The 57,356-nt window shown below is 69.8% G+C and carries 54 protein-coding genes and 1 pseudogene (2 of these 55 cut by a window edge); 29 read left to right on the top strand and 26 right to left on the bottom strand.

Translation table 11 applies throughout. The annotated features are described in order from the left end of the window. The 6 genes from A5750_RS15080 to A5750_RS15105 form a co-directional block, all read left to right on the top strand. Positions 1-683, top strand: partial view of an SDR family NAD(P)-dependent oxidoreductase gene (locus tag A5750_RS15080; RefSeq protein WP_067263797.1) — the 3' portion only. The gene continues 64 nt to the left of window position 1, outside the view; 683 of the gene's 747 nt are visible here — the last part of the coding sequence; its start codon lies off the left edge, out of view; it ends in the stop codon at positions 681-683. 15 nt (positions 684-698) lie between these two features. Further along, positions 699-1,883, top strand: coding sequence for an acyl-CoA dehydrogenase family protein (locus A5750_RS15085; protein WP_067263801.1), 1,185 nt, complete (start codon positions 699-701; stop codon positions 1,881-1,883). Positions 1,884-1,894: 11 nt separating this feature from the next. Then, on the top strand, positions 1,895-3,043 hold the full coding sequence (locus A5750_RS15090) for an acyl-CoA dehydrogenase family protein (protein ID WP_067263804.1): 1,149 nt from the start codon (positions 1,895-1,897) through the stop codon (positions 3,041-3,043). After that, positions 3,043-3,705, top strand: coding sequence for a TetR/AcrR family transcriptional regulator (locus A5750_RS15095; protein ID WP_067263808.1), 663 nt, complete (start codon positions 3,043-3,045; stop codon positions 3,703-3,705). The genes A5750_RS15090 and A5750_RS15095 overlap by 1 nt, the downstream gene beginning before the upstream one ends. A 4-nt stretch (positions 3,706-3,709) precedes the next feature. Then, on the top strand, positions 3,710-4,312 hold the full coding sequence (locus tag A5750_RS15100; RefSeq protein ID WP_067263811.1) for a hypothetical protein: 603 nt from the start codon (positions 3,710-3,712) through the stop codon (positions 4,310-4,312). A 646-nt stretch (positions 4,313-4,958) separates the two neighbouring features. Beyond that, positions 4,959-6,338, top strand: a complete 1,380-nt coding sequence (locus tag A5750_RS15105; protein ID WP_067263815.1) for an NAD(P)/FAD-dependent oxidoreductase — start codon at positions 4,959-4,961, stop codon at positions 6,336-6,338. Positions 6,339-6,346: 8 nt separating this feature from the next. On the opposite strand, the gene A5750_RS15110 is transcribed toward A5750_RS15105, so the two are convergent. The 6 genes from A5750_RS15110 to A5750_RS15135 all read right to left on the bottom strand — a co-directional run bounded on the left by A5750_RS15110 (position 6,347) and on the right by A5750_RS15135 (position 12,495). Continuing rightward, positions 6,347-7,573: an O-succinylhomoserine sulfhydrylase gene (locus A5750_RS15110; protein ID WP_067263818.1), complete on the bottom strand. Its 1,227-nt coding sequence runs from the start codon at positions 7,571-7,573 to the stop codon at positions 6,347-6,349. After that, positions 7,570-8,001, bottom strand: coding sequence for a rhodanese-like domain-containing protein (locus tag A5750_RS15115; RefSeq protein ID WP_067263822.1), 432 nt, complete (start codon positions 7,999-8,001; stop codon positions 7,570-7,572). The genes A5750_RS15110 and A5750_RS15115 overlap by 4 nt, the downstream gene beginning before the upstream one ends. A gap of 40 nt (positions 8,002-8,041) precedes the next feature. Next, entirely contained in the window at positions 8,042-9,244 is a 1,203-nt protein-coding gene (gene purT, locus A5750_RS15120; RefSeq protein ID WP_067263824.1) for a formate-dependent phosphoribosylglycinamide formyltransferase, read from the bottom strand. A gap of 85 nt (positions 9,245-9,329) precedes the next feature. Beyond that, positions 9,330-9,968 (bottom strand): PaaI family thioesterase, encoded by a 639-nt coding sequence (locus tag A5750_RS15125; protein ID WP_066954639.1) that lies wholly within the window; start codon positions 9,966-9,968, stop codon positions 9,330-9,332. Beyond that, positions 9,965-11,263, bottom strand: coding sequence for an adenylosuccinate synthase (locus tag A5750_RS15130; protein ID WP_066954642.1), 1,299 nt, complete (start codon positions 11,261-11,263; stop codon positions 9,965-9,967). The genes A5750_RS15125 and A5750_RS15130 overlap by 4 nt, the downstream gene beginning before the upstream one ends. A 254-nt stretch (positions 11,264-11,517) precedes the next feature. Further along, positions 11,518-12,495: a histidine phosphatase family protein gene (locus tag A5750_RS15135; protein ID WP_066954645.1), complete on the bottom strand. Its 978-nt coding sequence runs from the start codon at positions 12,493-12,495 to the stop codon at positions 11,518-11,520. Positions 12,496-12,790: 295 nt separating this feature from the next. Between A5750_RS15135 and A5750_RS15140 the strand changes: the two genes are divergently transcribed. The 4 genes from A5750_RS15140 to A5750_RS15155 all read left to right on the top strand — a co-directional run bounded on the left by A5750_RS15140 (position 12,791) and on the right by A5750_RS15155 (position 15,750). Continuing rightward, positions 12,791-13,423 (top strand): peptidase M50, encoded by a 633-nt coding sequence (locus tag A5750_RS15140; RefSeq protein ID WP_066954648.1) that lies wholly within the window; start codon positions 12,791-12,793, stop codon positions 13,421-13,423. A gap of 76 nt (positions 13,424-13,499) precedes the next feature. Further along, positions 13,500-14,030, top strand: coding sequence for a DUF1772 domain-containing protein (locus A5750_RS15145; RefSeq protein WP_066954651.1), 531 nt, complete (start codon positions 13,500-13,502; stop codon positions 14,028-14,030). A gap of 9 nt (positions 14,031-14,039) precedes the next feature. Continuing rightward, entirely contained in the window at positions 14,040-14,813 is a 774-nt protein-coding gene (locus tag A5750_RS15150) for a site-2 protease family protein (RefSeq protein ID WP_066954653.1), read from the top strand. A 40-nt stretch (positions 14,814-14,853) separates the two neighbouring features. Beyond that, positions 14,854-15,750: a cation diffusion facilitator family transporter gene (locus A5750_RS15155; protein ID WP_067263828.1), complete on the top strand. Its 897-nt coding sequence runs from the start codon at positions 14,854-14,856 to the stop codon at positions 15,748-15,750. On the opposite strand, the gene A5750_RS15160 is transcribed toward A5750_RS15155, so the two are convergent. Then, complete coding sequence (locus A5750_RS15160) at positions 15,747-16,160, bottom strand: DUF3151 domain-containing protein (protein WP_067263832.1); 414 nt, start codon at positions 16,158-16,160, stop codon at positions 15,747-15,749. The genes A5750_RS15155 and A5750_RS15160 overlap by 4 nt on opposite strands. A 123-nt stretch (positions 16,161-16,283) precedes the next feature. Here A5750_RS15160 and A5750_RS15165 point away from each other — a divergent pair, with 123 nt between their 5' ends. Next, complete coding sequence (locus A5750_RS15165) at positions 16,284-17,114, top strand: hypothetical protein (protein WP_067263835.1); 831 nt, start codon at positions 16,284-16,286, stop codon at positions 17,112-17,114. 55 nt (positions 17,115-17,169) lie between these two features. On the opposite strand, the gene fbaA is transcribed toward A5750_RS15165, so the two are convergent. Further along, positions 17,170-18,207: a class II fructose-bisphosphate aldolase gene (gene fbaA, locus A5750_RS15170; protein ID WP_067263887.1), complete on the bottom strand. Its 1,038-nt coding sequence runs from the start codon at positions 18,205-18,207 to the stop codon at positions 17,170-17,172. A 58-nt stretch (positions 18,208-18,265) separates the two neighbouring features. On the opposite strand from fbaA, the gene A5750_RS15175 reads away from it, so the two are divergent. Further along, entirely contained in the window at positions 18,266-18,973 is a 708-nt protein-coding gene (locus tag A5750_RS15175; protein WP_067263838.1) for a DedA family protein, read from the top strand. Here A5750_RS15175 and A5750_RS15180 read toward each other — a convergent pair. Next, positions 18,932-20,881 (bottom strand): acetoacetate--CoA ligase, encoded by a 1,950-nt coding sequence (locus tag A5750_RS15180; protein WP_067263841.1) that lies wholly within the window; start codon positions 20,879-20,881, stop codon positions 18,932-18,934. The two genes, A5750_RS15175 and A5750_RS15180, sit on opposite strands and share 42 nt — an antisense overlap. Continuing rightward, positions 20,878-21,999, bottom strand: a complete 1,122-nt coding sequence (locus A5750_RS15185; RefSeq protein WP_067263844.1) for a glycoside hydrolase family 76 protein — start codon at positions 21,997-21,999, stop codon at positions 20,878-20,880. Before A5750_RS15185 ends, A5750_RS15180 begins: the two co-directional genes overlap by 4 nt. A 27-nt stretch (positions 22,000-22,026) precedes the next feature. Between A5750_RS15185 and A5750_RS15190 the strand changes: the two genes are divergently transcribed. Both A5750_RS15190 and eutC read left to right on the top strand, forming a co-directional pair. Continuing rightward, complete coding sequence (locus tag A5750_RS15190; protein WP_066954678.1) at positions 22,027-23,433, top strand: ethanolamine ammonia-lyase subunit EutB; 1,407 nt, start codon at positions 22,027-22,029, stop codon at positions 23,431-23,433. Further along, positions 23,433-24,203, top strand: a complete 771-nt coding sequence (gene eutC, locus A5750_RS15195; RefSeq protein ID WP_067263848.1) for an ethanolamine ammonia-lyase subunit EutC — start codon at positions 23,433-23,435, stop codon at positions 24,201-24,203. The genes A5750_RS15190 and eutC overlap by 1 nt, the downstream gene beginning before the upstream one ends. Here eutC and A5750_RS15200 read toward each other — a convergent pair. The 8 genes from A5750_RS15200 to clpB form a co-directional block, all read right to left on the bottom strand. Beyond that, positions 24,200-24,847 (bottom strand): SRPBCC family protein, encoded by a 648-nt coding sequence (locus A5750_RS15200; RefSeq protein WP_066947636.1) that lies wholly within the window; start codon positions 24,845-24,847, stop codon positions 24,200-24,202. The two genes, eutC and A5750_RS15200, sit on opposite strands and share 4 nt — an antisense overlap. 55 nt (positions 24,848-24,902) lie before the next feature. Next, positions 24,903-26,045 carry an XdhC family protein gene (locus A5750_RS15205; protein ID WP_197505430.1) on the bottom strand — a complete coding sequence of 381 codons (1,143 nt, stop codon included), beginning with the start codon at positions 26,043-26,045 and terminating at the stop codon, positions 24,903-24,905. Between the two features lie 130 nt (positions 26,046-26,175). Then, complete coding sequence (locus A5750_RS15210; protein ID WP_066947719.1) at positions 26,176-26,820, bottom strand: RNA methyltransferase; 645 nt, start codon at positions 26,818-26,820, stop codon at positions 26,176-26,178. Further along, positions 26,817-27,725, bottom strand: a complete 909-nt coding sequence (locus tag A5750_RS15215) for a hypothetical protein (protein ID WP_066947634.1) — start codon at positions 27,723-27,725, stop codon at positions 26,817-26,819. The genes A5750_RS15210 and A5750_RS15215 overlap by 4 nt, the downstream gene beginning before the upstream one ends. A 1-nt stretch (position 27,726) precedes the next feature. After that, positions 27,727-28,269 (bottom strand): orotate phosphoribosyltransferase, encoded by a 543-nt coding sequence (gene pyrE / locus A5750_RS15220; protein ID WP_066947715.1) that lies wholly within the window; start codon positions 28,267-28,269, stop codon positions 27,727-27,729. Next, positions 28,256-29,029: an SDR family oxidoreductase gene (locus tag A5750_RS15225; protein WP_066947712.1), complete on the bottom strand. Its 774-nt coding sequence runs from the start codon at positions 29,027-29,029 to the stop codon at positions 28,256-28,258. The genes pyrE and A5750_RS15225 overlap by 14 nt, the downstream gene beginning before the upstream one ends. A gap of 54 nt (positions 29,030-29,083) precedes the next feature. Next, the gene (gene ttfA, locus A5750_RS15230) at positions 29,084-29,944 is read right to left on the bottom strand and encodes a trehalose monomycolate transport factor TtfA (protein ID WP_066947631.1); all 861 of its coding nucleotides are present in this window, start codon (positions 29,942-29,944) and stop codon (positions 29,084-29,086) included. Between the two features lie 102 nt (positions 29,945-30,046). Continuing rightward, the gene (clpB, locus tag A5750_RS15235) at positions 30,047-32,593 is read right to left on the bottom strand and encodes an ATP-dependent chaperone ClpB (RefSeq protein ID WP_066947628.1); all 2,547 of its coding nucleotides are present in this window, start codon (positions 32,591-32,593) and stop codon (positions 30,047-30,049) included. A gap of 125 nt (positions 32,594-32,718) precedes the next feature. On the opposite strand from clpB, the gene A5750_RS15240 reads away from it, so the two are divergent. After that, the gene (locus A5750_RS15240) at positions 32,719-33,144 is read left to right on the top strand and encodes a DUF3060 domain-containing protein (RefSeq protein WP_082948129.1); all 426 of its coding nucleotides are present in this window, start codon (positions 32,719-32,721) and stop codon (positions 33,142-33,144) included. Positions 33,145-33,149: 5 nt separating this feature from the next. Here A5750_RS15240 and A5750_RS15245 read toward each other — a convergent pair whose 3' ends face one another. After that, positions 33,150-33,803: a TetR family transcriptional regulator gene (locus A5750_RS15245; RefSeq protein ID WP_082948130.1), complete on the bottom strand. Its 654-nt coding sequence runs from the start codon at positions 33,801-33,803 to the stop codon at positions 33,150-33,152. Positions 33,804-33,872: 69 nt separating this feature from the next. Between A5750_RS15245 and A5750_RS15250 the strand changes: the two genes are divergently transcribed. Together A5750_RS15250 and A5750_RS15255 are read left to right on the top strand one after the other, a co-directional pair. Continuing rightward, positions 33,873-35,045: an FAD-binding oxidoreductase gene (locus A5750_RS15250; RefSeq protein ID WP_066947617.1), complete on the top strand. Its 1,173-nt coding sequence runs from the start codon at positions 33,873-33,875 to the stop codon at positions 35,043-35,045. Positions 35,046-35,047: 2 nt separating this feature from the next. Then, a complete protein-coding gene (locus A5750_RS15255) occupies positions 35,048-35,950 on the top strand; it encodes an aldose 1-epimerase (RefSeq protein ID WP_066947614.1) in 903 nt (300 codons plus the stop codon). Here the strand turns inward: A5750_RS15255 and A5750_RS15260 are convergent, their stop codons facing one another. From A5750_RS15260 to dnaK, 4 genes are read right to left on the bottom strand one after another with little or no spacing between them, the layout of a single operon-like run. Then, complete coding sequence (locus A5750_RS15260; RefSeq protein ID WP_066947611.1) at positions 35,951-36,337, bottom strand: heat shock protein transcriptional repressor HspR; 387 nt, start codon at positions 36,335-36,337, stop codon at positions 35,951-35,953. Then, a complete protein-coding gene (dnaJ, locus tag A5750_RS15265) occupies positions 36,337-37,515 on the bottom strand; it encodes a molecular chaperone DnaJ (RefSeq protein WP_066947606.1) in 1,179 nt (392 codons plus the stop codon). Before dnaJ ends, A5750_RS15260 begins: the two co-directional genes overlap by 1 nt. A gap of 53 nt (positions 37,516-37,568) precedes the next feature. After that, positions 37,569-38,216: a nucleotide exchange factor GrpE gene (grpE, locus tag A5750_RS15270; RefSeq protein ID WP_067263851.1), complete on the bottom strand. Its 648-nt coding sequence runs from the start codon at positions 38,214-38,216 to the stop codon at positions 37,569-37,571. After that, positions 38,213-40,072 carry a molecular chaperone DnaK gene (dnaK, locus tag A5750_RS15275; protein WP_066947600.1) on the bottom strand — a complete coding sequence of 620 codons (1,860 nt, stop codon included), beginning with the start codon at positions 40,070-40,072 and terminating at the stop codon, positions 38,213-38,215. Before dnaK ends, grpE begins: the two co-directional genes overlap by 4 nt. A gap of 283 nt (positions 40,073-40,355) precedes the next feature. On the opposite strand from dnaK, the gene A5750_RS15280 reads away from it, so the two are divergent. Beyond that, on the top strand, positions 40,356-41,804 hold the full coding sequence (locus A5750_RS15280) for an amino acid permease (RefSeq protein WP_067263893.1): 1,449 nt from the start codon (positions 40,356-40,358) through the stop codon (positions 41,802-41,804). Here the strand turns inward: A5750_RS15280 and A5750_RS15285 are convergent. Further along, entirely contained in the window at positions 41,801-42,361 is a 561-nt protein-coding gene (locus A5750_RS15285; RefSeq protein WP_231989209.1) for an NTP transferase domain-containing protein, read from the bottom strand. The genes A5750_RS15280 and A5750_RS15285 overlap by 4 nt on opposite strands. A gap of 70 nt (positions 42,362-42,431) precedes the next feature. Between A5750_RS15285 and A5750_RS15290 the strand changes: the two genes are divergently transcribed. The 4 genes from A5750_RS15290 to A5750_RS15305 all read left to right on the top strand — a co-directional run bounded on the left by A5750_RS15290 (position 42,432) and on the right by A5750_RS15305 (position 46,828). Beyond that, positions 42,432-44,771, top strand: coding sequence for a xanthine dehydrogenase family protein molybdopterin-binding subunit (locus A5750_RS15290; protein WP_067263855.1), 2,340 nt, complete (start codon positions 42,432-42,434; stop codon positions 44,769-44,771). Continuing rightward, entirely contained in the window at positions 44,768-45,652 is an 885-nt protein-coding gene (locus tag A5750_RS15295) for a xanthine dehydrogenase family protein subunit M (protein ID WP_067263859.1), read from the top strand. Before A5750_RS15290 ends, A5750_RS15295 begins: the two co-directional genes overlap by 4 nt. After that, the gene (locus tag A5750_RS15300) at positions 45,645-46,130 is read left to right on the top strand and encodes a (2Fe-2S)-binding protein (protein ID WP_067263862.1); all 486 of its coding nucleotides are present in this window, start codon (positions 45,645-45,647) and stop codon (positions 46,128-46,130) included. Before A5750_RS15295 ends, A5750_RS15300 begins: the two co-directional genes overlap by 8 nt. Before the next feature lie 149 nt (positions 46,131-46,279). Then, complete coding sequence (locus A5750_RS15305; protein WP_369828585.1) at positions 46,280-46,828, top strand: hypothetical protein; 549 nt, start codon at positions 46,280-46,282, stop codon at positions 46,826-46,828. Between the two features lie 13 nt (positions 46,829-46,841). Here the strand turns inward: A5750_RS15305 and A5750_RS15310 are convergent, their stop codons facing one another. Further along, a complete protein-coding gene (locus A5750_RS15310) occupies positions 46,842-47,372 on the bottom strand; it encodes a DUF488 family protein (protein WP_067263896.1) in 531 nt (176 codons plus the stop codon). Between the two features lie 47 nt (positions 47,373-47,419). On the opposite strand from A5750_RS15310, the pseudogene A5750_RS26625 reads away from it, so the two are divergent. From A5750_RS26625 to A5750_RS15340, 7 genes and pseudogenes are all read left to right on the top strand, one after another. After that, positions 47,420-48,148: pseudogene (locus A5750_RS26625) on the top strand (BadF/BadG/BcrA/BcrD ATPase family protein); the annotation flags it as partial. Positions 48,149-48,262: 114 nt separating this feature from the next. Next, positions 48,263-49,147: an N-acetylmuramic acid 6-phosphate etherase gene (locus tag A5750_RS26630; protein WP_067263899.1), complete on the top strand. Its 885-nt coding sequence runs from the start codon at positions 48,263-48,265 to the stop codon at positions 49,145-49,147. Positions 49,148-49,193: 46 nt separating this feature from the next. After that, a complete protein-coding gene (locus A5750_RS15320; protein ID WP_067263865.1) occupies positions 49,194-49,712 on the top strand; it encodes a hypothetical protein in 519 nt (172 codons plus the stop codon). 55 nt (positions 49,713-49,767) lie between these two features. Then, positions 49,768-51,477, top strand: a complete 1,710-nt coding sequence (locus A5750_RS15325; RefSeq protein ID WP_067263868.1) for an Hsp70 family protein — start codon at positions 49,768-49,770, stop codon at positions 51,475-51,477. 184 nt (positions 51,478-51,661) lie between these two features. Then, positions 51,662-54,631 (top strand): (Fe-S)-binding protein, encoded by a 2,970-nt coding sequence (locus A5750_RS15330; RefSeq protein ID WP_067263871.1) that lies wholly within the window; start codon positions 51,662-51,664, stop codon positions 54,629-54,631. A 32-nt stretch (positions 54,632-54,663) separates the two neighbouring features. Beyond that, entirely contained in the window at positions 54,664-55,953 is a 1,290-nt protein-coding gene (locus tag A5750_RS15335; RefSeq protein ID WP_066947575.1) for a pyridoxal phosphate-dependent aminotransferase, read from the top strand. Positions 55,954-55,979: 26 nt separating this feature from the next. Further along, on the top strand, positions 55,980-57,257 hold the full coding sequence (locus A5750_RS15340; RefSeq protein ID WP_067263876.1) for a YibE/F family protein: 1,278 nt from the start codon (positions 55,980-55,982) through the stop codon (positions 57,255-57,257). Here the strand turns inward: A5750_RS15340 and rfbA are convergent. Next, positions 57,199-57,356, bottom strand: the 3' portion of a protein-coding gene (gene rfbA / locus A5750_RS15345) for a glucose-1-phosphate thymidylyltransferase RfbA (protein ID WP_066947569.1). The gene runs 718 nt beyond the window's last position; the window shows 158 of its 876 coding nt (coding positions 719-876); its start codon lies off the right edge, out of view; it ends in the stop codon at positions 57,199-57,201. The two genes, A5750_RS15340 and rfbA, sit on opposite strands and share 59 nt — an antisense overlap.

Genomic DNA, 57,356 nt, shown 5'->3' on the forward strand with positions numbered 1-57,356 from the left:
CGATCGCGCTGGCGTTCGCCGCGCAGGGCGACCGGGTGATCGCCGCCGACCTCGACGAGGCCGCCGGCGCGGCCACCGCGAAGCAAGACCCCGGGCTGATCACGGCGCTGCCGGTGGACGTCGCCGACCCGGCCCAGGTGGACGCGCTGCGGGACGCGACACACGGCGAAGCCGGCGTGCCCGATATCGTCATCAACGCCGCGGGATGGGATCGCACCGATCAATTCCTCAACGCCACACCGGAATTCGCGGCCAAGGTGGTGGCGATCAACTACCTGGGACCGGTGCACGTGTGCGCCGCGTTCCTGCCGGGAATGATCGAGACGCACGCCCGCGGGCGCGTCGTCAACGTGGCCAGCGACGCGGGCCGGGTCGGCAGCGCCGGGGAATCCATCTACGCCGGCGCCAAGGGCGGGGTGATCGCGCTGACCAAGTCGCTGGCCCGGGAGATGGCCCGCCATCAGATCACGGTCAACTGCGTGTGCCCGGGCCCTACCGACACACCCCTATTCCACGCTCAGCCCGAGAAGCTGAAAGAAGCGCTGGTCAAGGCCATCCCGTTTCGCCGCCTGGCGCGACCCGAGGAGGTCGCCGCGGCCGCGCTGTTCTTCGCGTCGCCCGCCGCGTCGTTCATCACCGGACAGGTGATCAGCGTCAGCGGCGGCCTGACGATGGCCGGTTAGTGGCAGGGTGGGTTCATGACTAACAAGAAGCCGCCGGCCTTCGACCGAGACGATCCGCTGGGCCTGGACGCCTCACTGTCCGACGACGAGCTCGCGGTGCGCGCCACCGTCAGAGAGTTCTGCGCCGAGCATGTCCTTCCCTACGTCGCGGAGTGGTTCGAGATCGGCGACCTGCCGGTGCGCGAACTCGCCAAAGGATTCGGGCAGCTCGGCCTGCTGGGGATGCACCTGGAGGGGTACGGGTGCGGCGGCGCCTCCGCCGTGCACTACGGCCTGGCGTGCGTGGAGCTGGAGGCCGCCGACTCCGGCCTGCGGTCGATGGTCTCGGTGCAGGGATCGCTGGCAATGTTCGCGATCTGGAACTTCGGGTCCGAGGAGCAAAAGCACGAGTGGCTGCCCGGTATGGCGACCGGCGAACTGCTGGGGTGTTTCGGGCTGACCGAACCCGACGTGGGATCCGATCCGGCCGCGATGAAAACCCGTGCGCGACGCGACGGTTCGGATTGGGTGCTCAATGGCCGAAAGCTGTGGATCACCAACGGCTCGGTCGCCGACGTCGCTGTGGTGTGGGCGGTCACCGACGAGGGAATCCGTGGCTTCCTAGTGCCCACCAGGACAGCGGGATTCACCGCCAACACCATCCACCACAAGCTGTCGCTGCGGGCATCGATCACCAGCGAGCTGGTGCTCGACGACGTGCGGGTGCCGGCCGAGGCGATGCTGCCCGAGGCGAAAGGCCTGCGGGGGCCGCTGTCCTGCTTGTCCGAGGCGCGCTACGGAATCATCTGGGGTGCCATGGGCGCGGCGCGGTCGGCCTGGCAGGCCGCGCTGGACTACGCCACGCAGCGCACCCAATTCGGGCGGCCGATCGCCGGATTCCAGTTGACCCAGGCAAAGCTCGTCGACATGGCGGTCGAGTTGCACAAGGGTCAGCTGTTGTCGCTGCAATTGGGCCGACTCAAGGACAGCGTCGGGCTGCGTCCCGAGCAGGTCAGCTTCGGCAAGCTGAACAACACCCGGGAGGCCATCAAGATCTGCCGGACCGCTCGAACGATTCTGGGCGGCAACGGCATATCGCTCGAGTACCCGGTCATCCGGCACATGGTCAACCTGGAGTCGGTGCTTACCTACGAAGGCACCCCCGAGATGCATCAGCTTGTCCTGGGCCAGGCGTTCACCGGTAGCGACGCCTTCCGGTAACAAGGGAAGACATGGCCGCACGTCTGGAGTACACCGAAGAACACCGGCAGTTCCGGGCGCTCGTCGGTGAGTTCGTGCAGCGGGTGGTGGTCCCGGCGCACGAGCGGGCCGAAACGCGGGGACAGTGGGACCGCTCGCTGTTCATTGAAGCGGGAAAGCTTGGACTGCTTGGCTTTTCGGTGCCAGAGCAGCTCGGCGGCCCGGGGGTCGACGACTTTCGCTACAACGCGATCGTCATCGACGAACTGCAGCGGGCCGGCGCGGCGGCAGAGGCCATCGCGTTCACCCTGCAGAACGACGTGGTGCTGCCCTATCTCACCGACCTGACCACGCCCGAGCAACAACGGCGCTGGCTGCCCGGCGTGGTCACCGGCGAGACGGTGCTCGGCATCGCGATGACCGAGCCCGGCACCGGCAGCGACCTGGCCGGGATCCGCACCGCGGCGGTCCGGGATGGCGACCACTACGTCGTCAACGGCGCCAAGACGTTCATCTCCAACGGCCAGTGCGGAGACCTGTTCGTCGTCGCGGTGCGGACGTCCCCCGATCGGCACAACGGCCTGTCGCTGCTGGTGGTCGACGCGGACACCCCGGGTTTCTCCCGCGGCCGCAACCTGGACAAGATCGGCCTGCACGCCCAGGACACCAGCGAGCTGACGTTCACCGATATGCGGGTGCCGGTGGCCAACCTGCTCGGCGAGGAGGGCGCCGGCTTCTATCAGCTGATGCAGAACCTGCCGCAGGAGCGGCTCGCGCTGGGGGTGGGGGCGGTGGCCGCCGCGGAAAGCATCCTGGCCGAGACGCTGGAGTACGTGCGCGGGCGCAAGGCGTTCGGCACGCCGATCGCCGGCTTCCAGCACAGCCAATTCGTGCTCGCCGAGGTGGCGACCGAAATCGACGTCGCCCGAACCTATCTCGACGACTGCCTGGCCCAGCACCTGACCGGCGAGCTGACGGCCGCGCGGGCCGCCCGGCTGAAATGGTGGACCACCGACCTGCAGGTGCGCACGGCCGACCGCTGCCTGCAGCTGCACGGCGGTTACGGCTACATGCGCGAGTACGCCGTGGCGCGCGCGTTCGTCGACGCCCGCATCCAGACCATCTACGGCGGCACCAACGAGATCATGAAGACGATCGTCGCCAAGGATCTCGGCATCTGATGGCGGTCGACTACGGCGCCCTGCCCGTCGAGGAGGCCGTCCGCGCGGCCCGGGCCAGCGCGCGGCGCCGCCAGCTGCTCGACGCCGCGGTCAAGGTCATGGGAACACGCGGCTTCCACCGGATGTCCATGCAGGATCTGGCCGCCGAGGCCAAGGTCAGCGTCGGCCTCATCTACACATATTTCGGCGGCAAGGAGGACCTGCTGCTGGCCACGATCGTGCGGATCCTCGACGGGTTCCGCGACCAGCTGGCGCCCGTGATGGCCGCCGCCGGCGACGACGTCGTGGACCAACTGGCCGCGGGGATCGGCCGCTACATCCAGATCGTGGACGACAACCTCGACGGCGTGGTGCTGACGTATCGGGAGAGCCGGACGCTGGCGCCGGCCGACCGGGCCAGGATCAAGGAACTCGAAATCGCGACCGCCGCACCGCTGCGCGCGGTCATCGAAACCGGTATCGCCGCGGGCGTCTTCCGCGATGTCGACGTCGACCTCACGGTGTTCGACATCATGCTGCTCGCCCACGGCTGGGCGCTCAAGCACTGGCATTTCGGCCATGCCTACACCCGCGACGAGTACATCCGGCTGCAGACCCGCCACCTGCTCCGCGCATTGGTGCGCGACGACCGTCGCGCCGATTACGCACACGTGCTGGAATGAAGCCATGAGACTCACCGCGCTCCGGAACATGGCCGCCGCGTTCGCGCTGGGCGCCGTCGTCGTGGCGCCGACGGCCGGCGCCGACCCCACGGTCGCGCTGCCCCCGATGACGTCGAGCGGCGCCGCCCCGATCATCGGTGGCGGCGGCAACGCCGGGATCGCGCAGCAGCTGTTCAGCTTCGGCACTCCCAACGTGCAGGAGGTCGACGGCTCGGACGCGGTGCAATTCATCACGGCCGCCGCCGGGAGCGCCAATCCTCAACTGGCCGCTCCCTTCTCGCTGATGCGCCGCGCGCTGGCATGCCAGGCGAACAACGCCGGGTTCGGGGCGCGCGCCTTCCGGCGCAGCGATGGGCAATGGGGAGGGGCGATGGTGGTCGCGGCCAAGAGCGCGACGCCCAACGTGGATGGCTGCGCCAAGACGAATTGGCGCAGGGCCACGGCCGGCACGCAGAGCTCGCTCTGCAACAGCGGCTGGAGCACCCCCAACACCTACGAGAGCCGCCGCGGCGAGACGTATTACATCCTGCTCGCCGGCACCGCCGACGACTTCTGCACCGCGGTCAACGGGAAATTCAAGGACAACTCCAACGGATGGCCGTTCTAGCCGGCTGGGCGAATAGGTTGTACGAGTGGCGGTTTCGGCCGCAGGCCCGGCCGACCCCGGCCGGACTAAGGCTAGGGTTGCCATTCTCGGATATCTCCGCGGCCATTAATCCCGTCATAAGTTTCCGCCGAATGAATTCAATACATTTCACCCGAATGGCGAGTTCCCGCCGAAAAGGTCGGCGCGCCGGGTTTTCGAAATCGACTGTCGCAACGGCGAAGACGCCGTAGACTTCCGCCATCGGGTGATCGGGCAATCGGGCAAACAAGAAATTGTCCATCCATGAACGGGGTTGGTGTTATGTCACGATTGACCGGCAAAATCATTCTCGCAGCGATGCTCGGGTTCACCGTCTGCGCGGCTTCGGCTTGCACGACGCCGATAACCATCGATTGCGGTCCGGGCCTGACCTGCCAGTAACCGCAGGCCCTATCCGCGACCTCGGCAAGGGATCGTCCACCCCGGCGGCGGGCGGTCCCTTGCCGTAGCGGGTGAGTTCATCCGGATTGTGCTGTGCCACAGCCGGATCTGCGGGCTCCCGTCCCGATCTGTGCCTTGCCGTGACGTCCGAGGGGTCCTAGTCGTACGGTGGACATGCGCTGGCAGCAGCGTGCGACCAGAACGACGAGGCCAATAAGGGGTGAGCATGTCGCGTCATCACGTCGTCATCATCGGAAGCGGATTCGGCGGTTTGAACGCGGCCAAGGCCCTCAAACGGGCTGACGTTGACGTCACGTTGATCTCGAGGACGACCACTCACCTGTTCCAGCCGCTGCTCTACCAGGTGGCCACCGGCATCCTGTCCGAAGGCGACATCGCCCCGACCACCCGGCTCATCCTGCGCCGCCAGAAGAACGTCCGGGTGCTGTGGGGCGAGGTCAGCGGCATCGACCTGACGGCCAAGACCGTGACGTCGCACCTGATGGGCATGGAGACGGTGACGCCCTTCGACAGCCTCATCGTGGCCGCCGGCGCGCAGCAGTCCTATTTCGGCCACGACGAGTACGCCGCGTTCGCGCCCGGCATGAAGAGCGTCGACGACGCCCTCGAGCTGCGGGCCCGCATCCTCGGCGCGTTCGAGGCCGCCGAAGTCGCCACCGATCCGGACGAGCGGCAACGCCGCCTGACGTTCGTGGTGGTCGGCGCCGGGCCGACCGGAGTGGAGCTGGCCGGCGAGATCGTCCAGCTCGCCGAGCGCACCCTGGCCGGGGCTTTCCGGACGATCACGCCCAGCGAATGCCGGGTCATCCTGCTCGACGCGGCGCCCGCGGTGTTGCCGCCGATGGGTGAGAACCTGGGCCTCAAGGCGCAACGCCGGCTGCAGAAGATGGACGTCGAGATCCAGCTCAACGCGATGGTGACCGCGGTGGACTACATGGGCATCACCGTCAAAGACGCCGACGGCAGCGAGCGCCGCATCGAATGCGCGTGCAAGGTGTGGGCTGCGGGCGTGCAGGCCAGCGCGCTGGGCAAAATGGTCGCCGAGCAGTCCGACGGAACCGAGACCGACCGCGCCGGACGGGTCATCGTCGAGCCCGACCTCACCGTCAAGGGGCATCCGTACGTGTTCGTCGTCGGCGACCTGATGTCCGTCCCCGGCGTACCGGGCATGGCCCAGGGCGCGATCCAGGGCGCGCACTACGTCACCAATCTGATCAAGCAGGCGGTGAAGGGCCACGACGATCCGGCCAACCGCAAGCCCTTCAAGTACTTCGACAAGGGCAGCATGGCCCTGATCTCGCGGTACAGCGCCGTCGCGAAGGTGGGCAAGCTGGAGTTCGGCGGCTTCATCGCCTGGTTGGCGTGGCTACTGCTGCACCTCTACTACCTGATCGGCCACCGCAACCGCATCGCCGCCATGTTCGCCTGGGGGATCTCCTTCCTGGGCCGCACCCGTGGCCAGATGGCCATCACCAGCCAGATGATGTACGCCCGGCCGGTGGTGGACTGGGTGGAGCGGCAGGCGCAAGAGGGGACACTGGCGGCGGCCGAACGCATCGACGCCGCCGAGAAACAAGCCGGTTAGCTCTTCAACTAGCTCAAAGCCTGGTCGATGTCGGCGATCAGGTCGTCGGTGCCCTCCAGCCCGACCGAGATCCGGACCACGCCGTCGCCCAGGCCGATCGCGGCACGGCCCTCCGGGCCCATCGCCCGGTGGGTGGTGGTGGCGGGGTGTGTGACAAGGGATTTGGCGTCGCCCAGGTTGTTGGAGATGTCGATCAAGCGCAGCTTGTCCAGCACCTCGAAGGCCCGTTGCTTGGCGGCGCTTTCGGGGCAGTCGAGCGCGAAGGTGATCACCGTGCCGCCGCCCGACATCTGGCGCTTGGCCAGGTCGTACTGCGGGTGCGACGGCAGATACGGGTAGCGAACCCAGCTCACCGCCGGATGGGTCTCCAGAAACTCCGCGATCCGATGCGCCGACGAGTTGCAGTGCTCGACCCGGATCGCCAGCGTCTCAAGGCCTTTCACCAACACCCAGGCATTGAACGCGCTCAGCGCCGGTCCGGTGTGTCGCATCAGCTTCTGCACCGGGCCGTCGATGTACTCCTTGTCGCCGAGGATGGCGCCGCCCAGCACCCGGCCCTGACCGTCGATGTGCTTGGTGCCCGAGTACACCACCACGTCAACCCCGAGGGGAATGCCCTGCTGCAGCAGCGGCGTGGCAAAGACATTGTCCAACACCACTTTTGCCCCCGCGGCATGGGCGAGCTCGACCACCGCGGCGATGTCCACCAGCGACTGCATCGGGTTCGACGGCGTCTCGAAGAACACCGCCGCGGTGGGGACGGACAGCGCCTCCTCCCACTGCGCGAGGTCGTCGCCGTCCACGAAGACGGTCTCGACGCCCCAGCGCGGCAGGATCTCGTTGCACACCACGAAACACGACCCGAACAGGCTGCGCGCTGCGACCAGCCGGTCCCCGGCGCCCAGCAGCGCGCCCAGCGAGGTGAACACCGCCGCCATTCCGCTCGCGGTGGCGAACGCCGCGGGGGCGCCCTCGATCAGGCGCAACCGCTCCTCGAACATCGTCACGGTTGGGTTCCCGTACCGCGAGTACACGAAGTGGTCCACCTCGCCGGTGAACGACTTCTCCGCGACGGCCGCCGATTCATAGACGTAGCCGGATGTCAGGAACATCGCCTCGGCCGTCTCGTCGAACCCGGAGCGCAACAGCCCGCCCCGCACGCCGATGGTGGCCTGGCTGACGCCGTCGGGCAGCGCCTTGGGGGCCCGGACGGAATCCCCCGCGGGGTGGGTCATAGCTGCTTCCAGGGCAATCCGATGGCGCGCCAGCCCGATTCGCCGCGCAGCCCCTGGGCGTTCGGGTGGCCCTCGAAGCCGTCCAGCACGTTGTAGGCCGGCGTGATGCCGGTCCGGGTGGCGACCTCGGCGGCGCCGATGGAGCGGTTGCCCGAGCGACACAGGAAGACGACCGGGCGTTCGGCGTCGGTTTCCGGCACCCGGTCGCGCAGTTCGTCGGCGAAGTTGGCGTTGTACCTGCCATCAGAGGTGTTCCACTCGATGAACACCACCTCGCGGCCCAGGCTGGACAGGTCGGGCACCCCGACGAACCGCCATTCGTCGTCGGTGCGCACGTCGACCAGCACAGCGTTGGGGTTCTCGCTGAGCAGTTCCCATGCCTGCTGGGGGGTGATGTCTCCGGCGTAGCCCGCGCGCTCTGTGCTCATGACCTCGAATCGTAACGAGGTCACCTTGGCGCGGGATAACTCAGTGCGCGGGCTTGCGCGCGGCCAGTCGGCTGGCAACCTCGCGGGCGCGGTCGCGCGCCGTCGCCACCTCCGGCGCCGTCGCCAACGCCTGGAATCCGCGACCGACGATTCGAAGGTCGCTCTCCGGCACGCTCAGCGCCCGGGCCAGCGCGGCGGCCGGCGCGTCGGCGGGCTCGACCCGGTGGGCCGCGCCTGGCGAAATCATCATGGTGTCCACCGGTAGGCCCAGAACGGTGCGGGCCTGCAGCTCGAACGCCGAGAGCCGCTGGCTGGGCACCGTCGCCCACGCGCTGGCGGCGGGGAAGGGCGTGACGTCGGCGAAGTACACCTCGTCGCCGTTGATCATCAACTCGACGCCGAACACGCCGCGGCCGCCGAGCGCCTTGACGATCCGCGCCGCAATCGATTTGGCGGCATCCATCGCCGCCGCGCTCATCTGCTGCGGTTGCCACGATTCCAGCGCGTCGGTATGTCCACCGCGATGGCCGATGGGCGAGCAGAATTCGATCGCCGGTCCCCCGGGCCCTTCGCTGCGGACGGCCAGCAGGGTGACGTAAAACTCGACCTCCACCACGGTTTCGGCCAGCACGCGGTGCTGGTCCCCCTGGCCTCCCGTCGCACGCAGCCAGGCCGCCGCGATGTCGTCGGGGCCCGACGCCACCGACTGTGCCCGTCCGGCGGCCGCGTGCACCGGCTTCACCAGCAGCGGGTAACCGGCGTGGGCCCCGACCGCCTCGAGTTCGCCGACCGAGCCGACGAACCAGAACGGCGCGGTGGGCAGCCCCAGCTCGTCGGCGGCCGACCGGCGCAGGCCCTCCCGGTCGGCGGCGAGCCCCACGGCGCGCGCGCTGGGCACCAGCTGGGTGCCCCCGGCCTCGAGGCCCTCAAGCGCCCGGGGCGCGACGGCGTCGGTGGCGGCCACGACGACGTCCGCGTGCAGCCCCCGCACCGCGTTCGTTAGCTCCTCTGCGTCGGTCATCGCGACCACCAGCGACTCATCGGCCAGACCGTCCGCGCGCTCACCGACGACGATCACCCGCGCGCCGAGGCGCCCCAGCGCGATCGACAATTCCCGGCTGAGCTCACCCGAACCCAGCACCACCACGCGCGGCCTGGCGTCGGCTTCCGTGGTCGGCGCTTGCGAGGGCACGGCGAGCGCGGTGGTCCTGTCGTCTTGTCCTTCGGTGGGGCCGTCAGTCACCGCTCAAGGATAGGTGGGTCGCGCGGGGGCTAGGGCTGACTGCCCGGCTCCTCCACGGCGCATGCCGCGCCGCATCGTCGCCAGGCTAGGGCTGACCGGGAAGCAACCGCACCATCAGCCCGTTGGCCTCGGCCAGCACCGCCCCGTCGCCGTCGAGCAGTTCCGCGCCCACGAACGCCTTGCGGCCCTCGGTGCTCGTGACGCGGCCGCGCACGACCAGCGGCGCGTCGATCGGGGTGACCTTGCGGTAGTCGACATGCAGGAAGGCCGTCCGGCTGATCGGCCGCCCCGCGGCGTGCGACACCATGCCGAACATGTGGTCGAACAGCAGCGGGAGCACACCGCCGTGCACGGCGTGATTTCCGCCGACGTGAAACCGGCTGAAGTAGCCCGTCATCTCGACCCCGTCCGGCGCGTATTTCGTCAACGTCCAGGGCGGCAGCAGCAGGCTGCCCATGCCGGGCAGGTTTGGCGTCCGCCCGGCCGGCGCCTTGCCCTCGTCGGCCTGGAACGGGCCCAGCAGCTGCACCAGGGCCGCGGCGCGGTCGGCCGCGTCGTCCCACAGGGCATCGCCGGGATCGGCGGACACGGCCAGGTCCTGCAGCTGGCGCATGGCCGCGACGAACCGGCCGAATCCCGGGCCGGGACTGGCGGGGCCGTATTCGGGAAAGCCGCCGTGGTGTTCGTATTCGGGATCGAGTTCTTTGGGATCCGGCTCCGTCACGGGCGGGCCGCCAGGACGTCGCGGCGCACGATCGTCTGTTCGCGGCCCGGACCCACGCCGATGCACGAAACATGGGCCCCGGCAAGCTCTTCCAGCCGCAGCACGTAGTCACGCGCCTTGGCGGGCAGGTCGTCGAATTCGCGGGCGTCCGAGATGTCCTCCCACCAACCCGGCAACTCCTCGTAGATCGGCTCGGCGCGGGCCAGGTCGGTCTGCGTCATCGGCATGTCGGTGGTGCGCTCGCCGTTGATGCGATACCCGACGCAGATCGGCACCGTTTCCAGGCTGGAGAGCACGTCGAGTTTGGTCAGGAAGAAGTCGGTGATGCCGTTGACCCGCGTGGCGTAGCGGGCGATGACGGCGTCGAACCAGCCGCAGCGCCGCCGCCGCCCGGTGGTCACCCCGAACTCGCCGCCGGTCTTGGACAGGTATTCGCCGTTCTCGTCGAACAGCTCGGTGGGGAACGGCCCGGAGCCCACGCGGGTGGTGTAGGCCTTGAGGATCCCCAGCACGGTGGTGATGCGGGTGGGCCCGATGCCGGACCCGACGGCGGCGCCGCCGGCGGTCGGGTTCGACGACGTCACATAGGGATACGTGCCGTGGTCGACGTCGAGCAGGGTGCCCTGGGAGCCCTCCAGCAGGACCGTCTCGCCGGTCTCGAGCGCGGCGTTGAGCAGCCGGCGGGTATCGCGGATGCGATGGCGGAACCCCTCCGCCTGTTCCAGCAGCGCCTCGACGACCTGGTGCGGGTCCAGGGCCTTGCGGTTGTAGATCTTGACCAGGATCTGGTTCTTCAGTTCCAGCGCGGCCTCGATCTTGTGGGTCAGCTGGTCGGGGTCGAGCACGTCGGCGACCCGGATCCCCTGGCGGGCGATCTTGTCCTGGTAGCAGGGCCCGATGCCGCGGCCCGTGGTGCCGATCTTCTTGTTGCCCATGTAGCGCTCGGTGACCTTGTCGATGGCCACGTGGTAGGGCAACAGCAGGTGCGCGTCGGCCGAGATCAACAGCTTGGTGGTGTCCACCCCGCGATCCTCGAGGCCTTTGAGCTCGTCGAGCAGCACGCCGGGGTCGACCACCACACCGTTGCCGATGACGTTGGTGACGCCGGGGGTCAGCACTCCCGACGGGATCAGGTGCAGTGCGAAGTTCTCGCCGCTGGGCAAGACGACGGTGTGCCCGGCGTTGTTGCCCCCCTGATAGCGCACCACCCACTGCACGCGTCCACCGAGCAGGTCAGTGGCTTTACCTTTGCCCTCGTCACCCCATTGGGCGCCGATGAGGACGATTGCCGGCATGACTTGCTCCCGCCTGCTTACTGTGGCTCTACTGGCAAGGCGCCGTATCTCGCAGCGCCGCCGCGGTTTTCGGCATCGCCCGTTCGCTCGAGCTGCCGACCTGCACCAGCGCCTCGGTTAACCCGTACGGGACCGTGCGCGTAGCCGGACGCGTCGTTGCTTGGCGCGTTCACGTGGCGATCCTAAACGTCTGGTAACGACGGACTTGTGCCAAGTCCCATTTGATCCCGACTCGTGTCGGGGAGGGTCGCTGCTCATCCGCCCTGCGCCGCGGGCAGCCGCTCGCTGAGCGGCATCTCCCCCCGTGCGGCGGCAGGCGGAGCACTTGACGCCTCGGGCGGTTTGGCCGCACATACACCGCCTTGGGTCGGTGCGTCCAACATCAGGCACAAGCCCTTTCTGTCACGACCGGGCCTCTTGGCCGCCCAACCCGGCCACACCGGCTTTCCGTTCCAACTGACCAGCGTCCAGCCATCGTGCGGATTGCCCTGGATCTCGACCACGCCGGCGTTGGGCAGCGGATCGAAGAGCAAGAGCAGCGGATCGGGGTTTTTGACACTCATCATCGTCCCGACGCCGATCGCAAACTCGCTGGAGACGGCCACTTCGGTGATCCTGCCGCCCACGGATCGAACCGGGTTGGCCATGGCATTGCCGTACATCAATTGCAGGGAGTCGTTGAAGCGACTCGCGTCGGTCACCGCATTGCCGTACATCGTTTGCAGCGCGCCGTTGAAGCGTTTGTCGAATTCGAACCCGTTGGCGTCGGTGGAGCCCGGAGCCAGCATCGGCACGATGCGCAGCCCCAGCAGCCACGCCACCGGGCCAAGCAGGTAGACCAGCCCCGCGAGGCTGAACTGGGGTAGGCCGTTGAAAGCGCCGGCGTCGATCTCGTTGAGCCCGGGCAATGTCTGAACATTCATTCCCAGCATGGACGCCAACGGCGCCGCGGTCTGCTGCGTCCTGATCAACTGCGACGCGAAGATCCCGGCCACCGAGCCCTTCGCGGCGAGCGCCGTGGCGATGTTCTGCGCCTGCTGCTGGCCGAGCGCAGTGAGTACCGCTCCGGGCACCGACGTGTCGATCACGCCCGCCGCATTGGCCTGCGACTGGCCGTGCCGCACCAAGTCGATCACGATCGATTCGTCGGCGGAGGCAGTCGCCGGCCCGACGCACAGCAGGACAGCCGAGAACGCTACGGCACCGACACGGCGGAGTTGATTCGTCAGCAATGTCGGCGCGCGGAGCCGGTAACCGACACGAGCAGCGCGGTTCGCGCGGTTGAGAAGACGGCGATGAGTCGGCGAATGGCAGCTCTCCGTTCTCCAGCCACCCGTGGGCTGACACCGTGGCAGGAGTAAAGTATCCGGTTGTTACCAGGCGGTGGCGCAACGATTTTCGCAGTCCGAAACCATGTTGTGACTGCGCCGTTATGGTGAGATCGTTGCGTGCACAGACGGTCTGGGCGCCGATCGGACGAGAGACGTTGAACGACAAGCATATTGGAACTGCTCACTTGGACGGCCCGTGACGCGAGATGATCCTGCGGTAGCGGTGTTGGTGTTCGGCGATCGGCGCGTACCGCGGCCGCTGACCGGCGTGCCGGTTCACTCGGCCGACATCGATGCCGCGATCGGCCCCTACCGGCGGGTCGTCGTGGTGGGCGCCGACGCCGACCTGGCCGCCGTGCTGACCGGGCTGCTGCGCGCCGGCCGGCTCGACATCGAGGTGGCCTACCTGCCGCGCCGCCGCACCCGCGCGACCCGGATCTACCGCCTGCCCGTCGGGCGGCGCGCGGCGCGGCGCGCCCGGCGGGGGGCCGCGCGGCGCGTGACCCTGGTCCGCGACGAGACCGGGTCGGTGATCGTCGGGCGGGCCGGCTGGCTGCCGGCCGAGGGTCGCCGCCTGCGCGGCGAGGCCGTCGTCGACGACACCGTGTTGTTCGACGGTGACGCCCCCGCCGTCGACGTCGAGCCGACGCTGGCCGTCCCGGGCCTGCGCGCCCGCGTGGCGACGGGCTGGCGCCGCTGGGTCCCCGGCCGCGCCGTCCAGCTGGGGAGCACCGGCGTCACCGTGGTGCGCGACGGCGTGCTCGCGCCCCGCCCGGCGCGCCGGTCGACGTTCTACCGCAACGTCGAAGGCTGGCTGGCGGTCCGCTAGTTTTCGGCGCCCGGTCACGTTTCGGGCCTGCGGGATGTCAATGTCGTGAGATCTCTGGTCAATGAAGGGGAACCCGATGGCAACAACAAGCCGCCGGCTCAAAAGAACTGCCCGGCTGCTGGATCTGGCCCAGCTCGGCAACGCGCACTGGCTGTTCGGCAACATCTACGAAGCGGTCGTCAAGATCCCGGAGCGGCTCGCCGCCGAGCGGCGGGACACAGCCCCTGGTTCCGGGCGGGGCTCACCATCGGTCCTCGCGCCCGGCAGCCCGCTGCGTTACTACGCCCCCGTCGCGCCCATCACGTTGGCAGCGACTGCCGCGGCCGTGAGCACGGGTTGGGAAATCGAAGGCGCCAGGTGCTGGCTGGCGCTGACGGCGAGTTGCTCGCTTGCCGGTATGGCCATCAGCGGCTACCTGATCCGGACGGTGAATCTCCGGGTGATGTTCGCCGATACGCAACCTCCACCGGCCGAACGGGACGCGCTCATCGGGAGGTGGTATCGGCTCAACGTGATTCGCGTCGCGACCGCGGCTGGCGCGTTGTTGGCCGCGAACCGGGCGGGCGCGATGATCACCGAACGCAACGGCCGGCTGGCGGTCCGCTAGTTTCGACCGGTGAGCCTGCCCGCCCGGCGCGAATCGGTCCGACCCAGCCCCATCTTCCTGGCCCTCGTCGGCCTGACGGCGGCCGGCGGCGTGCTGGCCTGGCTGGCCGGCAGCACTGTGCGGCCGCTGGCGTATTTCGGGGTGTTCACCTTCGTGATCGCCGGCTGGTTGGTGTCGCTGTGCCTGCACGAATTCGGCCACGCCGTGACCGCCTGGCGATTCGGCGACCACGACGCCGCCGTGCGCGGGTACCTGACGCTGGATCCGCGGCGCTACAGCCATCCCGCGCTGTCGCTCCTGCTGCCGATGGTGGTCATCGCGCTGGGCGGGATCGGCCTGCCGGGCGCCGCGGTGTACGTGCGGACCTGGTTCATGCCGCCGAGCCGGCGCAGCCTGGTCAGCCTCGCGGGGCCGGCCGCCAATCTGGTGCTGGCGGTGCTGCTGCTGGCGCTGACGCGATTGTTTTACGACCCCTTCCACCAGGTGCTGTGGGCGGGGGTGGCGTTCCTGGGCTTTCTGCAGCTGACCGCGGTGGTGCTCAACCTGCTGCCCATCCCGGGCCTGGACGGCTACGACGCCCTGGAGCCGCACCTGAGTCCGGAGACGCAGCGCGCGGTGGCGCCGGCCAAGCAGTACGGCTTTTTCATTCTGCTGTTCCTGCTCCTGGCCGCCAGCCATTGGTTCTTTCAGATGGTGCTCTGGCTGTTCGAGTTCTCCGGCGTGCCGACGTGGCTGGTGTCGGCGGGCAACGCGCTGACCCGCTTCTGGAGCCGCTGGTTCTGACACTTGCCATATATGCGTGGATCCGCATATATTGCACGGCATGGGCGCCGGTCACAATCACAGTCCCGCCGAGACCGACGGGTCCCGGTTGATTCCCCGCATGATCGCCGCCGCCGCAATTCTGGCGGCGTTTTTCGTCATCGAGTTGACCACCTCGTTGCTGATCAACTCGATCGCGCTGCTGGCCGACGCGGGCCACATGCTGACCGACGTCGTCGCCGTCTTCATGGGCCTGGCCGCCGTGACGCTGGCCCGGCGGGGCAGCTCGTCACCGTCGCGCACGTACGGCTGGCACCGGGCCGAGGTGTTCACGGCGGTCGCCAACGCGGGGCTGCTGATGGGGGTCGCGCTGTTCATCCTCTGGGAAGCCCTCCAGCGGCTCAGGGAAACCCCGTCGGTCCCCGGGGTGCCGATGATCGTGGTCGCACTGGCCGGGCTGCTCGCCAACCTGGTGGTCGCGCTGCTCCTGCGGTCGCACTCGGGGCAGAGCCTGGCCGTCAAGGGCGCCTACATGGAGGTGGTCGCCGACAGCGTCGGCAGCCTGGGCGTGCTGATCGCCGGTGTGGTGACCGTGACGACGCGCTGGCCGTATGCCGACGTGGTGGTCGCCGTGCTGGTCGCGCTGTGGGTGCTGCCGCGGGCGATCTCGCTGGCCCGCGACGCGTTGCGGATCCTCTCCGAATCGTCGCCGACCCACATCGACGTGGAGGAGCTGCGCTCGGCGCTGGGCGCCGTCGACGGCGTGTGCGAGGTGCACGACCTGCACGTCTGGACGCTGTCGCCCGGCAAGGACATGTGCACCGCGCACTTGCGAAGCACCGGCGACTCCACCCGGGTGCTCCACGACGCGCGTGCGGTGCTGTCGGCCCGCGGGCTGCAGCACGCGACCGTCCAGATCGACACCCCGGGCGACGCGGGGTGTTCGGAAACCTTCTAGAGGCCCAGCGCCGGGCGCGCCTCGGGGTCGCAATCGTCGAGCAGGTCCAGGCAGCGCAGGTACTCGTCGGGCTCGCCGATCGTGTCGGCGGCCCGCGCCAGCGCCGCCACGCACCGCAGGAAGCCGCGGTTCGCCTCGTGCGCATACGGGACCGGACCGAAACCCTTCCAGCCGTTGCGCCGCAGCTGGTCCAGGCCGCGGTGATAGCCGGTCCGGGCGTACGCATAGGCGGTGATGGCCTGGTCGTCGGCCAGCGCCTGCTCCGCCAGTGCCGCCCAGGCCACCGACGCCGACGGGTGCGCGGCGGCGACGATCCCGGCCTTCTCGCCGGCGAGCAGTTCCGCCTCGGCGTCGGGATCGCCCGGCAGCAGCGTCGGGTCAGGTCCCAGAAGGTCTCGCGGCGGTGTCATGGCTCCTATTCTGCAGCTGCCCCGTTTCGCCGGGGTGGCGGACCTCGACCATCGCCCCATCGAGGGGGGCGGGTCGCTAAGCTCTCCAACTACCCCACCCGATAGCGGAGGACAGCCGTACTCATGCCCCAGCCACCCGAGCCCGACCGCGGCGGCGCGCCGAATCCGCCCGGGCACGAATGGGCCGCGCAATCAGGCGAGGACGCGACCGAGAGCGTCCCGCTGGTACCGAGCGACTCCGAGACCGAGACCGTGGTGATCAGACCCGATTCCGGCGGCAACCCGGCGGATCCCCAGGAGGACGCGGACGGCCAGCAGCGCGAGCGCCGCTTCACCGCGCCAGGTTTCGACGCGAAAGAGACCACGGTGATCGCCACCACCCCGGAGCCCGCCACCGAGGTGTTCCACACACCGCCGGAAGGCCAGACGGCACAGTTCGGTCAGCCCGCCAAACCGGCTGTGCCGCAATCGATCCCGCCCCGGCTGGGGGGAAAGCTCCGCACGTCCCGGCAGTTCAACTGGGGCTGGGTGCTGGCGCTGGTCCTGATCGTGCTGGCCCTGGCCGCGATCGCGATCCTGGGCACGGTGCTGCTCACCCGCGGCAAACACACAAAGGTGTCGCAGGAAGACCGGGTTCGGACCACGATCCAGAGCTTCGACACCGCGATTCAAAAGGGCGACCTGACCACGCTGCGCACCATCACCTGCGGCACCACCCGCGACGGGTACGCGGACTACGACGAGCACTCGTGGGACGAGACCTACCGCCGGGTCTCGGCGGCCAAGCAGTATCCGGTGATCGCCAGCATCGACCAGGTGGTGGTCAACGGCCAGCACGCCGAGGCCAACGTCACCACGTTCATGGCGTATGAGCCCTCGCTGCGGTCGACCCGCAGCCTGGACCTGCAGTACCGCGACGAGCAGTGGAAGATCTGCCAGTCCCCCAGCGGCTAGCCCCGTTCGTACCCGCCGAGTGTGCGGCTAGCTTCACACTCGCGAGGCCGGCGGGCTAGCTCGAGCCCACGGACTTTCCGGCGCAGTGCAGGTCGTCGCAGGCCTCCACCACGCGCTCGGTCATCGAGGCCTCGCCCTTCTTGAGGTAGCTGCGCGGGTCGTAGACCTTCTTGGCGCCCACCTCGCCGTCGACCTTCAGCACGCCGTCGTAGTTGCTGAACATGTGGCCGGCGATCGGGCGGGTGAACGCGTACTGGGTGTCGGTGTCGACGTTCATCTTCACCACGCCGTAGCGCAGCGACTCCTCGATCTCGGACTTGAGCGAGCCCGACCCGCCGTGGAAGACGAAGTCGAAGGGCTTGGCGCCGTCGGGCAACCCGAGCTTGGCCGCGGCGACCTGCTGCCCTTGCGCCAAAATGTCGGGGCGCAGCTTGACGTTGCCCGGCTTGTAGACGCCGTGCACATTGCCGAACGTCGCGGCCAGCAGGTACTTGCCGTGCTCCCCGTGGCCCAGGGCGTCGATGGTCTTCTCGAAGTCCTCCGGCGTGGTGTACAGCTTGTCGTTGATCTCGTGGGCGACGCCGTCCTCCTCGCCGCCCACCACGCCGATCTCGATCTCCAGGATGATCTTGGCGGCCGCGGCCTCCTTGAGCAGTTCCTGCGCGATGACCAGGTTCTCGTCGATCGGCACGGCCGAGCCGTCCCACATGTGCGACTGAAACAGCGGGTCCTGACCCGCGGCCACCCGTTCGGCCGATATCGCGAGCAGCGGCCGCACGTAGCTGTCCAGCTTGTCCTTGGGGCAGTGGTCGGTGTGCAGCGCGACGTTGATCGGGTACTTGGCCGCCACGACGCGGGTGAACTCGGCCAGCGCCACCGCGCCGGTCACCATGTCCTTGACCCCCAACCCGGAGGCGAATTCCGCACCGCCCGTGGAGAACTGGATGATGCCGTCGCTGCCGGCGTCGGCGAAGCCCTTGATCGCGGCGTTGACCGTCTCGGAGGAGGTGCAGTTGATGGCCGGGAAGGCGTACGAGTTCTCCTTGGCACGTCCCAGCATCTCGGCGTAGACCTCGGGGGTGGCGGTGGGCATGGGCTCCTCCTGGCGACTGGACCCGTCCAGTATCGCAACACCGGTATGTTGAAGCATCGTGAGCACCACCGTGACGGCCCTGCCGCACATCTTCGACCCGATGTACTGGTTGGGCGCCGACGGAGTCTTCGGATCCGCGGTGCTGCCCGGCATCCTGGTCATCGTCTTCATCGAGACCGGCCTGCTGTTTCCGCTGCTGCCCGGCGAATCGCTGTTGTTCACCGGTGGCCTGTTGGCCGCGGGTGCGAACCCACCGGCCAGCATCTGGGTGCTGGCCCCGGCCGTCGCCCTGGTGGCGATCCTGGGCGATCAGACCGGGTATTTCATCGGCCGGCGGATCGGCCCGGCCCTGTTCAAGAAGGAAGACTCCCGGTTCTTCAAGAAGCACTACGTGACGGAGTCGCACGCCTTCTTCGAGAAATACGGGCCGTGGGCGATCATCCTGGCGCGGTTCGCGCCGTTCGTCCGAACGTTCGTCCCGCCGGTCGCCGGGGTGTCCTACATGCGCTACCCGGTGTTCCTGGGCTTCGACATCGTCGGCGGCATCCTGTGGGGTGGCGGGGTGACGCTGGCGGGCTACTTCCTGGGCAACGTGCCGTTCGTGCACCACAACCTGCAGAAGATCCTGCTGGTGATCCTGGTGATCTCGCTGACGCCGGCGTTCATCGCGGCCTGGCGAAGCTACCGGGCCCGCCGGCGGGGGCCGGCGGCCGGGGAGCCCGACTCAGGACACCCGACTCCTGCGGTACGCAACGAAAGCGTCTAGCAGTTCCGGTCGGTCGATCGAGCTCTGCTGCACGGCCTCGCCCGGCGCGGCGCCCAGCAGGATCCGCTTGATCGGGATTTCCAGCCGTTTGCCGGTCAGCGTCCGCGGTATGCCGGGGACCGCCAGGATGTCGTCGGGCACGTGGCGCGGGGAGGCGTGCTGGCGAATGGCCGCCACGATCCGCGACCGAAGCCCGTCGTCGAGTTCGGCGCCGTCGGCCAGGGTCACGAACAGCGGCATCCAGTAGCCGCCGTCGTCCTGCTCGACCCCGACCACCAGGCAGTCACCCACCTCGGGCATGCCCTCCACGGCGGTGTAGATCTCGGCGCTGCCCATCCGCACGCCCAGCCGGTTCAGGGTGGCGTCCGAGCGACCGTGCACCACAACGGATCCCCGATCGGTGATGGTGATCCAGTCGCCGTGACACCACACCCCGGGGTACTTCTCGAAGTAGGCGGCCCGGTACCGGCTGCCGTCGTCGTCGTTCCAGAAGAACACCGGCATCGAGGGCATCGGCTCGGTGATCACCAGCTCGCCCTCTTCGCCGATGACCGGATGGTTTGGCCCGACCCAGGATTCGATGGCCGCGCCCAGGCAGATGCACGACAGCTCACCGGCCACCACCGGCAGGATCGCGCAGCCGCCGATGAACGCGGTGCAGACGTCGGTGCCGCCGCTCATCGAGATCACCGGCACCGACCGGCCGAGTCCCTCTTGGACCCAACGGAATCCGGACGCCGGCAGCGGCGAGCCGGTGGAACCGACGGCGCGCAAACCGTCCAGCGGGTACGTCGCCCCCGGCTTGAGCTCCTTCTTCGCGCAGGCCAGCAGGTAGCCCGCCCCGGCGCCGAGCACGTTGACTTGCGCCTCGGCGGCGACCCGAAAGAGGCCGTCGGTGCCCAAATGCGTTGGGCTGCCGTCGTAGAGCACGATCGTGGTGTCGGCCAGCAGCCCGGACAGCTGCAGGTTCCACATCATCCAGCTCGTCGAGGAGTACCACAGGAAGCGCTCGCCGGCGTGCAGCTCCAGTTGCAGGCTCAGGTATTTGAGGTGCTCGAGCACCACGCCGCCGTGACCGTGCACGATGCCCTTCGGCTTGCCGGTGGTGCCGGACGAGAACATCACCCACAGCGGGTGCGCGAACGGCACGGGGGTGATGTCCAGCTCGGCGTCCGATTCCACCGCCGTCGCCCACACGACGCTGTCGCCGTCGGCCGCGAGGCCGAGCCGCGGCACCACCACGGTGGCCCGCAGGCTGGGCATCGCCGACCGGATCGTGTCCAGCTCCGCGCGCCGGTCGATGCGCTTGCCGTCGTACACCGACCCGTCGGTGGCCACCAGCACGGCCGGCTCGACCTGGCCCAGGCGCGCTATCACGCCGTCGACGGCCACGTCCTGGTTGCACACCGCCCAGCTCGCGCCCACGGCGGCGGCGGCCAGGGCGGCGACGGCGGCCTCGGCGACGTTGGGCAGGTAGCCGACGACGGCGTCCCCGGGCCGCACCCCGAGGCCGCGCAGGTAGGCGGCGAACGCGCCGGTCTCCCGCCGCAGCCGCGCCCACGACCATTCGCACGAGCCGTCCTCGCCGACGACGATCATGGCGGGCCGCTCGTCGGTGGCGTGCCGGAAGATCTCGGTGGCGTAGTTGAGCGTGGCGCCGGGGAACCACTCGGCGCCGGGCATGGCACGGTTGCCCAGCACCGCGCGGGGCGCGCTGTCCGCCTCAATGTCGAAGTAATGCCAGACGGCGTCCCAGAACCACTCGATGTCCTCGACGGACTTGCGCCGCAGCGCGTGGTAGTCGCCGTAGTGGCCGCGGCCCGTCTCGGCGAGCCACGCCATGAAGTGGGTGAGGTTTGCCTGGGCCAGCGTGGCCTCGTCGGGAATCCAGCTGCCGGGCTCGGTCACGTCGCACTCCCTGCGGTCACGGCGGTGACGTTACAGGCGGCCTCCATCAGCATCCACCCCGACAGCTGCACCGACAGGTCCCGTTCGGCCACGTCGGAACTGTTCACCGCGCCGTCGACGAACTGCGCCTCCCCGGCGGCCTGGCTGGGCAGCTGCGCGTCGCGGTCCCAGAACGGGCCGAACAGCGGCAGCCCGTCCACCGTCTGGCGGTAGTCCCACGCCGACTTCGCGCTGGCCAGCACGATCCGCCGGGCGGTGTCGCGGGCCGCGGCGTCGTCGGCCGAATCACCCGGCAGGCCGGTGGCGACCAGCGCGAGGTAGCGGGCGGTGACCCCGGAGAACAGGCCGCCGTCCCCGCCGCCGGCGCCGGCCAGCACGCCCGTCGGCGCCATGTGTTCGGCGACGGCCGCGACGAGCCGGTGCACCCGGGGCGCGTGCCGATCGTCATGGGTGCGTGCCGCGAGTTCCGTTTCCAGGCCGAGCACCACGCCCTGGCAATAGGTGTACTGGGCGCGGACCAGGGAGCCGGCCTTGACGCCGTCGAACACCAGGTGCGTCTCCGGGTCGATCAGGGTCTCGTCGATCCAGTCGGCCATCTGCTGGGCGCGCCGCATCCGGTCGGAATAGCGGGCCAGGAAGATCCCCGCCGGGCCGTTGGCCGGGGCGTTGAAGAACTGGTCCTGCTTGCGCCACGGGATCCCGCCGCCGTCCTCGGGCACCCACGCGTCGAGGAATTGCTCGGCCAGCTTGGGCAGGGCGCGGTGGCGTTCGACGCCGGCTATCCGGGCGGCGCGTTCCAGCGCCAGCGCCAGCCAGGCCATGTCGTCGTAGTAGCTGTTGGTCCAGCGAAAGTTGTTGCGCAGCCGGTGCGAGCGGACCTGCCGGTTGATCTTGGCGTGCCGTGCGGGTTGCGGGTCGCGCAGCTGCGCGTCGACCAGGCAATCCAGCAGGTGCGCCTGCCACCAGTAGTGCCAGGTGCCGAACATCCGGTCGCGCCGGGTCGGCGGCCAGGCCACCACGCCCAGCTGGGTCCCGGGCAGCCCCCACAGCCGTTTCAGGTGTCGTTGCGCGACAGCGGCTTCGGAGCTGGCTGCCCGGTTGGCCCATAGCTGATCCATACCGCCGATCCTGCCTCATACTGAAATATGCGCTACCGGCAAACCATTTCGGGGACCACGCACACCTTCTCCGGCCTGGTCGACGTGATGGCTAAGGCGACACCGTTGCGCTCCGGGGACCAGCTCGCGGGCTGCGCCGCCGGCTCCGACGCCGAACGGGCGGCGGCCGCGTGGGTGCTGGCCGACATACCGCTGGCGACGTTCCTCACCGATGTGGTCGTGCCGTACGAGACCGACGAGGTCACCCGGCTCATCATCGACGGCCACGACCCCGAGGCGTTCGGACCGATCGCGGACTTGACCGTGGGCGGCTTCCGCGACTGGCTGCTGGATGCGGCGTCCCGCGACGACGGCGCGGCGCGGATCGCCGCGATCTCCCCCGGGCTGACACCGGAAATGGTTGCCGCGGTGTCGAAGATCATGCGCAACCAGGACCTGATCCTGGTGGCCGCCGCGACGACGGCCACCGCGGCCTTCCGGACCACGATCGGTTTGCCGGGCACGCTCGCGACCCGGTTGCAGCCCAACCACCCCACCGACGACCCCCGCGGCATCGCGGCGGCGCTGCTCGACGGCCTGCTGATGGGCTGCGGTGACGCGGTGATCGGCATCAACCCGGCGACCGACTCGCCGCACGCGGCGTCTGAGCTGCTGCACCTGCTCGACGACATTCGCCAGCGGTTCGCGATCCCCGTCCAATCCTGCGTGCTGTGCCACGTCACGACCACGATGGAGCTGATCGACCGGGGCGCGCCCGTCGACCTGGTTTTCCAGTCGATCGCGGGCACCGAGGGCGCCAACTCCTCGTTCGGGACCTCCATCGGCATGCTGATGGAGGCCAACGAGGCCGCCCGGTCGCTGCGCCGCGGCACCGTCGGCGACAACGTCATGTATCTGGAGACCGGGCAGGGCGCGGCCCTGTCGGCCGGTGCCCACCTGGGCGTGGGGAACCAGCCGGTCGATCAGCAGACGCTGGAGGCGCGGGCCTACGCGGTGGCCCGGGCGCTGCAGCCGCTGTTGATCGACACCGTCGTCGGATTCATCGGACCCGAGTACCTCTACGACGGCAAGCAGATCATCCGCGCCGGACTCGAAGACAACTTCTGCGGCAAACTGCTCGGCCTGCCGATGGGCGTCGACGTCTGCTACACCAACCACGCCGAGGCCGACCAGGACGACATGGACACGCTGCTGACCCTGCTCGGCGCGGCGGGCACCGCGTTCGTCATCACGGTTCCCGGCGCCGACGACATCATGCTCGGCTACCAAAGCCTGTCCTTCCACGATGTGCTGTACGTGCGAAAAGCGTTGGGGCTGCGGCCCGCACCCGAATTCGAAGCATGGTTGGCCGGCCTGGGCATGGTCGACGCCGACGGCCGGATCCTGCCCGTCGACCTCGCGACGTCGCCGCTGCGGGCGCTGGCAGCCGGCTGATGGACGACATCTGGGCACCCCTGCGCGCCACCACGCAGGCGCGCATCGGGCTCGGGCGGGCGGGCAACTCGCTGCCGACCCGCCGCGTCCTGGAATTTCAGGCGGCGCACGCCGCGGCCCGCGACGCCGTGCACGAGCCACTCGACGTCGAGGGCCTCATCGCGCGGCTGCGCGACGTCGGAATCGACGAGCCGCTCCGGGTGTGCAGCCGGGCGGCCTCGCGCGGCGAATACCTGCGCCGGCCCGACCTCGGCCGCAGCCCGGCCGACTTGACGGGTCTGCGAAAGACCAAGGCGGACATCGGTTTTGTCCTCGCCGACGGGCTCTCACCGCGCGCCCTGACCGATCATGCGGCGGGCATGGTCGACGCGCTGGTCCGCGAATTCGACGGCCGATACCGGATTGCGCCGCCCGTCATCGCGACCCAGGCGCGCGTCGCGCTCGGCGACCACATCAGTCAAGCCCTAGGCGTCGCAACGGTTCTCGTGCTCATCGGTGAGCGCCCGGGCCTGTCGGTCGCCGACAGCCTGGGCATCTACTTGACGCATCGGCCGAAGCCGGGGCTCACCGACGCCGACCGCAACTGCATCTCCAACATCCATCCGCCCGACGGCCTCGACTACCCGGCGGCGGCGGCGGTCGCCGCGGGGCTGGTGGCCGGGGCCCGCGAACTCGGCCACTCGGGCGTCGCCCTCAAAGACACGACGCGATCAGCAATAGGCCTAGCCCAGTCGGCGGCCGCGCCGGCAGAAATAGATCGGCCGTCCTAACGCCGGCGGCCGAGCATCCAACCCAGCACCAGCGCGGCGAGCACGGCCAGCACCAGCGGGGCGTACCTCTTGAGCTGGTCGCCGCCGGCGAGCTCGAGCAGGTCGATCGGCGCGGGCTCCGCGGCAGGGGCCGCGTGTCGCGGCTCGGGGACGGGTCCGACCTGCGTGGGACCCTCCGGCGTGGCCGGCGCCGCCACACTCTGCGCGGCCAGTTCGGCTTCGAGCGATTCCACGAACTGGCCCAGCAGCTTCTCCGACACCTGCTGCAGCATGCCGCTGCCGAACTGGGCCAGCTTGCCCGCGATCTTGAGGTCGGTGTCGACGGTGACGCCGGTGCGCTCGCCGTCCTCGTAGAGCTGGGCGGTGACCGTGGCGGCCGCGTTGCCGGTCCCCCGCGTCTCCTTGCCCTTGGCGTCGATGACCGCCCGGTACTGGCCACGGTCGTGCTCGACGAAACGCACCTTGCCGCTGAACTCGCTGGTGACCGGCCCAACCTTCACCTTGACCTTGCCGAGGTAGTCGTCCGCCTCGTGGCCGGTCAGCGCCGCCCCGGGCATCAGCGGGATCACCTGCTCGAGGTCGCTCAGCACGTCCCAGGCCCGGTCGATGGGGGCGCTGACGGTGAACCGGTTGGCGATCTTCATGCGGGGTCCTCTCGTGGGCGGCGGCGACGGCGTCGGCACTAGCCTACGGGCGACACTACGGAAGTAGAGTGGGGTCCCCGGCGTCGTGGTGGATGCGCCCGGCGATCTGAGCCAGCGGGCGGCCCCCGCCGCCCCAGCGCTTGGCGACGATGTCGGCGGCGATCGAGACCGCGGTCTCCTCCGGGGTGCGCGCGCCGAGGTCCAGCCCGATGGGGCTGGAGAGCCGGCCCAACTCGGCCTCGGTCAGGCCGGCGGCTTTGAGCCGGTTCAGGCGGTCGTCGTGGGTGCGCCGCGACCCCATCGCCCCGACGTAGCCGACCTGGGGCAGGCGCAGCGCGACCTCGAGCACCGGCACGTCGAACTTGGGGTCGTGGGTGAGCACGCAGATCACCGTGTGGCGGTCGACGGCGGCCGCCTCGGCCTGGGCGGCCAGATAGCGGTGGGGCCAGTCGACGACGACGTCGTCGGCCGTCGGGAAGCGCGCCCGGGTCGCGAACACCGGTCGGGCGTCGCACACGGTGACGCGGTAGCCGAGGAACGAACCCTGCCGGGCCAGCGCGGCCGCGAAGTCGATCGCGCCGAACACCAGCATCCGCGGCGGCGGGGCATAGCTGGCCACGAAGACCTCCATGCCGTCGCCGAGCCGCTGCCCGTCGGGCCCGTACTTGAGGACGTCGCTGCGCCCCAGCGCGAGCAGGCCGCGCGCGTCGTCGGCGACCGCGGCGTCGGCACGGGCCGAACCCAGCGATCCCGCCATCCCGTCGGGCCGGATGACCACCCGCCGGCCCACCCAGGACGGGTCCGGGTGCGCGATCACGGTCGCGGTCGCCACCGCGCGGCGCTCGGCGATGTCGTCGGCCACCGCGCCGAGTTCGGGAAACGACGCGCGTGAAACCGGCTCGACGAAGACGTCGATGACGCCGCCGCACGTCAGGCCGACGGCGAAGGCGTCGTCGTCGCTGACGCCATAGCGTTCCAGCCGCGCGGCCCCGGTTTTCGTCGCCTCGGTCGCGAGCTCGTACACCGCGCCCTCCACGCAACCACCCGACACCGACCCGGTTACCGAGCCGTCCGGCGCCACCACCATCGCGGCCCCCGGCGGACGCGGCGCGGACCGGAAGGTGCGCACCACCGTCCCCAGCCCCGCGGTGTCGCCAGCGCGCCAGATCGACATCAGCTCGGCAAGCACGTCACGCACTCGTCCAACGTAGGCGGACAGGCATGACCCGGCTTGACTTCGGGTGTGAATCGTTGGCGTTGAGTGTGCGTGGAGGGCGGCGACACGCCGAGAATGCCCGCCCCGAGCGCACACTCGACGCGGACGGCCGCTACCAGGCCCGGGACAGGTCCGCGTGCTGCCGAATCCAGGCGTGCATCGCGATACCGGCGGCCACGCCGGCATTGATGCTGCGGGTCGAGCCGAACTGGGCGATCGACACCGTCGTGGCCGCGCCCGCCCGGATGTCGTCGGTGATGCCCGGCCCCTCCTGACCGAACACCAGCAGGCACTCCCGCGGCAGCGCGGCCTCCTCCAGACGGGCCGCCCCCGGCACGTTGTCCACCGCGACCACCGTCAGCCCGGCGCGCACGGCGAAGTCCAGCAGTTCGGCGGTGCTGTCGTGGTGGCACAGCCGCTGGTAGCGGTCGGTCACCATGGCGCCGCGGCGATTCCAGCGCCGCCGGCCCACGATGTGCACGGTGTGCACCGCGAAGGAGTTGGCGGTGCGCACCACCGAGCCGATGTTGGCGTCGTACCCGAAGTTCTCGATCGCCACATGCAGGGGGTGCCGCCGCCGGTCGATGTCGGCGATGATCGCCTCCCGCGTCCAGTACCGGTACGCATCGACGACGTTGCGAGTGTCGCCCTCGCGCAACAGGACTGGGTCATACCGCGGGTCGTCGGGCAGCTCGCCCGCCCAGGGCCCGACCCCGCCGGCCGGTGCGCCCCACTCGGTCGGCCCCGGATCGCTCATCGCGGTGTCCACACAGCGGCGTGGGTGCCGTCGACGGCCACCGTCGCGTAGAGCAACGCCTCGTTGATCTCGCCCTGGGTGCACAGCGACGCGCTGACGTGCACCGCGTCCAGCGAGGCGTCGGGCAGGATCAGCACCGACGACCCGTACGCCGCGCAGGCCGGGTTCAGTCCGGCGCCGGGCAGCGTCGGCGACGCGAGCAGCATCAGCGGCCCTCCGCGTTTGGCCGAGTCGTCGCGGTACCGGGCCGCCAGCCCGTCGGCCTCCAGGCCCAGCAGCATATAGCCGTTCCCGTTGAACGCCGCGGGGTCGCCGAGCTGCGCCTTGGTCACCGGGGCGCCGTCGGCGCGCCAGGCCGACAGGCTGGTGGTCTTGACCGCCAGGCCGGTGTCGTTGGCGTTGGTGGGCATCAGCCCCACCGGGAAGGCGGCCGGGTAGGCCGCCGAGGTGTTCGGGATCCGGTCGCGCGGCGAGTAGCTGTACACACCGCGGACCTGACTCCGATCCTTCAGTGGCCCAAGGCAAACCGTGCCGGTCAGCCGGTCACCGGGCGCCGACAGCGGCGAGTGGACGTCGGGCACTTTGGCCGTCCCGCGGTCGCAGCTGCCCAGTCCGGTCGACTCGATCGGATGCGACAGCGCGCCGTAGAGGCCGAACCGGAGGTCCTCGGCTTTGGCCCGTGGCGCGTGCGAGTCGGCCGCGGAGGCGTCGACGTCGATGAGCACGTAGTCGCCGTCCCAGCGCATGTTCGACACCGCCATGTTCCAGCCCAGCAGCGAAAGCGACTCCCCGAGCCGCGCGCCCTGGGCGCCGTAGGGGCGAACCGGTTGGCTGGACCCCGAGCAGCCCGTCAGCAGGGCCAGCGCGCAGGCCGCTACCGCGAAGAGGTGCGCACGGCGATGCAACCTAGCCCAGCCCCAGATCGGCAAGGCCCAGCACGCTGCGATACGGCAGGCCCTCGGCCTGGATGGCCTCGGCGGCGCCGGTCGAGCGGTCCACGACCGTGGCCACCCCGACCACCTGGCCGCCCGCCTCTTGGACGGCGCGCACCGCCGTCAGCGCCGACGCGCCCGTGGTGCTGGTGTCCTCGACGACCAGCACCCGCTTACCGGCGACCTCGGATCCCTCGATAAGGCGTTGCAGCCCATGGGTTTTCGCGGACTTGCGCACCACGAACGCGTCGATCGGGCGGCCCGGCGCGTGCATGACGGCAGTGGCGACCGGGTCGGCACCCAGCGTCAGCCCGCCGACCACGTCGTAGTCCCAGTCGTGGGTGAGGTCGCGCATCAGGGTGCCGATCAGGGCGGAGGCCCGGTGGTGCAGGGTCGCGCGGCGCAGGTCGACGTAGTAGTCGGCCTCCTTGCCGGACGACAGCGTCACCTTGCCGTGCACCACCGAAAGCCGGCGCACCAGGTCGGCCAGCTCCTCGCGCAGGTCAGGTCCGGCCACGGCCACCGCCGATCCGCTTGGTCACGGCCCGCATCAGCGTCCGCGGGATCATCCGTTCCGCGGCGATGATCGCCTTGTATTGCAGGCCGGGGATGCTGATCACCTTGCCGCGGGCGATGTCGGCCAGGCTCTGGTTCACCACGTCGTCCACCTCGAGCCACATGAACGACGGCGACTTGGCCATGTCGATCCCGGCTCGGGCGTGAAATTCCGTGCGCACGTAGCCCGGACACACGGCGTGCACTCCCACGCCGGTGCCCTGCAGGCCTACGGACAGGCCCTCGCTGAACGAGATCACCCACGCCTTGGACGCCGAGTAGGTCGACCCGCGTCCCGGCACCAGGCCGGCGACGCTGGCGATGTTGATGACGGTGCCGGCGCCCGCGTCGAGCATGGCCGGCAGGGCCGCGCGGGTGAGGTGCATGACCGCGGTGACGTTGACGTCGAGCTGCGATTGCAGCAGCGCGGGGTCGGTGGCCCAGAAATCGCCCGAGGTGCCGAAGCCCGCGTTGTTCACCAGGACGCGGACGCCCTGGGCCAGGCGTTCGCAGACCTTGTCGCGACCGGCGGCGTCGGCCAGGTCGGCGGGCAGCACCTCGACGTTGCCGGCCCGGCCCTCCAGCTCGCGCGCCAGTTCGTGCAGCCGGTCGACGTCGCGGGCGACCAGGACCAGGTCGTAGCCGTCGCTCGCATAGCGTCGCGCGAAGCCGGCGCCGATCCCGGACGTGGGCCCGGTGATCAGGGCGACAGGACGAGGCATGAGCGACATCCTAATGACGGCGGCCGCGCCGCCCATCCGGCGCCCGGCGCGCCGTCAGTGCTGATAGTTGGTGGCCTGGTGGCCGTTGCGCCCGGCCGGCGGCGGGCGGCGAACGGCGTCCGAGCCGCGCTGCTCCCGGCGTATCGGCTCGGCCGGCCGGCGAGCAGGAGCGTCGCCCAGCAGCCCCGTGACGTCCTGCTGCGCGCGCCGGGGCGGCAACTCCGCGCGGCCGGCCGGGGCCAGCGGGCGGCTCGGCGACGCGTTGCGCAGCCCCGCGGGCGCGCCCGCCTCCTGCTGGGTTTCCTCCGGCAGCGGCGGCAACACCCGCAGCAGGTCGTTGAACTGCCGCACGGTGCGCAGCCCCTCGTCCCACTGGGTGCGGGTGCTGGTGATCGGCAAGGCGACCAGCGTCCAGTTCTGCTCGTTCCACATGATCTCGGCGCAATCCGGTGCGGTGTGCGCGAAGGTGACCATGCGGCGGTCGCATGCGCGCCGGGCGGCGTCCAGGTTGGTGGAGTACACCATCCGCGGGCCGATCGCACCGAGCAGCCAAATGTCGCTCTCCCGCGGCTCTTTCAGTCCCTTGAGCCGCAGGTCCACCACGACGTTGGTGCCCACCTTGCGGTGCAGCGCGATCACGGTGGCGACCTCCTCGAGGTCGAAGATGTAGACGGCCTCGCCGCGGATCTGGCCCAGCACCACGTTCTCGGCGGCGATGTCGCCCACGGTCGAGATCACACCGCGCTTCCAGCGCTTGAGGATGTCGGCCGATTCACGCTCGTAGTCGAACCCGTGCGACCGCGCCCACGACCTGCGGCGCCTGCTGCGTCCGCGGCGTCGATCGAGGTCGACGTACAGCAACACCCCCGCGCCGACGAAGCACAGCGCGGACAGCGTGAACCAAAGGGGGACCATCCCACACAGGGTATCTGCATTTCCGCCGGAATAAAGAAGTCCGGCTGGTCACAACCCAATTACAGCGTGGCGGGTCGCCACCACTGGGACGGTCCCCCGGGGTCAGCCCAGGATCAGCGAATCGCCGTCCGGGCTGACGTTCACCGGAACGGTGTCGCCGTCGTGCACGTCGCCGGCCAGCAACAGCTTGGCCAGCTGGTCGCCGATGGCCTGCTGCACCAACCGGCGCAGCGGCCGGGCGCCGTAGACCGGGTCGAACCCGCGCTGGGCCAGCCACTGCTTGGCCGGCAGCGACACCTCCAGCGTGAGGCGGCGCTGCGCCAGCCGCTTCTGCAGCTGGGCCAGCTGGATGTCGACGATCGACACCAGCTCGCCGGGCTCGAGGCCGTGGAAGATGATCACGTCGTCGAGCCGGTTGATGAACTCGGGCTTGAACGCCGAGCGCACCGCGGCCATCACCTGCTCCTCGCTGCCGCCCGACCCGAGGTTGGACGTCAGGATCAGGATGGTGTTGCGGAAGTCGACCGTGCGGCCCTGCCCGTCGGTGAGCCGGCCCTCGTCGAGCACCTGCAGCAGCACGTCGAACACGTCCGGGTGCGCCTTTTCGATCTCGTCGAACAGGATCACCGTGTACGGCCGCCGCCGCACCGCCTCGGTCAGCTGACCACCCTGGTCGTAGCCGATGTAACCCGGAGGGGCGCCGACGAGCCGTGCGACCGAGTGCTTCTCGCCGTACTCGCTCATGTCGATGCGGACCATCGCGCGTTCGTCGTCGAACAGGAACTCCGCCAACGCCTTGGCCAGCTCGGTCTTACCGACACCGGTCGGCCCGAGGAACATGAACGACCCGGTCGGCCGGTTGGGGTCGGCGACGCCGGCCCGGCTGCGGCGCACCGCGTCGGAAACCGCGGTCACCGCCTTCTTCTGGCCGATGACGCGCTTGCCCAGCTCGTCTTCCATGCGCAGCAGCTTGGCGGTCTCGCCCTCGAGCATCCGCCCGGCCGGGATGCCGGTCCACGCCGACACCACGTCGGCGATGTCGTCGGGTCCGACCTCCTCCTTGAGCATCACGTTCTCGCGCGCCTCGGCGTGCGGCAGCGCGGCGTCGAGTTTCTTCTCCACCTCGGGAATCCGCCCGTAGCGCAGCTCGGCGGCCTTGGCCAGGTCGCCGTCGCGCTCGGCGCGCTCGGACTCCCCGCGCAGCGTGTCCAACTGCTCCTTGAGCTCGCGGACCGCGTCGATCGCGCTCTTCTCGTTCTGCCAGCGGGTGGTCAGCTCGGCCAGCTTCTCCTTCTGGTCGGCCAGCTCGGAGCGCAGCTTCTCCAGCCGCTCCTTGGACGCCTCGTCCTCTTCCTTGGCCAGCGCCATCTCCTCGATCTCGAGGCGGCGCACCAGGCGCTCGACCTCGTCGATCTCGACGGGCCGCGAGTCGATCTCCATCTTCAAGCGCGACGCGGCCTCGTCGACCAGGTCGATGGCCTTGTCCGGCAGGAAGCGGGCGGTGATGTAGCGGTCGCTCAAAGTGGCCGCGGCGACCAGGGCCGAGTCGGTGATGCGCACACCGTGGTGCACCTCGTAGCGGTCCTTGAGCCCGCGCAGGATGCCGACGGTGTCCTCCACCGACGGCTCGCCGACCAGCACCTGCTGGAAGCGCCGCTCCAGCGCGGCGTCCTTTTCGATGTACTTGCGGTACTCGTCGAGCGTGGTGGCGCCGACCAGCCGCAGCTCGCCCCGGGCCAGCATCGGCTTGATCATGTTGCCGGCGTCCATGGCGCCCTCGCCGGTCGCGCCCGCCCCGACGATCGTGTGCAGCTCGTCGATGAACGTGATGATCTGCCCGGCGGAGTTCTTGATGTCGTCGAGGACGGCCTTCAGCCGCTCCTCGAACTCGCCGCGGTACTTGGCGCCGGCCACCATCGAGCCGAGGTCCAGGCTGATGACGGTCTTGTCGCGCAGGCTCTCCGGCACGTCGCCCGCCACGATCCGCTGGGCCAGGCCCTCGACGATCGCGGTCTTGCCGACGCCGGGCTCACCGATGAGCACCGGGTTGTTCTTGGTGCGCCGCGACAGCACCTGCACCACGCGGCGGATCTCGTTGTCCCGCCCGATGACCGGGTCGAGCTTGCCTTCCCGGGCGCGGGCGGTCAGGTCGGTCGAGTACTTCTCCAGCGCCTGATAGGTGGCCTCGGGCTCGGGGCTGGTGACGCGGGCGCTGCCGCGGACCTTGACGAAGCCGTCGCGCAGGGCCTGCGGCGACGCGCCGTGGCCGGTCAACAGCTTCGCGACGTCGGAATCACCGGTGGCCAGACCGACCAGCAGGTGCTCGGTCGAGACGTACTCGTCGTCCATCTCCACGGCCAGGTGCTGGGCGGTGGTGATGGCGGCCAGCGATTCGCGCGACAGCTGCGGCTGCGAGCTGGCGCCGCTGGCCTGCGGCAGCCGTTCGACCAGGTGCTCGGCCTCGGTTCGAATTGTCGCGGGCTGGACGCCGACAGCCTCCAACAGCGGTCCCGCGATGCCGTCGGCCTGCGTGAGCAGGGCCATCAGCAGGTGCGCGGGGCGGATCTCGGGGTTGCCGGCGGCCGAGGCCGCCTGAAGCGCCGAGGTCAGGGCCGCTTGCGTCTTGGTTGTCGGGTTGAAAGAGTCCACGACGCCTCCGTTCGCATAAGTAGGGAAAATGCTTGTCGCGTTGTTCAACGCCGTCAAGGTTGAGTGTGTTCCGCTCAACTCTAACGAGTTTTGGACGATATGGTGCGCGGGGTACCCACCTGGCGATGACGCAGACCGAACCGCACCAGGAGCGGGCCGAGGCGGGCCGCGTCCGCGGCGCGTTCCGGCTGGCCATCGTGGTCGCCGGGCTGTCGCTGGCGGGACTCGCCGTAGCCGGGTTCCGCACCGACCTCGGCGGGGCCGGACCGTCGGCGACCGTCCCGGAGTCGGGCACGTTGCAGGTCAACGGCACCGGCACGTCGAAGACCATCCGCTGCCAGGGCGGCTACCTGTCAGTCAGCGGCCAGACCAACACCGTCACCGTCACCGGGCACTGCACCAGCGTCAGTGTCTCCGGCCACGGCAACCGCGTCGCGGTCGACAGCGCGGACGCGGTCAGCACCTCCGGGACCGGCAACGCGGTCACCTTCCACTGGGGGTCACCGAACGTCGTCAACGCCGGGACGACCAACACCGTCAAGCAGGGCTGAGCCGGTCACGGGCGATAGCCGGCCGGCAGGTCCAGCTCGTCCACGTCCGCGGTCAGATAGCGCTGCACGCTGGGCGCGATCAGCGCGACCACCTCGTCGGTGCCGAGATCGGCCAGCGGGCCCACCTTCATCACATAGCGGAACAGCGCGGTGCCGACCAGGTTGGTGCCGGCGAGGTTGGCCCGCAGCAAGGTGTCCGGACCCTCACCCAGGACGCCGGAGATGGCCGCCATCACGTAACCGCGCATGAAATCGCGGAAGGCCTCGTGCGCGTCGGAATTCAGCATCGCCGAGTGCATCATGGCGACCATGGTCGGCCCGGTCTCCGGCTCGTCCCAGATCTGCAGGTAGGCCCGCACCAACCGGGCGCCGATGTCGGCGCGCGAGCCGCCGGTCATCGCGGCGACCAGCACGCCGCCATCCAGGACCAGCCGCATCGACTCACGGAACAGCTCGGCCTTGGACCCGAACAGGTACAGCACCATCGCGGCGTCCACGTGGGCGTCCTCGCCGATCTCACGCAGCGTCGTCTTCTCGTAGCCCTGGGCGGCGAATCGCTGCTTGGCCGCGCGGAGCACCACATCCTTCGACACGGGCTCGCCCTGGCGGCGGCCCCTGCGCTTTCGCGCATCGGATGGGGAAGCAGCAGGTGACGGCATACGACGACGGTATCATTTCATTAATTGTTGAAAATATCCCGACGGCCGGCGCGCCTAGAATCGGGCCCCGTGGGGCTCGAGGACACCGAAGCGTTGCGGGTGCTGCGCGACGCCTTCGCGCAGCAGGAGTCGGGCCCCGGCAACGAACTCGTCCGCCGGTTCTACACCCACTGGTTCGGCATGGACGTGTCGGTACGCGACCTGTTCCCGCCCGAAATGGGCGGGCAGCGGATCGCTTTCGCCCACGCCCTGCACTGGGTGTACGGCGAACTCGTCGCCCAGCGCGCCCAGGAACCGGTCGCCTTCCTGGCTCAGCTCGGTCGGGACCACCGCAAATACGGTGTGCTGCCCCAGCATTACGACACGTTGCAGCGCGCGTTGTTGTCGACGTTGCGCACCCATCTCGGCGATGCCTGGACCGACTCCGTCGACGAGGCGGCCGACCAGTCGCTCAACCTGATCGTCGGGGTGATGCGCGGCGCCGCGGACGCCGAGGAGGGGCCCGCCTGGTGGGACGGCACGGTCATCGAACACATGCGAGTCTCCCGCGACCTTGCGGTGGTCCGGCTGCAGCTCGACCGCCCGATGGACTATCACGCCGGCCAGTACGTCAACGTCCACGTCCCGCAGTGCCCGCGCCGCTGGCGGTACCTGTCGCCCGCCATCCCGGCGGATCCCGGCGGCGGCATCGAGTTCCACATCCGCGTGGTGCCCGGCGGCTTGGTCAGTACCGCCATCGTCAACGAGACCCGGCCCGGCGACCGGTGGCGGCTGTCCAGTCCGCACGGCGGTCTGCGGGTCGACCGGGACGGCGGCGACGTGCTGATGGTCGCCGGTAGCACCGGGCTGGCACCGCTGCGGGCGCTGATCATGGACCTGAGCCGGTACGCGGTGAACCCGCGGGTGCACCTGTTCTTCGGCGCCCGCTACCGCTGCGAGCTCTATGACCTGCCCACCCTGTGGCAGGTGGCGTCCCACAATCCATGGCTGTCGGTGTCGCCGGTGTCGGAGTACAGCGCCGACCCGGCATGGGCCGCCGACTATCCCGACTGCACGCCGCCACGCGGCCTGCATGTGCGGCAGACCGGCCGGCTCCCCGACGTGGTGACCAAATACGGCGGGTGGGGCGACCGGCAGATCCTGATCTGCGGCGGGCCGGCGATGGTGCGGGCCACCAAGGCCGCCCTGATCGCCAAAGGCGCTCCGCCGGAACATATCCAGCACGACCCACTGTGGAGGTAAGCATGCGCGTCGTCACCCTGCGCGACCCGGCGTCGCCGGTGGCCGCGGAGTTCGTGCCCGAGGCGGGCATGATCGGCACCTCGCTGAGCGATGCCGGCGTGGAGCTGCTCGGGCAACGGCGCGGGCTGGACGCCTACGTGGCGGCGGGCAAGACGATGGGCATCCCGATCCTGTACCCGTGGGCGAATCGGTTGGGCGAGAACACCTATACGGCCGAAGGCGTGACGGCGACGCTGACGCCGGGTGAAAACCGTGTCCGTGCCGATCCGAACGGGTTGCCGATCCATGGCGTGCTGGCCGCCTACCCGGGCTGGCGGGTGACCGCCGAGTCGGCCAACGAGTTGACCGCCGAGTTGGATTTCGCCGCCGACCCGCAATTGCTGGCCAGCTTCCCGTATCCGCATGTGCTGACGCTGGCGGTGCGGCTGGCCGAGCGGACGCTGACGGTGCGCACCACGGTGACCGCCACCGGCGCCCGCGCCGTCCCGCTGTGCTTCGGTTTTCACCCCTACCTACAAATCCCCGACGCGCCGCGCGCCGAGTGGGTGATCGAGACGCCGCCGCTGCGGCATCTGCGGCTCGACGACCTCGGGCTGCCCACCGGCGAATCCGAGCTCCCGGCAGCGCTCGCGGAGCCCTTGGGGGACAAGGCTTTTGACGACGCCTACGACCAGGTGCCCGACGGCGCGGTGTTCGCGGTCTCGGGGGGCGGGCGGCGCGTGGAGGTCCACTTCGAACGGGGGTATCCCGCGACGCAGATCTTCGCGCCCACCGGCGACGACCCCGCGAAACGCATCGTGTGCTTCGAGCCGATGACCGCGCCGACCGACGCGTTGCGCCGCGGCGGCTATCGCTGCGCGCGGCCGGGCGAGCCCGCGGTCACCCAGTTTTCGATCCGGGTCTGATCAGCCGCGCGTTCTGCGCGGCTGCCACACCACCACGGCGGTGCTCTTGGGCACCACCGCCAGATCGCGGCGCTGGCCGGCGCGCAGCTGTGCCAGCTCCTCGGTGAGTTCCTGCACGCGCGCCTGCAGCGCCTCGACGTGATTGGTCAGCTCGATGATGCGCTTGATGCCGGCGAGGTTGACGCCCTCGTCCTGGGACAGCCGCTGCACCTCGCGCAGGAGGTTGACGTCGTGCTCCGAATAACGCCGTCCCCCACCGGAAGTGCGTTGCGGGCTGACCAGGCCGAGGCGATCGTAGGTACGCAGGGTCTGGGCGTGCATGCCGGCCAGCTCGGCGGCGACCGAGATCAGGAACGTCCGAGACTCGTCTCGTGAATTCTTGGCCATCAGCGATTACCCGCCCATCCCGCGCGTGGGTCAAACCCGCTGGCACGCTCGGCGGCCGCGTAAGCCTCCAGCGCCTCGGCGGCCGCGCCCTCCAGGTTCGGCGGCACGGCGACCTTCACCGTGACGAGCAGGTCCCCGTTACCGCCGCTGCGCTTGGGGACACCACGCCCACGCACCCGAAGGATGCGGCCGTCGGAGGTCCCCTTGGGTACCCGCACGCCCACCTTGCCGTCCAGCGTGGGCACCGAAATCGTAGAGCCCAAGGCCAATTCGGCGAAGCTGACGGGAACGGTCACGGTGAGGTCGTCACCGTCGCGCCCAAATACCTTGTCCGGCCGCACATGTACGGTCACGTACAGATCGCCCGACGGGGCCCCGCGCAGCCCGGCCTCGCCCTGCCCCGGCAGCCTGATGCGCTGCCCGTCCTCGACGCCGGGCGGGATGCGCACGTTGATGGTGCGGGTGCGGGTGGTGACCCCGGTGCCCTTGCACTCGTCACAGGGGTGCTCGATGATCGAGCCGCTGCCCCGGCAATCGGTGCAGGGTTCGGAGAAGCCGAACGCGCCCTGGTTTCGGTTGATCACGCCGGAACCGTTGCAGGTGGGGCACACCTTCGGGCTGGTGCCCGGACGTGCGCCGCTGCCATGGCAGTTCGTGCACGGCGCCGGGCTGGTCAGCCGCAGCGGCATCGCCACGCCCTTGGCGGCCTCGACGAAGTCCAGCTGCGTCTCGGTCTCCAAGTCGTTGCCGCGGCGCGGCCGGCTGGGACGGGCGCTTGCGCCGCGCCCGAACAAGCCGCCGAACAGGTCACCGATGTTGGCGCCACCGCTTCGGCCGGCGGCGTCGAACAGGTCGTTGAGGTTGAACTCGGCGCCGTCACCGCCAGCACCGAAGCCGCCGAAACCACCGGTGTCGAACCGGCGGCCGCCGAATCCGCCGCCTGCGAACAGGCGGCGGGTTTCGTCGTACTCCTTGCGCTTCGCCGGATCCGACAACACGTTGTGCGCTTCCGACACCGCCTTGAATCGCTCGCCGGCGGCGGGATTGTCGGGGTTGGCGTCCGGATGCAGGTCGCGCGCCAGCTTCCGGTAAGCGCGTTTGATCTCTTCGGGACTGGCGTCAGAGGAGACGCCCAGCTCCTTATAGAAGTCCTTTTCGACCCATTCTCGCTGGGCCATGTCGCGTCACCCCCTTCCACCTTTCTGTTCTGTTGTTGTGCTGATTGTGTGGTCTATTCACCGGATGCGCCGGGGTTATCGTTCGATTCGGCCGGCCCCGCCGCCGCGGCGCCGTCGTCCGGCACCGTGTCTGCGACTGTGTCAATGACACCCACCAGAGCGTGCCGCAGGACCTGCTCGCCCAGCTTGTAACCCTGCCGCATGACCGTGCCGATCACCGGCTTGGAGCCGTCGCCGCCGTCACCCTCGTGCTGCACGGCTTCGTGCAACACCGGGTCGAAGTCCTCGCCTTCCTCGCCGAACGCCACCAGACCGAGTCCGGTCAGGGCGCTGTCCAGCTTGTCGGCCACCGACTTCAGCGGGCCGGACTCCAGGTCGCCGTGCTTGCGCGCCCGCTCGAGATCGTCGAGCACGCCCAGCAATTGGCTGACGACGGCGGCCTTGGCGCGGTCCGCGGCGGCCTGCTGGTCGCGCAGCGCACGCTTGCGGTAGTTGGCGAAGTCGGCCTGGACCCGTTGCAGGTCGCCCAGCAATTCGGCGGCCTTGCCGGCCTCCTCGGGGCTTTCGCCCGCAAAATCCCCGGAGGGCGACGTGCCCCCTCCCGGCTCTGGGCCGGGAGGGGCGTGGCGCACCTCACCCGTTTCGGGGTCGATCCGCCGCTTGTCGGTGACCGTTACCGGTTCCTGATTTCCGTCCGTCACTTGGACTCCCGGTCATCGTCGACCACCTCCGCGTCCACGACGTCGTCGGCCGAGCCCGACGGTCCGCCGGTTGCACCGGCCTCCGCGCCGCCCGCGGCCTGGGTGGCCTCGTAGATCGCCTGTCCGAGCGCCTGGGACTCCTGGCCCAGCTTCTCCATCGCCGCCTTGATCGCGGCGATGTCGGTGCCGCCCAGGGCCGTCTTGGCCTCGGCGATGGCGCCGTCGACCTTGGACAGCGTCTCCTCGGGAACCTTCGACCCGCCCTCGGCTTCGCGCTGCTCCTTGACGAACTTCTCCGTCTGGTAGACCAGCGATTCGGCCTGGTTGCGAACGTCGGCCTCCTCGCGACGCTGGCGGTCCTCCTCGGCGTGCGCCTCGGCGTCCTTGATCATCCGGTCGATCTCCTCCTTGGACAGGCCGGAGCCCTCCTGGATCTTGATCGTGTTCTCCTTGCCGGTGCCCTTGTCCTTGGCCGTGACGTGCACGATGCCGTTGGCGTCGATGTCGAAGGTGACCTCGATCTGCGGGACGCCGCGCGGAGCCGGCGGGATGCCGGTCAGCTCGAAGGAGCCGAGCAGCTTGTTGTGCGAAGCGATTTCGCGCTCACCCTGATAGACCTGGATCTGCACCGACGGCTGGTTGTCGTCGGCCGTGGTGAAGGTCTCCGACCGCTTGGTGGGGATCGTGGTGTTGCGCTCGATGAGCTTGGTCATCACGCCACCCTTGGTCTCGATACCCAGGCTCAGCGGCGTAACGTCAAGCAGCAGAACGTCTTTCACCTCACCCTTCAACACACCTGCCTGAAGAGCCGCTCCCACCGCCACAACTTCATCGGGGTTGACGCCCTTGTTGGGCTCCTTGCCGCCGGTCATCTCCTTGACCAGCTCGGACACCGCGGGCATGCGGGTGGAACCACCCACTAGCACCACGTGGTCGATCTCGGAGACCGAGATGCCGGCGTCCTTGATCACCGACTGGAACGGCTGACGGGTGCGGTCCAGCAGATCCTGTGTGATGCGCTGGAATTCGGCGCGGGTCAGCTGCTCGTCGAGGAACAGCGGGTTCTTGTCCGCGTCGACGGTGATGTAGGGCAGGTTGATCGAGGTGCCCTGCGAACTCGAGAGTTCGATCTTGGCCTTCTCGGCGGCCTCACGCAGCCGCTGCATCGCCATCTTGTCCTTGGTCAGGTCGATGCCGCTGGTGCCCTTGAACTTGTCGACGAGCCACTCGACGACCCGGTCGTCCCAGTCGTCGCCACCGAGGTGGTTGTCACCGCTGGTGGCGCGGACCTCGACCACGCCCTCGCCGATCTCGAGCAGCGAGACGTCGAACGTGCCGCCACCGAGGTCGAAGACCAAAATGGTCTGTTCCTTCTCGCCCTTGTCCAGGCCGTAGGCCAGCGCGGCCGCGGTCGGCTCGTTGACGATGCGCAGCACGTTCAGGCCGGCGATCTGGCCGGCTTCCTTGGTCGCCTGGCGCTGGGCGTCGTTGAAGTACGCCGGAACGGTGATGACGGCGTCGGTGATGTCCTCACCGAGGTACGCCTCCGCGTCGCGCTTCAACTTCATCAGCACACGCGCGCTGATCTCCTGCGCGGTGTATTTCTTGTCGTCGATCTCGATGGACCAGTCGGTGCCCATGTGCCGCTTGACCGAACGGATGGTGCGGTCGACGTTCGTCACCGCCTGGTTCTTGGCGGGCTGGCCGACGAGCACCTCGCCGTTGCGCGCGAACGCGACGATGGACGGGGTCGTCCGTGAGCCCTCGGAGTTGGCGACGACGACGGGGTCACCGCCCTCGAGAACTGCGACGACGGAGTTGGTGGTCCCGAGGTCGATACCGACCGCACGAGCCATAGTGATTCCTCCTGATTGAGTAGAGCCTTCTTGGTGCCACTATGCTGAGTGAACCCCGCTCAAGACTGCTCTTGGCGACACCGCGGTGTCAACCCAGCATTGAGTCTGGTTCGCTCAACTTCTTGATCATGCTAACGGCGCACCTCGCCGTCTTGTTCCCGGGGCACCGAAAAAGTGCGCGGCGACCAACGGCCCTCGAAGGACCGGCAGCCGCACAGCGAGGCCGGCGGCTCGCCGATGGGTTAACCTGAGCTTCCCTGGAGCCACCCCCGGCAGGAGCTTGATGGCACAGCTCGACAGCGCCGCCGCGCGGCTCACCCGCGAAGACGCGGGCTATCACAAGGGGCTCACGAACCGCCAGGTACAGATGATCGGCCTGGGCGGGGCCATCGGAACGGGTCTTTTCCTGGGCGCCGGCGGAAGGCTCGCGTCGGCGGGGCCGGGGCTGTTCCTGGTGTACGGGATCTGCGGCATCTTCGTGTTCTTGATCCTGCGCGCCCTCGGCGAACTCGTGCTGTACCGCCCTTCGTCGGGATCCTTCGTGTCCTATGCCCGGGAATTCTTCGGCGAGAAGGCCGCTTTCGCCGCGGGCTGGCTGTACTTCGTCAACTGGGCGATGACCGGGATCGTGGACACCACCGCGATCGCGCATTACTGCCACTACTGGACGGCGTTTCAGGCCGTCCCGCAGTGGACGCTGGCGTTGATCGCGTTGGTCATGGTGCTGGCGATGAACCTGATCTCGGTCAAGCTGTTCGGCGAGCTGGAATTCTGGGCCTCGCTGATCAAGGTGCTCGCCCTGGTGACGTTCCTCGTCGTCGGCATCGTCTTCCTGGTCGGCCGCTTCAAGGTCGACGGTCACGATCCCGGCGTGGCGCTGTGGGAGAGCCATGGCGGCCTCCTGCCGGCCGGCCTGCTGCCCCTGGTGCTCGTCACCTCGGGGGTGGTCTTCGCCTACGCCGCCGTCGAACTCGTCGGCATCGCGGCCGGCGAGACCGCGAACCCGCACAAGATCATGCCGCGCGCGATCAACTCGGTGGTGTTTCGCATCGCCATCTTCTACATCGGGTCGACGATCCTGCTGGCCCTGCTGCTGCCACACACCGCCTACCGGGACCACGTGAGCCCGTTCGTGACGTTCTTCTCGAAGGTCGGGTTCGGCGGGGCGGGCAGCGTGATGAACCTCGTCGTCCTGACCGCGGCGCTGTCCAGCCTGAATGCCGGGCTCTACTCCACCGGCCGCATCCTGCGGTCGATGGCGATCAACGGCAGCGGCCCGAAGTTCACCGCACCCATGACGAAGAACGGCGTGCCCTACGGCGGAATCCTGCTCACCGCCGTTGTCGGCCTCTTGGGCATCGTGCTCAACGCCGTCAAACCGAGCCAGGCGTTCGAAATCGTGCTCCACATCGCCGCCGTGGGCGTGGTGGTGGCCTGGGGCACGATCGTGGCGAGCCAGCTGCGGTTCTACCGGCTGTCCCGCGCCGGGAAGTTGCAACGGCCGCACTTTCGGATGCCGCTCGCGCCCTACAGCGGATACCTGACGCTGGCCTTCCTGGCCGGCGTCCTGGTCTTGATGTTGCTGGACAAGGTCCAAGGCCCGTGGTTGCTCGGCGCAATGGCGGTCGGCATCCCGGGGCTGATCGGCGGTTGGTATCTGGTCCGCCACCGGGTGCACGCCGCAGCCCAGGACACCGCGCTGCCGGCCGCCGACCCATCCCCGGCGGCCTAAGGCTCGTCGATGTCCTGACCGCCGGCGAGGTCCGCGCAGTCGACGACCTCGACGTCGTGCCGGGTGCGCAGGTACGCCCCGGCGCCGCGATCACCGGAGATGTTCGACAGGACCTCGGGCCAGTGCCGGCGCGCGATCACCACCGGATGGCCCGGGCGGTCACCGAACACGGCGCGCGCCAGCCCGCTGGGGGACGCGATCGCGCGGCCGAGCACCCGCGCCACCACGGCGGAACCGACGTCCGGGGTGTCGACAACGTGCAGCACGGCGTAATCCGCGCCCATCCGGCCGGCCGACTCCAGGCCGGTGCGCACCGAGGCGCTCAACCCGTCTTCCCACCGCGGCACGATGACCGCGACGGCCCCGGTCGGGGCGGAGACTTGCGCGGCGCCCAGCACGACGACGACGTCGGCGCAGCCCCCGGCGCGCAGGGCGTCGACCGCAGTCTGCAGCCAGCCCTCGACCAGCACCTTCGGCTTGCCATAGCGCCGCCCGGCGCCCGCGGCCAGCACGACACCGATGCTGTGTGGTGGAGAGGTCGACTCCGGTAACCCCACTCTCCTATGATGACATTGCACTTCTCCCAAAGCGATAACTTCGCTATGCACCGGCGTCGGATGGAGCGTCATGAGTCAGGACGTACAAGGGCGCGCCGTCACCCCGGCGCCCCGGTACGCCGGCACCCGCGTCCAGCGGGTGGAGGACGGCCGGCTGCTGACCGGCCGCGGCAGCTTCGTCGACGACATCTCGCGGCCGGGCATGCTGCACGCCTGCTTCGTGCGCAGCCCGTTCGCGCGGGCGCGCATCAACGGCATCGATGCCTCGGCCGCGCTGGCGCTGCCCGGTGTGCGCGCGGTGTTCACCGCCGACGACCTCAACCCGGACGTGAAAGAGGCGTGGCACGCCGTCGCCGGCAAGGACATGCCGGACACCCCGCGACCGCCGCTGGCCGAGGGCGAGGCCAAGTTCGTCGGCGACCCCGTCGCGCTCATCGTCGCCGAGAGCCGCTACATCGCCGAGGACGCGCTGGAACTCGTCGAGGTGGACTACGAGCCGCTGCCCGCGGTCAGCGACTTCACCCGGGCCCAGGACTCCGATGTGCTGGTGCACGACGCCTACCCGAACAACGTCGCCGGCGGGATGGGCGGGGCCCCGCCCGACGAAGAGCTGTTCGCCAACGCGCCGTGCGTCGTCAAAGAGCACATCTATCAGCAGATCTACGCGCCGGTGCCGATCGAGACCCGCGGCCTGGTCGTGGAATGGACGGCCGTCACAGGAGAACTCACCATGTGGGCGTCGACGCAGACCCCGCACGAGCTGCGGGCGTTCTGCGCCCGACTGTTAGGCATTGCGGCGCAACGAGTTCGGGTCATCATGCGCGACACCGGCGGCGGCTTCGGTCAGAAGGTAGTCCCGATGCGCGAGGACATGTGCATCATGTTGGCCGCGCGCAAGGTGCCGGCGGCGCTGAAGTGGATCGAGGACCGGCGCGAGAACCTGATGTCGGCCGGGCAGGCCCGGCACGTCGACGGCACCGCGCGCATGGCTTTCGACGCCGAGGGCAACATCGCGGCCGCGGACATCGACTTCGTCCAGGACATCGGCGCCTACCCGACGCCGTATCCGGTGCTGACGACGGCCGCCATCGGGATGTTCTTCCCGGGCCCCTACCGGGTGCCCAAAGCCAGCTTCAATTACAAGACGGTGTTCTCCAACACCAGCGGCCTGGCCGCCTATCGCGGCCCGTGGCAGTACGAGACGCTGGCGCGCGAGATCCTGCTCGACATCGCCGCCCGCAAGATGAACACCGACCCGGTGGAGCTGCGCCGCCGAAACCTGTTGCGCCGCGACGAGATGCCCTACGTCAACCCCAACGGCATGCCCTACGACCACGTCGCCCCGATCGAAACCTTCGAGCAGGCGGTGAAAATCCTTGACCACGAAGGGTTTCGCAAAGAGCAAGCCGAGGCGCTGGCGCGGGGCCGCTATCTGGGCCTTGGCTTCTCGGCCTACATCGAGCCGACCGGCGCCGCCACCGGCCACCTGGCCACCGAAGGCGCCACCATCCGCATGGAACCGACCGGCAAGATCAACGTGTACGTCAACGGCGGCTCGAGCGGGAACAGCATCGAGACCACCGTCGTCCAGTTGACCGCGGACGCGCTGGGCGCCGACATCGACGACGTGGCCACCATCCAGGGCGACACCGCGGTCACCCCCTACGGGGCCGGCACGCAGGGCAGCCGCAGCGCGCCGATGACCGCGGGGGCGGTCAGCGAGGCGGGCGCCATCCTGCGCGAGAAGATCGTCGCGCTGGCCGCGCACCACCTCAAGGTCGCGGAATCGGAAGTGGAACTTGGGTTTTCGGTGGCCAGCGTCCGCGGTGACCCGGCCAGGTCGGTGTCGTTCGGCGAGCTGGCGTACGTGGCTTACTACTCGCCGCAGCAGCTGCCACCGGGGATGTCGACCAACCTGGAGGCGACCGCCCGGTTCAACTCGACCAACCCCATCCACTGGTCCAACGCGACCCACGCCTGCACCTGTGAGGTGGACGTGGCGACCGGCAAGGTGACGCTGCTGCGCTACATCGTCAGCGAGGACGTCGGGCCGATGATCAACCCGTCGGTCGTCGAGGGCCAGATCGCCGGCGGAACGGTGCAGGGCATCGGCGGTGCCCTGATGGAGGACATGGTCTACGACGACGACGGCAACCCGCTGGCAACGACTTTCGTCGACTACCTGCTGCCCACGGCCACCGAGGTGCCGCCGATCGAATTCGGTCACGTCGAGATTCCCGGGCCGGGGCCCGGCGGCTACAAGGGCGCCGGCGAGGGCGGGGCCATCGGCTCGGTGCCTGCGGTGATCAACGCCGTCAACGACGCGCTCGCACCGCTGGGTGTGACGATCACCCGGCTGCCGGCCAGCCCGGCGTCGATAGCCGCCCAGCTGGAACGGGGGGAACGGTGAAACCGTCCGCGTTCGAATACCACCGCCCCGACACCATCGACGACGCCGTGGGCCTGCTGGCCGAACTGGGCGACGACGCGAAAATCCTTGCCGGCGGCCAGAGCCTGGTGCCGATGCTGGCGATGCGGCTGGCCTACTTCGACCATCTGATCGACATCTCCCGGCTGCCCGAGCTGCAGGGCATCGAGCGCAGGGGCTCAGAACTGTGGGTCGGCGCGGGCACCACCGAGACCACCGTCGGCGCCGACGAGCAAGTGCGCCAAGCGGTTCCGCTGTTGACCCGGGTGACCCCGTTCGTCGGGCATTTTCAGATCCGCAACCGGGGCACCCTCGGCGGGTCGATCGCCCATGCCGACGCCGCCGGCGAATACCCGGCGGTCGCCCTGACCCTGGATACGGTGATGGAGGTCCAGTCGCCACGCGGGCGCCGCGAGATCGCGGCGGCCGACTTCTTCGCCGGGGTGTGGGAGACCACCATGGAATCCGATGAGGTGCTGACCGGGGTGCGGTTCCCCGTCTGGGACGGCAGGTCCGGGTTCGCCGTCGAGGAATTCTCCCGCCGACACGGCGATTTCGCGATTGCCGGAGCCCTGATCGCCGTTCAGCTCGACGATCGCGACCGGGTGTCGCGCTGCGCGATCGGGCTGCTGGGCATGGGGTCCACCGTCCGGCGCGCGACGGCGGCCGAGGTCGCCGCCGTGGGCAGGCCGGTCGGCGAGCTGGTGCCCGAGGAGATCGGCGAGGCCGCGATGAGCGGGCTCGACGACATTCCCAACGACCTGCAAGGGTCGGCGTCCTACCGGTTGAAGGTCGGCGCCACCATGGCCGCGCGCGCGTGGACACAAGCGATAGCCGAAGCCCTGGGGGCAAGCAATGCGTGAACACCCAATCAAGCTGTCCGTCAACGGAACTCCGATCACGGCCGGGGTGGAGCCGCGGATGACGCTGGCGGACTTCCTGCGGGACAAGTGCGGACTGACCGGCACGCACCTGGGCTGCGAGCACGGGGCGTGCGGGGCGTGCACGGTGCTGCTGGACGGCGAGGCCGTGCGCTCGTGCCTGATGTTCGCGGTGCAGGCCGACGGGTCCGAGGTGACGACGGTCGAAGGCGTCGCCGCACCGGACGGCACGCTGTCGCCCGTGCAGTCGGCGCTGCGGGAGTGCCACGGGCTGCAATGCGGCTTCTGCACGCCGGGTTTCGTGATGTCGCTGACCGCGCTGCTGCGCGACAACCCCGACCCCAGCGACCATGAGATCCGGGAAGGCCTTTCGGGCAACTTCTGCCGGTGCACCGGCTACCAGGGCATCGTCGCGGCCGCCCGGCGCGCCGCCGAGACGCAATCGGTCACGCAGCGGTAAAGCTTCACCATCGGGGCCGCATCGATAGGTGCGCGGTTACCGGGGGTTTCGTCACTTCGCGCGTAATCTGATTTCCCGATATTGCTGATAATCGGGAGTGGCGCGTGCGGTTTTCGCAAAGGGCACGGTGGGGCCTGGCCGGTGGATCCCTGCTGATCGCGCCGGTGCTGGTCAGTCCCGTGCTGATCGACGCCTGTTCGTCCACCGTCGCGGGGCGGCCCGTCGCCGCGCCGGGGGCGGGGCCGGTCGAGCCCACGTTCCCCACCCCCAGGCCCAGCGCGTCGTCGCCGGCGCCCACCGCCAGCCCGGCCCCCGGCCTGCCGACGACACCGGCGAACCCGACCGCACCGGCTGGCGCCATCCCGCTCCCGCCCGACCAGAACGGTTACGTGTTCATCGAAACCAAGTCGGGCACCACGCGCTGCCAGATCAACAAGGCCACCGTCGGCTGCGAGGCGCCGTTCACCAACTCGCCCATGCAGGACGGCGAGCACGCCAACGGCGTCAGCGTGGACTCCGGCGGCAAGGTTCAGTGGGTGCTGGGAAACCTGGGCGCCATCCCCGCCGTCCAGATCGACTACAAGACCTACAACGCCGCGGGCTGGACGATCAACGCCACCGCCGACGGCACCCGTTTCACCAATGACCGCACCGGGCACGGCATGTTCGTCAGCGTCGACAAGGTCAACACGTTCTAAAGGCCGGAGCAACTCAGCCGTCCCATACCAGGTGGCCGTCGGGGCGGCGGCGAGCACCTTCGGCGGGGCGGTGAGGGCGCAGGCGGCCGTCCGGCATGAGGTGTTGCACCGGCACTGCGCGACCGAGCTCTGCCACGTCGGCGATCAGCCGCCGGTGGCAGCGCCACCAGACGCTCTCGCTGCACATCACCGCGGTGGTGCGCCGGGTGGCGTCGGCCAGGACCTCGTCCAGCGCCGCGTCGAACTCCGGCGTACGGGTGTATGCGGCGTACGCCCGGAATGCGGCCACCGTCCACCAGCTGTCCGGCTCGGGTTCTCCGGCCGCGATGTGACGCCGCCCGCCCAGGCGCGGCTCCCACCGGTAGTCGATGCCGTATTGGGGCAGCCAGCTTTCCAGGGCCTCCCGACGCACGTCGGGATTCGTCCGACTGGCCGGATATCGCCGCACGTCCACCACCAGCGCAACTCCGGCGCCGGCAAGCAACTCCGCTAGCCGCTCACGGTCGGCTGTCCCGTGCCCCACGGTCAGCAACGCCCGCTCCACCACACCAGTCTGCCCGGCAGTCGACACCCGGCCCGGGCCGATAAAGGATGGGTGCGGTGATCCTCGCCGTCGACTTGGGTAAGACGTCGTGCCGGGCTTCGGCATGCGGCCGCAGGGCGGAGGGGCCGGGCGCGCCGGGGCTCGCGGCGCCGGGCGGTGCGCGGGCCGCGGAGGCGGCGATCCTGAACGTCGCACGCCAGTTCGGCGCAGTTGACGAGGTGATCGTCGGCGCCGCCGGGGCGGAGGCGGCTCCGGATGCGGCGCGCGCGCTGGGCGACGCGCTGCTGACCTCGCTTCGGGCGGAGCGCGTCGCGGTGACCAGCGACGCCGTGACCGCGCACGCCGGCGCCCTGAACGGACAGCCGGGCGTCGTGCTGATCGCGGGCACCGGCGTCGTGGCGCTCGCGATCGATGCGGAGGGTCGGTGGCGGCGCGCCGACGGCTGGGGCCCGTGGCTGGGCGACGAGGGCGGCGGCGCGTGGATCGGCGCCGCCGGGCTGCGCGCGGCGCTGCGCGCGCACGACGGCCGCGGCCCGTCCACCACGCTGCTCGACGCCGCCCGCGCCCGCTTCGGCGCGCCGCGGACCTGGCCCGCGCAGCTCACCGGCGCCGCCGCGCTCGCGTCCTTCGCACCCGACGTGCTTGCCGCGCAGGGCGACGCCGCCGCGCTGGCGATCGTCGGCGCGGCCGCCGAGGCGCTCGCCGCGACCGCTCGCGCGGCCGGGGATGGCCCGGTCGCGATGGTCGGCGGCCTGGCCGGATTCGAAGCGCTGCGGGAGAAGCTCGACCTCGTACCCGCCGCCGGCGACGCGCTCGACGGGGCGCTGCGGCTGGGCCCGATCCACGAGCCGCAGGTGATCCGCGTGCAGGCGGCACCGAAAACCTTTGGCGTGCAAGGACTCGACGCGCTCGCGACCGAAGCCGTGCGACCGGGCCTGCATGACCTGGACGCGCGGCCCATCGGGGAGGTCGTCGCGCTGCTCGTCGCCGCCGAAGGCGAGGCGCACGCCGCCGTGGCGGCGGCGGTCCCGCGGATCGCGGCGGCGGCCGAAGCGATCGCCGCGAGGCTCGAGCACGGGGGCCGCCTTGTCTACGCCGGTGCCGGAACTCCCGGGCGGCTCGGTGTGCTCGACGCGGCCGAGTGCGCGCCGACGTTCGACACCGACCTCGTGCGCGGTGTGATCGCCGGCGGCCCGGCGGCGCTGACCGCGGCGATCGAGGGTGCCGAAGACGCCTTTGAGCCAACCGATCTCGCCGACCTGACCGCCGCCGACGCGCTCGTCGGGATCACGGCGTCGGGCCGCACGCCGTATGTGCTGGGGGCCCTCGAGCACGCGCGCGCGGCGGGCGCGCTGACCGTCGCGATCGTCAACAACCCCGGCGGCGCGGCATCTGCCGATGTGATGATCGAATTGCTCACCGGCCCTGAGGTTCTCGCCGGGTCCACCCGGCTGACCGCGGGAACGGCGCAGAAGGTCGTGCTCAACGCGCTCTCGACGAGCGTGATGATCGCGCTCGGCAAGGCGTACGGACCGCGGATGGTGGACGTGCGGCCGACCAGCGCGAAGCTGCGCCGCCGTGCGGTGCGCATCGTGCGCGACGCGGCCGGCGTCGACGAGGAGACCGCGGCCGCCGCACTGGCCGCCGCGGGCGGTCATGCCAAGACCGCGATCGTCGCGTTGCTCGCCGGCGTCGACGCGGCCGAGGCCGCCGCCCGGCTCGACCGGGCGCGGGGACGCGTCCGGGACGCGCTCGGCAAGGTCGACACGTTCTGAAGGCGCGCTCAGGAGGCTGGCAGGTGGTGTCAGTACCATCGGTGCCGTGGCACGCAACGGCCCACCCGACGACTTCCACGAACAGGCGACCCGGCATGCCGACTACGGCGTCGCTGAGCAGCCGACCACCGGCGAACCCCCGGCGAACCCGCCCGGGGGGTTCGAGCAGCCCGAAGCGTTCGACGGCCTGGAGGCCGAACCCACCCCCTGGTACCGCAAGCCCCCGCTGCTCATCGCCTGGCTGGTGTTCGTCGCGATCCTGATCGCGCTGATCGTCTACGGCATCACCGAGCTGCTGCAGGGTGGACAAGGCACCAGCCCGTCCCCGAGCACCAGCCGCACGAGCACGACGACCACCACCACGGCGACGACCGCGCCGACCACCACCACGACGCCGACCACCAGCAGCGCCGGCGAGGCGCCGGCACAGCAGCCGACGCAGCAGCCCACGCGCCAGCCGAGTCAGCAGGAACCAACGCATAAGCATCACCTGCCGCAGGTGCCCTCGGTGATCACGATTCCGGGGGTGCCCACGGCGATCACGGTCCCGCCCGGCCTGCGCTGACCCCGTCGGCCGCTATGGTGAGGACCACCGGGCGATCGGAAGTGGGGTGCGGGGCATGAGCGAGTCGCTCGGGCTGTCGATTGGGGCGGCCAACCTGGTGGCTGCCCGCGCGGGCAGGCCGCCGGTGGTCCGCAGTGCCGTTTTGACGCTCTTTGAGCGCCGGCCGACCGAAGTTGGCCTGCCGGAGGAAAACCCGAATCTGACCGAAAACGGGATGGTGCTGCGCGGATTCGTCGAGCGCGTCGGCGACCGGTCCCCGCTGGTGGCTGCCGACGGGACGAAGTACCTCGGGGAGGTGCTGACGGTCGAGGCGATCGAGGCCATGGCGCGGACCGTCGGCTACGGCACCCCGATCACCATTGCCGTCCCCGCGTACTGGTCCGACGCCCAGTTCACCGCGTTGCGGGAGGAATTCTTCGCCCAGCCCGATCTCGCCCGCGGTGGCGTGGCGCCGGTGCTGGTGTCCGACGCCACCGCCGCGCTCGCGGCGCTGCGCGGCAGACCGGGATTCCCGTCCGCCGGGGTCGTCGCGCTGTGCGATTTCGGCGCCAGCGGCACCAGCGTCACCCTGATGGACGCCGGGTCCAACTTCACCCGCGTCGGCCCGACCGTGCGATCCGCCGATTTGTCCGGCGACGCGATCGATCAGCTCGTGCTCGGCAGCCTGCGAGCCTCCGACGACACCATGGCCGACCTGGGCAGCACCGTGCGGATCGGCTCGCAGAGCCGGCTGCTCGGTGAATGCCGGCGCGCCAAGGAGCAACTGTCGACCGCCGCGACGGCCTCCGTCGCGATTGCTCCGGGCTCGACCGCGCAGCTGTCCCGCGCCGAGCTGGAGCAACTGATCTCCGAACCGCTGGACCGGTTCCTGGGCACCCTGGAAGAAGCCCTGCGCCGCAACGGGATTGCGAGGGGCAGGCTGGCCGCCGTGGCGGCGGTCGGCGGCGGCGCCGGCATCCCGCTGCTCGCCGCGCGGCTGTCGGAGCGTTTTCAGGTGCCGGTGCACACCCCACCGCAGCCCGCTGTCAGCGCGGCCATCGGAGCGTCGGCGCTCGGTGAGCAGCAGACGTCGGCCGGGGTCCCGACCGCCGCGGGCGCCGTCGTGGAAACGCCGACCGAGATGGTCGGCAACGCCGGGATCGACATGACCCAGGCCGCGTCGGCCGCCCAGGCCACCGATGTGGACGGCGCCCTGGCCTGGTCCCAGGACGTCGACGGCGGCGACGAGCCGGTGCCCTACACCGGGCGCGACGCCACGGGCGAGTACTCCCGGGAGGCAACGGATTCGGGCTACGCGGACGGCGATCGCTACGCCGCGGAAGAGGGCCCGCTGCCCTGGTACAAACGCACCGCGCTGGTCCTGCTGGTGGCGGGGGCGGCCGCGGCGGTGCTGGTAGCCATCGTGTTGGCCCTGACCCTCGGCCGCCCCAAATCCCACCCGGTCAACACCACCCCGCCGAACACGCCGGCTCCCCCGCAAACGTCGCAAACCGTGACCATCACCCAGCCGAACGGCAGCACCACCGAGACGGTCCTCCCACCGCCACCGCCACCGCCGTCGTCGTCCGAGCAGCCGCCGACCACCACGACAACCGAGCCACCGACGACAACCACCACGACGCCGCCGCCGACCACCACGACGACGACGGCCCCGCCGACGACTACCACCGCGCCGCCCACGACGTCGCAGGCGACCACCACGGCCGCACCCCCCACGACGACCCGGTTCCGGCCGCTGCTGCCGCCCTTCGTACCGCGGGGCTGACGCGGCCGGTCACGGCGATGAGGGTCACACCGGGCTCGCCAACAACGCAGGCCACGGACGCCGGCGGACTTCTAAGTTAGGGCAGCCTTTCTCGCGGCGAAAGCTGCGGAGATGTAACTATGAGCAGGGCTAAGCAGGCAAACAATTCGCAGGCTGAATCAAAGATGCATTGGGGAGACCTTCTGTGACCACGCAGATGCTGATCAGACTCATCGTGGGCATGGGCATGACGCTGGTCGTGGCCGCGCTCGCCGGACGACGGGTCCTGTGGCTGTTCAAGCTGATCACGTCCGGGAAGCCCGCTCCGGGGCACACCGACGAGCCCGGCAAGCGAATCTGGGCCGAGCTCTCCGAGGTCTTCGGGCAGCGTCGCCTGCTCAAGTGGTCGATCCCCGGCCTGGCCCACTTCTTCACCATGTGGGGCTTCTTCATCCTGCTCACGGTCTACATCGAGGCCTACGGTCTGCTGTTCCAGGACAACTTCCACATCCCGATCATCGGGCGCTGGGACGCGCTTGGCTTCCTGCAGGACTTCTTCGCGACCGCGGTCTTCCTCGGCATCACCACCTTCGCCATCATCCGGCTCATGCGCAGCCCGCGCGAGATCGGCCGCTCGTCACGGTTCTACGGCTCACACACCGGCGGCGCGTGGCTGGTGCTGTTCATGATCTTCAACGTCATCTGGACCTACGTCCTGGTCCGCGGGTCGGCGGTCAACAACGGCACGCTGCCCTACGGCAACGGCGCCTTCCTGTCGCAGCTCTTCGGGGCGATCCTGCGCCCGCTCGGCCAGCCGGCCAACGAGATCATCGAGACCACGGCCCTGCTGCTGCACATCGCCGTCATGCTGGGCTTCCTCATCATCGTGCTGCACTCCAAGCACCTGCACATCTTCACGGCGCCGATCAACGTCATCTTCAAGCGGCTGCCCGACGGGCTTGGCCCGCTGCTGCCGATCGAGGCCGACGGCAAGCCGATCGACTTCGAAAACCCGCCCGACGACGCCGAGTTCGGCCGCGGCAAGATCGAGGACTTCAGCTGGAAGGCCATGCTGGACTTCGCCACCTGCACCGAATGCGGTCGCTGCCAGTCGCAGTGCCCGGCCTGGAACACCGGCAAGCCGCTGTCTCCCAAGCTCGTCATCATGGACCTGCGCGACCACTGGATGGCCAAGGCGCCCTACATCCTCGGAGATAAGGAATCGCCCGCCGAGAACACGCCGGAAGGCGGGATCGGCGAGGAACTGGCCGGCGAGAAGCACGCCGAGGCGCACCACGTCCCCGAGTCGGGCTTCGGCCGCGTCATGGGCTCCGGCCCGGAGCAGGCCACCCGGCCGCTGGTCGGCACCGCCGAGCAGGGCGGCGTCATCGACCCCGACGTGCTGTGGTCCTGCGTGTCCTGCGGCGCGTGCGTCGAGCAGTGCCCGGTGGACATCGAGCACGTCGACCACATCATCGATATGCGCCGCTACCAGGTGATGATGGAATCGGAGTTTCCCTCGGAACTGTCGGTGCTGTTCAAGAACCTGGAAACCAAGTCCAACCCGTGGGGCCAGAACGCGTCCGACCGGACCAACTGGATCGACGAGGTGGACTTCGACGTTCCCGTCTACGGCGAGGACGTGGACAGCTTCGACGGCTTCGAGTATCTGTTCTGGGTCGGCTGCGCCGGCGCCTACGACGACAAGGCCAAGAAGACCACCAAGGCCGTCGCGGAACTGCTGGCCGTCGCCGGGGTGAAGTACCTAGTGCTGGGCACCGGCGAAACCTGCAACGGCGACTCCGCGCGCCGCTCGGGCAACGAGTTCCTCTTCCAGCAGCTGGCCGCCCAGGCCGTCGAGACCCTGGACGGGGTGTTCGAGGGCGTGGAGACCGTCGACCGCAAGATCGTCGTCACCTGCCCGCACTGCTTCAACACCCTGGGCCGCGAATACCGGCAGCTGGGTTCGAACTACTCGGTGCTGCACCACACCCAGCTGCTGAACCGGCTGATCCGCGACAACAAGCTGGTGCCGGTGACCCCCGTCTCCCAAGACATCACCTACCACGACCCCTGCTACCTGGGCCGGCACAACAAGGTCTACGAGGCGCCGCGCGAGCTGATCGGGGCCGCGGGTGCGACGCTCACCGAGATGCCGCGCCACGCCGAGCGCAGCTTCTGCTGCGGCGCCGGCGGCGCGCGGATGTGGATGGAAGAGCACATCGGCAAGCGGATCAACCACGAACGCGTCGACGAGGCACTGGCCACCGGGGCCGCCACCATCGCGACCGGCTGCCCGTTCTGCCGGGTGATGGTCACCGACGGCGTCAACGACCGGCAGGAAGAGGCCGGCCGCAGCGGGGTCGAGGTGCTCGACGTCGCCCAGGTGCTGCTCGGGTCCCTCGAGTACGACAAGGCGACGCTGCCGGAGAAGGGCACGGCCGCCAAGGAGGCCGAGAAGCGGGCGGCTCAGGCGCCCAAGGCCACCGCCACCGTCGAGGCACCGGCCAAGGAATCCGAGGAGGCACCCGCCGAGGCGGCCCCCAAGTCCGAGGCCGCGCCCGCGGCGCCCGTCAAGGGGCTGGGCATCGCCGGCGGTGCCAAGAAGCCCGGTAAGAAGGCGGCCGAGCCCGCCGCCGACGGCAAGGCCGAGGCCTCCGCGTCCGCAGCGCCCGCCGCGCCCGCCAAGGGGCTGGGCATCGCCGGCGGCGCCAAGAAGCCCGGAGCCAAGAAGGCGGCGCCGGCCCAGGCCGAAGCCAAGACGGAGGCGCCTGCTGCGCCTGCCGCCCCAGCCAAGGGATTGGGCATCGCCGCCGGGGCCAAACGACCCGGCGCCAAGAAAGCCGCGCCGGCCGCCGAGGCACCCAAGGCCGAGGCTCAGCCCGAACAAGCCGAGCCCAAGGCGGCCGCCGACGAAGGCAAGGCCGAGGACAAGGCGCCCGCGGCGCCGGTCAAGGGCCTGGGCATCGCCGCGGGCGCGAAACGACCCGGCGCCAAGAAGGCCGCGCCGGCCGCCGAGGCGCCCAAGGCCGAGGCCCAGCCCGAAGCAGCCGAGCCCGAGCCGGCGCCGAAAGCGGAGCCGGCAAAGGAGGCCGACGGCGAAGACGCACCGTCCGGCCCGCCGGTGAAGGGGCTGGGTATCGCGCGCGGGGCCCGTCCACCGGGTAAGCGCTGACCTGGGATTTTGCGGCTTGACAGCAAATTTCGGTGGACACAAGTGGCACCATTGATGACGTGACCACTCACCAGCTGCCCCTGAACGCGTCCGCGCACCACCGGCAGCGTGTCTTCGCGCAGTCGTCCAAGCTCCAGGGCGTCCTATACGAGATCCGCGGCCCGGTGCACCAGCACGCCGCGCGGCTGGAGGCCGAAGGGCACCGCATCCTCAAGCTCAACATCGGCAACCCGGCGCCGTTCGGCTTCGAGGCACCCGACGTGATCATGCGCGACATGATCCAGGCGCTGCCGTACGCGCAGGGCTACTCCGACTCGCAGGGCATCCTGCCCGCGCGCCGGGCGGTGGTCACCCGTTATGAGTTGGTCGAAGGCTTCCCCCGCTTCGACGTCGACGACGTCTACCTGGGCAACGGGTGCTCCGAGCTGATCACGATGACGCTGCAGGCCCTGCTCGACAACGGCGACGAGGTATTGATCCCGTCGCCGGACTACCCGCTGTGGACGGCGTCGACGTCGTTGGCCGGCGGCACGCCCGTGCACTACCTGTGCGACGAGACGCAGGCGTGGCAGCCCGACATCGCCGACCTGGAGTCCAAGATCACCGAGCGCACCAAGGCGCTGGTCATCATCAACCCGAACAACCCGACCGGCGCGGTCTACAGCCGCGAGGTCCTCACCCAGATGGTGGAACTGGCGCGCAAGCACGAACTGCTGCTGCTCGCCGACGAGATCTACGACAAGATCCTCTACGACGACGCCAAGCACATCAACGTGGCCTCGCTGGCCCACGACGTGTTGTGCCTCACGTTCAACGGGCTGTCCAAGGCCTACCGGGTTGCCGGCTACCGCGCGGGCTGGCTGGCGATCACCGGCCCCAAGGACCATGCGGAGAGCTTCATCGAGGGCATCAACCTGCTGGCCAACATGCGGCTATGCCCCAACGTCCCGGCCCAGCACGGGATCCAGGTGGCCCTCGGTGGCCACCAGAGCATCGAAGACCTGGTGCTGCCCGGCGGGCGGCTGCTCGAGCAGCGCGACGTCGCCTGGGAGAAACTCAACGAGATTCCCGGTGTGTCCTGCGTCAAACCCGAGGGAGCGCTGTACGCCTTCCCCCGGCTGGACCCCGAGGTCTACGACATCACCGACGACGAACAGCTCGTCCTCGACCTGCTGCTGCAGGAGAAGATCCTGGTCACCCAGGGCACCGGATTCAATTGGCCGGCACCGGATCACCTGCGCATCGTGACGCTGCCGTGGGCCCGCGACCTGGCCGCGGCGATCGAGCGGCTGGGCAACTTCCTGGTCGGCTATCGCCAGTAAGCATCTTCGCAGCCGGCGCCTCTACGGTGGACCGGGTGACGCACTCGCACTCGCATTCACACAGCCTGTCCGGCCCCGCCCCGGTTGAGTCGCTGCCCGCCAGGATCGTCGTCGGGCTGCTGGTGGCGATCGGGGTGGCGGTCCTGGGTGGCGCCGTCGCGCTGTGGCCCAGCCGGCAGCACGTCGCCATCCCCATGCCCTTCCAGAACGCGGCCGGCGGCGCCGTGAGCACGCAGGCCGGGCACGTGCTGTCCAGCGCCGTGGGTGACTGCGGCAGCCCGTCGGTCAGCCAGGTGCTCACCACCGCGCCCCAGCCGGCGCCGCCGGGCGCGGGCCGCTGCGTGCTGACCCAGGTGGCCATCGATTCCGGGCCCAACGCGGGCGCGAACACGTTGCTGGAGTCCTCCCCCGGTCCGGGCCAGCCGAAATTCGCGGTGGGAGACCGCATTCGCCTCGTCCGGCAGGTCGACGATCAAGGCGCCACCAGCTACGCCTTCTACGACTTCGAACGCGGCTGGTCGCTGGTCGCGCTGGCCATCGCGTTCGCGGTGGTGATCGTCGCCGTGGCGCGGTGGCGGGGACTGCTGGCGCTGGTGGGCATCGGGGTCGCGTTCGTGGTCCTGGTGGCGTTCTTGCTGCCTGCGTTGCGCGACGGCGCGCCCGCGGTTCCGGTGGCCCTGGTGGCCGCCGCGGCCATTCTGTACGCGGTCATCTATCTGGCGCACGGCGTGAGTCTACGGACCAGCGCCGCGCTGCTGGGCACTCTGACTTCGCTGCTGCTGGCCGCAGGATTGTCCTGGGCGGCAATACAATTGGCGCATTTGACCGGGTTGTCGGATGACCAGAACGCCACCGTCAGTGCGTACCTGGGCAACGTGTCGATCAGCGGCCTGCTGCTCGCCGGCTTCATCATCGGGTCGCTCGGCGTGCTCAACGATGTGACGGTGACGCAGGCGTCGACGGTGTTCGAGCTCGCCCACCTCGGTGGCTCGCGGCGCGCTATCTTCTTGGGCGCCATCCGAGTTGGACGCGACCACATCGCCAGCACGGTGTACACGCTGGTGCTGGCCTACGCCGGCAGCTCGCTGCCGTTGCTGCTGCTGTTCAGCGTGGCCAACCGCTCATTGACCGACGTGCTGACCAGCGAAAGTGTGGCCATCGAGATCGCGCGGTCGGCGGTAGGCGGCATCGCGCTGGCGCTGTCGGTGCCGCTGACGACGGCGATTGCCGCGGCGCTGGCAAAGCCTAGTGAAATCGGCTCCGCTCCAACAGATCCAGCAGATAGCCGCCGTATCCGGACTTGAGCAGCGTGTGGGCGCGCTCGGCCAACTGCTCGTCGGTGATCCAGCCCCGCTGCCATGCCACTTCCTCGGGGACGCTGACCTTCAGGCCCTGCCGCCGTT

Origin of the sequence: Mycobacterium sp. 852002-51613_SCH5001154 (genome assembly GCF_001667425.1) — a bacterium.
Taxonomy (GTDB): Bacteria; Actinomycetota; Actinomycetes; order Mycobacteriales; family Mycobacteriaceae; genus Mycobacterium.

What these genes read in the sequence shown, in the direction of transcription:
- A5750_RS15085 (WP_067263801.1), top strand. Translation starts at nt 699, where the DNA reads ATGACTAACAAGAAGCCGCCGGCCTTCGACCGAGACGATCCGCTGGGC.
- A5750_RS15090 (WP_067263804.1), top strand. Translation starts at nt 1,895, where the DNA reads ATGGCCGCACGTCTGGAGTACACCGAAGAACACCGGCAGTTCCGGGCG.
- A5750_RS15095 (WP_067263808.1), top strand. Translation starts at nt 3,043, where the DNA reads ATGGCGGTCGACTACGGCGCCCTGCCCGTCGAGGAGGCCGTCCGCGCG.
- A5750_RS15100 (WP_067263811.1), top strand. Translation starts at nt 3,710, where the DNA reads ATGAGACTCACCGCGCTCCGGAACATGGCCGCCGCGTTCGCGCTGGGC.
- A5750_RS15105 (WP_067263815.1), top strand. Translation starts at nt 4,959, where the DNA reads ATGTCGCGTCATCACGTCGTCATCATCGGAAGCGGATTCGGCGGTTTG.
- A5750_RS15110 (WP_067263818.1), bottom strand. Translation starts at nt 7,573, where the DNA reads ATGACCCACCCCGCGGGGGATTCCGTCCGGGCCCCCAAGGCGCTGCCC.
- A5750_RS15115 (WP_067263822.1), bottom strand. Translation starts at nt 8,001, where the DNA reads ATGAGCACAGAGCGCGCGGGCTACGCCGGAGACATCACCCCCCAGCAG.
- A5750_RS15130 (WP_066954642.1), bottom strand. Translation starts at nt 11,263, where the DNA reads ATGCCGGCAATCGTCCTCATCGGCGCCCAATGGGGTGACGAGGGCAAA.
- A5750_RS15145 (WP_066954651.1), top strand. Translation starts at nt 13,500, where the DNA reads ATGGCAACAACAAGCCGCCGGCTCAAAAGAACTGCCCGGCTGCTGGAT.
- A5750_RS15155 (WP_067263828.1), top strand. Translation starts at nt 14,854, where the DNA reads ATGGGCGCCGGTCACAATCACAGTCCCGCCGAGACCGACGGGTCCCGG.
- A5750_RS15160 (WP_067263832.1), bottom strand. Translation starts at nt 16,160, where the DNA reads ATGACACCGCCGCGAGACCTTCTGGGACCTGACCCGACGCTGCTGCCG.
- A5750_RS15165 (WP_067263835.1), top strand. Translation starts at nt 16,284, where the DNA reads ATGCCCCAGCCACCCGAGCCCGACCGCGGCGGCGCGCCGAATCCGCCC.
- fbaA (WP_067263887.1), bottom strand. Translation starts at nt 18,207, where the DNA reads ATGCCCACCGCCACCCCCGAGGTCTACGCCGAGATGCTGGGACGTGCC.
- A5750_RS15185 (WP_067263844.1), bottom strand. Translation starts at nt 21,999, where the DNA reads ATGGATCAGCTATGGGCCAACCGGGCAGCCAGCTCCGAAGCCGCTGTC.
- A5750_RS15190 (WP_066954678.1), top strand. Translation starts at nt 22,027, where the DNA reads ATGCGCTACCGGCAAACCATTTCGGGGACCACGCACACCTTCTCCGGC.
- eutC (WP_067263848.1), top strand. Translation starts at nt 23,433, where the DNA reads ATGGACGACATCTGGGCACCCCTGCGCGCCACCACGCAGGCGCGCATC.
- A5750_RS15200 (WP_066947636.1), bottom strand. Translation starts at nt 24,847, where the DNA reads ATGAAGATCGCCAACCGGTTCACCGTCAGCGCCCCCATCGACCGGGCC.
- A5750_RS15210 (WP_066947719.1), bottom strand. Translation starts at nt 26,820, where the DNA reads ATGAGCGATCCGGGGCCGACCGAGTGGGGCGCACCGGCCGGCGGGGTC.
- A5750_RS15225 (WP_066947712.1), bottom strand. Translation starts at nt 29,029, where the DNA reads ATGCCTCGTCCTGTCGCCCTGATCACCGGGCCCACGTCCGGGATCGGC.
- ttfA (WP_066947631.1), bottom strand. Translation starts at nt 29,944, where the DNA reads ATGGTCCCCCTTTGGTTCACGCTGTCCGCGCTGTGCTTCGTCGGCGCG.
- A5750_RS15240 (WP_082948129.1), top strand. Translation starts at nt 32,719, where the DNA reads ATGACGCAGACCGAACCGCACCAGGAGCGGGCCGAGGCGGGCCGCGTC.
- A5750_RS15245 (WP_082948130.1), bottom strand. Translation starts at nt 33,803, where the DNA reads ATGCCGTCACCTGCTGCTTCCCCATCCGATGCGCGAAAGCGCAGGGGC.
- A5750_RS15255 (WP_066947614.1), top strand. Translation starts at nt 35,048, where the DNA reads ATGCGCGTCGTCACCCTGCGCGACCCGGCGTCGCCGGTGGCCGCGGAG.
- A5750_RS15260 (WP_066947611.1), bottom strand. Translation starts at nt 36,337, where the DNA reads ATGGCCAAGAATTCACGAGACGAGTCTCGGACGTTCCTGATCTCGGTC.
- dnaJ (WP_066947606.1), bottom strand. Translation starts at nt 37,515, where the DNA reads ATGGCCCAGCGAGAATGGGTCGAAAAGGACTTCTATAAGGAGCTGGGC.
- dnaK (WP_066947600.1), bottom strand. Translation starts at nt 40,072, where the DNA reads ATGGCTCGTGCGGTCGGTATCGACCTCGGGACCACCAACTCCGTCGTC.
- A5750_RS15280 (WP_067263893.1), top strand. Translation starts at nt 40,356, where the DNA reads ATGGCACAGCTCGACAGCGCCGCCGCGCGGCTCACCCGCGAAGACGCG.
- A5750_RS15290 (WP_067263855.1), top strand. Translation starts at nt 42,432, where the DNA reads ATGAGTCAGGACGTACAAGGGCGCGCCGTCACCCCGGCGCCCCGGTAC.
- A5750_RS15300 (WP_067263862.1), top strand. Translation starts at nt 45,645, where the DNA reads ATGCGTGAACACCCAATCAAGCTGTCCGTCAACGGAACTCCGATCACG.
- A5750_RS15325 (WP_067263868.1), top strand. Translation starts at nt 49,768, where the DNA reads ATGAGCGAGTCGCTCGGGCTGTCGATTGGGGCGGCCAACCTGGTGGCT.